The organism is Salinimicrobium tongyeongense (assembly GCF_026109735.1).
Lineage (GTDB): Bacteria > Bacteroidota > Bacteroidia > Flavobacteriales > Flavobacteriaceae > Salinimicrobium > Salinimicrobium tongyeongense.
The window spans coordinates 632946-690616 of the sequence record NZ_CP069620.1 but is presented as its reverse complement, the minus strand read 5'-3'; the positions used below and the strand labels follow the sequence as shown (position 1 = coordinate 690616).

Below are 57671 nucleotides of genomic sequence, written 5' to 3'. Positions count from 1 at the left end.
TGCCCCTGTAAATATAATCTATCAACAAGGTCATTGGTGCGTCCTCCCTGCACCAGTTGCGGAATTTCTCCTGAAGAGTCACCAAAATTCCCATTTGGATCCCTCACGGGTACGGTTGGCCATCTTCGGGCAATATTGTGATAGAATAAGCCTCCCTGCTGTGTAGGTCTTTCATATTCTCTGCGTGAAAACCGGGTGCTGGAGTTGAACCTTACATATTTCGAAATTTCTGTGTTCAACTTACCGCTAAAATCGTAATCTTCCAATCTATCTTCCCCGTAGGCAAGTAGACCTCCTTGATCCAGAAACCTTGCAGAAGTGAAATATGTAGTTTTTTCAGTACCTCCGCTTAGACTCAGGTTATGCTCTTGTGAAAATGAATAATCTTTATATAGTTCCTCAAACCAATCTGTATTGGCATTAGACCCAGTATAATATTGATACCTGTCGCCATTTGCATTGGGTACTGTGCCATAGTCAATATCTCCGTTTTGATATTTAATTATTCTTTCAATTACTTCTTGCGAAAATGGCGGTGCCTGACCCGAATTTTCAGCTGCTTCATTCCAGTACAAAGCAAATGTATGGGAATCCATCATGTTTGGAACGTGCAGCGGAGAGCTAAAACGAAAGTTATTACTGTAGTTAATAGTTGGTATGCCCAACCTGCCATCTTTTGTGGTAACCAGAATCACACCAAAGGCAGCCCTTGAACCATATACAGCGGCAGCAGCTGCATCTTTTAGCACAGTTATAGATTCGATGTTCTGGGGATTTAGAGCATCCAGGTTTGCTTCCATACCATCTACCAGAACGAGTGGAGCAGAGTTAGAACCGGAGCCAATAGTACCCGAGCCACGTATGTTGAAACTAAGTCCGGAATTTAATTCACCCCCCAGTCCGGATGTTTGAAAATTAAGACCTGGAACCACCCCCTGTAGCATTTCACTTACATTGGGAACAGGACGGGACTGAAGAACTTCAGAGTCTACTGTTGTTACCGCTCCCGTAAGGTTAGCCTTCTTTTGAGTACCATAACCCACAACCACTACTTCATCAAGAGTAGCGGCATCAGGCTTGAGGTTTATGGTTAATTTAGAATTTCCTTCAACTGGTACTTCATGTGAAGTGTAACCAACATATGACACTACCAAAGTGGCATCGGCAGGCACCAAAATTTCAAAATTTCCATCGAAATCAGTCATTACACCATTAGAGGTGCCTTTTTCTAGAATGTTTGCCCCAGGAAGCGGTGTTCCTGTTTCTGCGTCTACAACTATTCCACTAACTGGAGTCTCAGCCTGTTGAGAATATACTGTGAGACAGAACACCAAAAGTGGAATTAACACAAGTAATTTTTGTTTCATTTTTTATTTTTTGTGGTTAGTATCCAAGCGAAATCGATGTAGTATTTAAGGAGGAGTAATGCTACTCAATTCTGCAACTTAGATTTAAAAAGTTTATGTGGTATAAAACTAATTAAGATGCTTTTAAGATATTTGCACTTTATTTGCAAATCATTGCACAAAATTTGCTTCTTCTAGTTTTATCTTTTATGTAAATTTTATTGAAGTTTTTTGTGTAGGTAAAAATATACCGAAAGTAGCAGGAGAAGAAACTTTTTAAACCAGGATGATCCTTAAACCACCGGCAATAAAAAAGCCGGGAGAAATTCCCGGCTTTTGTTGAGTAAGAGTAGCGAGAACGAGATTTGAACTCGTGACCTCCGGGTTATGAACTTGATGTTTTATCTATGCAATTTCAACTAAAACCATGCAAAATATTTGATTTACAGTGCTTTATATAATACCTGATCTTAATTAGAAGGTATTAAAATCAAATTATTCTGTACTTATTCTGTACTATTCTGTACTTATTCTGTACTAACTGCCTAAACATTTCACTATCTTTACTAAGTTTTAAATCAGATCATTATGGCTAATGTAAAGATTGTTTTACGGAAGAACATGATAAGAAAGGATGGCACAATTCCCCTTGCATTGAGGATTAGTGAAAATTATAAAACAAATTATCATTGGCTTGGACAATATGTTTTTGAAAAGGACTGGGATAAAACTGCTGGAAAAGTTAAGAGAACTCATCCCAATTATAGAAAATTGAACAATTTTTTGATGAAAAAGTTGACCGAGGTCAATGATATTTATTTTGAGTCGAAAGATCGTATTACTCCCAAACAAGCCAAACAAAAATTAAAAGGTCCTGGAGGCTTAAAATCTTTTTTTGCATTAGCAGCTGAACGTATAAAGGACAAATATGAAAGGGGGACATTCTCTGTAGCCAAATCTGAATTGTCAATCCTCTATAATTTAGAAGAATTTTTAAATCTAAAAAAATCTAAAAACAAATCTACAGTTATCAAAGAGATCAAAGAACGACGTAGAGAGCGTATAAGTAGGGCAAAAAGGGCCGAATATATGTGGATGGATGGAGTGAACTATTTTCAAAAAAGTACAGCTTTACGATTTCAGGAAATTGATGAGGCATTTATAAATAAATATAAAACTTTTTGTCTTTCTTATTTAAACCAAACAACTAGAACTGTTACGAATCAGCTTATTTTTATTAGAACACTTTTTAATCTAGCAATAAAAGAAGGTATTATTGATCAAAAATATTATCCTTTTGCAGGGGAAAAAGAGAAAATTCGAATTGGTTCTGGTAATAAAATCGGTCTAACTATAGAAGAGGTTGAAAAAATAGAAGTTCTAAAATTTGAAGAAGGTGCTTCAATTTGGCATACTCATAATGTATGGTTGTTTGCTTTCTATTTTGCAGGCATACGTATTTCTGATGTGGTTAAACTGAAATGGTCTGATTTTAAAGATAATCGTCTTTATTATGTAATGAATAAGAATGAAAAGGCATTGAGCTTAAAAATTCCTGATAAAGCCGAAAAAATATTAAGCTATTACAGAAAGGACAAGATACTTTATAATGGATATGTATTTCCTTTTCTAAAAAATGTCCATCCTAAAGATGCTGAAGAAATTTATATTAAAACAAAAAATGCTACCAAACTTCTCAATAAATATCTAAAACGAATTGCAGAGGAATGTGGTATAGATAAAAATTTATCCAATCACATTGCAAGACATAGCTTTGGGAATATTGCAGGTGATAAAATTCATCCTTTGATGCTGCAAAAGCTCTATCGACGAGGGTGTAAAATAAACTCTGTCTGAAAAGGATTTTTAAATAATTTTATTCAGACAAACCCATGACAACAGAAGAACAACAAAATTTAGAGAAGAAAGCCCTGGAGCAGTTTATATCGGGCAAGAGTCTCTTCGGAAAAGATGGTGCCTTTGCACCTATGCTTAAGAATTTTATTGAAAAAGCTCTTGAAGCAGAGATGGATTCTCATCTTAATGAGGAAGAACGTTCCGGTGGTAATAAGCGCAACGGCAAAGGAAAAAAGAAGATAAAGAGCGGCTTCGGATCCTTTGAAATTAATACCCCACAAGATCGGCAAAGCAGTTTTGAGCCAGAATTGGTAAAGAAGCGCCAGACTATATTAGCGGATAATCTATCTGAAAAGATCATAGGTCTCTATGGCCTTGGAATGAGCTACCGTGACATATCTTCACACATCAAGGAGATGTACGACACGGACATTTCTCACACGGTCTTAAGTCAGATCACTGACAAGATCATTCCCGATGTAAAAGCATGGCAGAGCCGTCCTCTGGATTCCCTTTACTGCATTGTATGGCTTGATGCGATGCATTACAAAGTGAAGGTAGAAGGAAAAATAGAACATAAGGCTCTCTACAATATTTTAGGAATCAATAAAGAGGGATATAAGGAAGTTCTAGGTATGTACATCTCTGAAAGCGAAGGCGCTAATTTTTGGCTCCAGGTGCTAACCGATCTACAAAACCGGGGACTGGAAGATATTTTAATTGCCTGTACAGATAATCTAAAAGGTTTTACTAATGCTATTCTAAGCGTGTTTCCTAAGACACAGGTACAGCTTTGTATTGTTCATCAAATAAGAAACTCCCTAAAGTACATTGCTTCAAAGAATCAAAAGGAATTTATGCGAGATCTTAAGAAAGTGTATAGGGCCGTGAACAAAGAAATAGCTGAAGATGAACTGCTTAACCTGGAAGAAAAATGGGGTCAGAAGTATCCAGTAGTCATTGATAGCTGGCAACGCAATTGGGAGGAACTCTCACAGTATTTTCAGTACACCGAACCAATCAGAAGGATAATCTATACTACTAATGCCGTTGAAGGTTTCCATCGTCAGGTTCGTAAGGTTACAAAAACCAAAGGAGCCTTCACTAATGACATGTCACTACTGAAGCTGGTCTACTTGGCCACCAAGAACATCGAAAAGAAATGGACAGCTCCTCTTCATAATTGGAGCCTTACGATTCAGCAATTTTATATTAAATTTGGAGACAGGATACCACTGGCTATAAATACCAGTACCTCTGGAATCATCAACAGAAATATTGAAAGATCAGACAGAGTTTAAATTACAGACCCTTAGCGACATAGTAATCTAAAGACTACTCTGAATTATCAGGCCAATTTCATTCATCGAGATGCTGATGAAGCTTTGGATAGTGTGATAAATTTTTGATTAGGTGAGACTTTCCCGTAACGTTTGAAAGTTTAAAAAAGTGATTTTAGACACTATCCCTTAAAGCGTGGAAATTTAAAATAAAAGTGTTTGACTTTAAAATCTAAAACTGAACTCTTTCTTCGTAGATAGTCAAGAACTGATTGAGGACGATTCCCGAGTTTCTAATAGGCGTTGACCATTTTTTAATTGCTTCCTTCGGAGCTAAATATACAGATTTGATTACAGCATCATCGGTTGGTGAGGATAATTGGTTGTTGGTGTACTTTCTGATCTTCCCGTTCAGGTTCTCAAAACGATTGGTGGAATAAATAATTCGTCTGATCTCCAGCGGAACTCATAGAAGACGGTAAGGTCATTCCAGTTGTCTCTCCAGCTTTATTAGCATAAGAGTATGTGGAATTCCATTTGTTGACAAAATCCTCCAGAGCAGCTTCTGCTGCTTGTTGGGGAAGTGCATCATAAATGAGCTTAATGTCTTTGGTAAAGACTTTTTTATATTTCCAAACTACATATCTACAGGTATTTAAAGGATGATTTTACCCGGCAACGATATCACTGCTGATTCGGTCTGTAATTCGGGAGTAGAGACATCAAAACCATTAACCTCAGAGATGTGTTCCTCAAAATCGCTATTGCTCATTCCTTGATATTTTCGATGGCATCAACCATGTTCTGTCCCTTGGGAACAAAGGATCCAACCCGGTCTCAGGAACCTTTACAGTGCCTTCACCAAAAGAACTCCAGATCTAGACTTCTAGTGCTTATCATAATCGAAATGGTCATCCAATTCACACTCAAGCATTTTCTCCAATCCACGTTTTTAAAGTTGATTAAAAAATTCCAAGTTCTTCTCCTGATTTAAACTCTTTTAAAAATTCATCATCGAATAAATCTTTTTTCATTGTGTAAATATTATTGTCTGGAATTTGCAGGCAAGATTTAAAAGACTTGGAGGTTGGCAAACCTACATGTTTTACATTTACACAGTTTATGAGATAGTCCTAATTTTTTATTTATTGGATGTCCGCTAAAGTGAGTACTTTTGTTCATAGTATTTGATTTTGTGGTAAAAACCAAATTACTCTAAAGCGGGAAACCCATCAAGGGAATCCCGCTTTTAAAAATTTAACCGGACACAAATGTTTTTAAATATCCTTCTTCCTCAGATTTAGGAGTTAATTTTTCAATGTATGTATTTGAATATTTTTTGCGGTTAGAATTCTAGTTTTTACGATTTCCTGGTTTTTGTTTCATCTTATCTTTCATTTTTTGCATCATCTCTGGATTTTCCATCATCTTCTGCATCATTTTTTCCATCATCTCGGGGTTTTCCTGCATCATTTTTTGCATACTTTGTGTCATCTGTTCACGCATTTCCGGATTTTTTCGCATCATTCCGTGCATTTTTTCCATTATTTGCTTACGCATTTGCGGATTTTCCTGCATTTTTTCCATCATCTTCTGACGCATTTCCTGCTTATCCATCATTTTTTTCATCATCATTTCCTGCATTTCAGGATTTTCCTCCATCATTTTTTGCATATGCGATTTCATTTTTTCTTTCATTTCGGGATTATTGGCCATCATACCTTTCATTTTTCCCGATTCCATCATTTGCATGTGTTCCTGTATCATGATTTTTTTAGCCTCTTCACTTTGCTGAGCCTGGCCAATAAATTCCTTAAAATTATTCGGATTCGATATAATTTCCTGATAGACCGCATATCGATTTTCATTTACATCCATCGTTTCGGCAGCATTGAAGGTTGATTTACAGCTAAGTAAAGTGCTTGCTACTCCAATAATCATTAAAGTTTTTACTATTGTTCTCATATTCTAGTTTTAAAAATTATTAAATCGGTTATTTAAATTTATAAAAAGTTTATTTTTTCTGGTCCTGTTCAACTCATTAAGGATATTAAGGAGCTTTTATAAAAGTAGTTTATATAATATCTATCCCTTTTCTTATGAAAGGCTTTATTTTATGAGGAAAATTCTCATCATTCCCATATCCTCATGTTCCAGATTATGGCAATGATATACAAAAGACCTTTAAAATCGTTGAAATCCATTATCAAACGAATTTTCATTCCGGGCATTAATAAAACCGTATCCTGCCATCCTTCGTGAATTATACCTTCTTTGATAGAATTCCAAATCGATACGGTTTTCCGGCTTTCAGTATAATTCTGAGTTTTAGTTTTTTGAGTTCGTTTTTCTTTCTCCAAATTCTGGAAAATTTACTCGATAATCGAGATTTAAATACTCCGAAGTTGTTTAATTTAAACGTTATCCACTATTTTTTGTAGTTTATTTCCAATTTCTGTGGCGATCTCTTCTAAATCTTTGTTTCCTACCGCCTGCATAGATGCCGAAGGGTTTACTGCAGCGATCGCAATTTTACCCTTTGCCACTTCCTGAACAATTACATTACAAGGCAACATAGTACCGATCTTATCTTCGGCTTTTAGTGCTTTGTGTGCGTAGGGAGCATTGCAGGCACCCAGGATTTGATATTTTTTAAAATCAACATCCAGTTTCTTCTTTAGGGTAGCTGCTATATCTATTTGGGTGAGCACCCCAAAACCTTCCTTTTCCAATTCATTGGTAACTTTTTTAATTACTTCTTCAAATTCTCCCGACACTGTTTTGGCAAAATAATATTTCATACATTTTTCTTTTTAAATGATTAACTCATGAAAATAAATTTATATAAAGAGACTTTCAGTAACAATTGTTACATAAGATTTTAAGCTTAATCGTCATCTGCGGCTTTTCTTTGAAAAAGTTCAAGTTATTAAAGATGATACCCTCGAAGAACTCGAAGTAGTGGAAATTGGTATTTTACATGATTTTCTAACTCAAAAGAAATTTTATTTAAATGTATAACTTAAATAGTTAGCAATTTAATTAGTTGAAGTATAAACCATAGGAGCTAAGGTTCTTGTGGTTTACTATTTTTTCTCAAATCTCTGTGATAAATTACTACTTTTGTAGTCTGTGCGTACAAAATCTCAAATAAAAGCTTTATTCCTCCTTGGTATCTTTATGCTGATGTCTCTTCATCAGATAATTCCACATGCACACCATGCACATGGGCAGGAGAAGAAGGAGGTTGCGCATCATCATCATTCCGGTGAAGATCATCACCACGAAAAGAAGCAAGAAGATAAGCAGGGGGGATTCTTGTCCTATCTGTTGGCCATTCATTCGCATACGATTGCTTTGAATGAAATTCCGGTTATTAAGGAATATTCCGAGGATGTAAGATTGCAAAAGACAGAAGCCAAAAAGAAAGCCTCAAATAAATACTATTCAGAGAATTGGGTTTTAGCTGATCAAGATTCAGAAAGTTTTGAAATTTATCAGCCTCCCAATGAATATTTCAACCCTTATTTATCCATACTCTCACTTCGGGGACCTCCCGACTTAGTTTGATTAACTAGTCAGGCCACTATTTAAAATAGCAGGCCGATCTTATCATATAGATTAAACTAAAATCAAAAATTATGTTCAGATATATAGTTTCCGCTTTCTGCGGATTCCTTATCTCTACCGGCTCATTTGGCCAGAATACCGGAAGGAATGACATTTTAAAGGAGATAAGCCAGAATAATAGGCAGCTACAGGCATATCAGTCGTTTATTCGCAGTCAGAAGCTTGGAAACAAAACTGAAAATAATCTGCCGGACCCTCAGGCTTCAGCATATTATTTACCATTTGGGGAGCATGAGACAGAAGATTATTATGAATATCAAATATCTCAGCGCTTTGAATTTCCGACGGTCTATGCGGCCCGCAGCAAACGGATTGACAAACAAAAGAAGCTACTCGAACTAGAGTACGACGCCATGCGCCAAGAAGTCCTTCTGCAGGCCAAAAAAGAGCTTTTCGAGCTTCAAATTCTGCAGCAGCGAGAAGAGCTGGAGCAACAGCGCTTGGAACAGGCACAACAGGTGTATAAACAGATCCAGCGATTATTCGATGCGGAACAGATCGGGATCCTGGAGCTGAATAAGGCCAAAGTTGCCTGGCTGCAGCAACAATTTGAATTGGACCAAATAGAGATTGAAATGAAGAACACCTTGATGGAACTTCAGAAACTGAATGGGGGAAATCCGGTTCAGGCAGATGAAATCCTGTTCATTGAAGACGCTGAAGTTGCCGAAATGCAGGTGCTTTGGAACGAAAAACTTTCCGCAGATGCCGAGGTCCAAATGTTGACTGCCCTGGAGGCGGTGGCGGAACAACAGGTGAAACTGCAAAAGAATAAAATTTTGCCAGATCTTACCATTGGATATAATTATCAGGGAGTGAATTCGACCAATTATTCCGGCTTTTTAGGGGGACTTTCCATTCCGCTATGGAATAGTAAGAATAAAGTGAGAGCTGCCAAAGCTCAGTTGGAATACGTGCAGGCTAATGCCGGAGCCGAGACTGCCCAATTCTATACCCGATTTCAGGAAAATTACCGGCAATACCAGTTAATAAAGCAGAAATACGAGGAATACCGGGATACCTTTAAAGACCTGAATTCCGAAGAACTTCTATTTAAAGCCTATGAGCTGGGAGAATTCTCGTTTCTTGATTATTACCGGGAAGTGGAATTTTACCGGCAGGCGCATAACAAAATGCTGGAAATGCAAAAAGAGCTTTTTCAGCTAAAAGCACAACTTTTAAAACATCAATTGTAATTTAAAATTAAACATTATGAAATTCAGGAATTTATTTTTCGCAGCAATATTAGTATTTGGTTTTTCAGCTTGTAGAGATACAGCTAATGAAGATCACGGGCACGAACATGGAGAGGGAGTCGAAGCTCACGCCCATGAGGAAGAAGAGCATGGTCATCCACATGATGAAGATGGGGGGCATATGCAGGAAGAGTTCACAGTAGGCGAGGATTCTCTGGATATGTCTCACGAGGAAGAGGAAAGCCATATGCATGACGATGGTACCGAGCACCACGAACACTAAAATTAAAAATCAGATATGAAATATATTTTTATAGTGTGCATCTCGCTTTTTCTTTATTCCTGCGGAAATAACCCGGAAGAAGACCATGCGCACGATGCCGAAGGAAACCACCTTACAGGTGATGTTCCGGCCATAAGCAAAACCGTGTGGACAGACCAGACGGAGCTTTTCGTGGAATATCCGGCTTTGGTGGAGGGAAAGATCAGCAAGTTCGCTGCCCATTTCACCTCGTTGGGCAAACATAAACCGATTCGTGAAGGATCGGTGACAGTAAGTCTTGTAAGAGGTGATAGCGGTATTCGTAATACTGCGGAAGCACCTTCTTCACCCGGAATTTTTTCTCCCGCTTTACAACCGAAAGAGCCGGGAACTTACAACCTGGTCTTTGACCTTAAAACTCCTGAATATTCAGACAGGATCGTGATCGAAAATGTACGGGTTTACTCTTCGGTGGCGGAAGCTGCAGAAAATATAGAGGCTGCAGAAGAAGCCGGAATAAGCTTTTTGAAGGAGCAGGCCTGGAAAATCGATTTTCAGACAAAACCTGTGACTAAAGGTGAAGTCTATGATATCGTTCATACTTCGGGAGTATGGCAGGCGGCACCGGGAACTTATAAAACCGTTGCAGCCGGCGCTAACGGAATGGTGAATTTTGTTTCCGAAAATTTAACGGAAGGCTCCGAGGTGAACAGAGGTCAGTTGTTGATGACTTTGAGCAGTGAAGGACTTTCTTCCAATAATATTCAGGCGGAGATCGCCCAGGCGAAAGCCAGGTACGACCAGGCGAAAGCCGAATATGAGCGAAAAAAGGAACTTTATCAAGACAGAATAGTTCCCAAAGCGGAATTCGAAAAGGTAGAAAGTGATTTTCGCGTAGCCGAAGCGAATTACCGTGCGCTGGCTTCTAACTATGGAGCCGGCGGAAAGCAGATTCGCGCTCCTTTTGACGGTTTTATCAAATCCATCAATACCTCTAACGGAGATTATGTGGAACAGGGAGCAAATTTGATTACTATAGGTACTGACAAATCTCGACTCCTGAAAACCCAGTTAAGTGCGACTTATAATCCAAGTAAGGAATCCATCGCCAATGTCTGGTACAGGAATGATCAGGGGGATTGGGAAAGTGCATTAAATTCTGATGGATCCATTGTTTCTGTGGGCAAAGAGGTGCAGGATGGAAAGCCAATGATTCCAGTTTATGTCAAAGTAAATGACGTGGTTGAAATGCCCGAAGGCAGTTTTACCGAAGTACAGATCGCCCTGGGAGAGGCTGAAACAGTAGTTGTAGTTCCTGAAGCTGCCTTGCTGGAGGACTATGGCAACTATTCTGTCATTGTACAAACCGGCGGCGAAAGCTTCGAGAGACGGCCGGTAAGGATCGGAAAACGAAATGGGAAGAACGCACAGGTTTTGGGCGGACTGCAAGAGGGGGAAGTCGTTGTAACAACCGGCAATTACCAGGTAAAGATGGCTTCAATGTCAGGTGAAACACCGGGTCACGGTCACGAACATTAATCCTGAAACAAAAATTAGATGTTAAATAAAATATTATCGATTTCACTTCACAACCGCCTTCTTGTGCTTTTGGCAGCGGTAGTGCTTAGTGTTACAGGGTTCTACTTCGCACGCACCATGAACGTGGATGTGTTCCCAGACCTTACAGCACCTACAGTGACCATTCTTACCGAAGCTCACGGTATGGAGAGTGAAGAGGTAGAGAAACTGGTGACTTACCAGCTCGAAACCGCGATGAACGGTTCCCCAAATGTGAGAAGGATCCGTTCTTCTTCAGCTGCGGGAATTTCTATTGTTTGGGTTGAATTTGACTGGGGTACCGACATATACAGAGCAAGACAGATCGTTAGTGAAAGGATTCCCATGGTGCGTGAGAACCTGCCGGGTGGAGTAGGCGCTCCGACCATGGCACCTATTTCTTCTATTATGGGCGAGGTAATGCTTTTGGGAGTGACTTCAGACAGTCTGAGCCCAATGGAACTGAGAACACTTTCAGACTGGCAGATTCGACCACGGATCAAAGCCATTGGAGGGATTGCAAACGTGGTGGTGATAGGCGGGGATTACAAGCAATACCAGGTTTTTGCCGATCCGGCAAAAATGAAGCACTACGACGTTAGCCTTGCCGAACTGACTGAAAAAGTGCAGGAGGCAAATATGAATGCACCGGGTGGTTTTTTGAATCAATACGGGAATCAATATATCATCAAAGGTAGCGGCAGAGCTTACGCCGTGGAAGACCTGGAGCAAGCTGTAGTCAAACAGGTCAACGGGCAGAGCATCAAGATAAAAGATGTTGCTGAAGTGCAGATAGGTGCTGCCGATAAGATCGGGGATGGTTCCCTAAACGCAAAACCGGCAGTTATCCTGACTATTTCCAAGCAGCCCGATGTAAATACGCTGGAACTTACCGAAAGGTTGGATGAGGCCATCGCCGAACTGGAAACAAGTTTGCCGAAAAGTGTCGAGATCAAAAGTCAGATCTTCCGCCAGGCCGATTTTATTGATGCTTCGATTAGCAACCTTAATATGACCCTGCTCGAAGGTGCCTTTTTTGTGGTTATCGTGCTGTTCATTTTTCTTATGAACTGGCGTACCACCTTTATTTCACTGCTGGCCATCCCAATTTCCTTACTGGTGTCCATAATCATTTTAAAATGGCTGGGGTACACTATTAATACGATGAGCCTGGGAGGTATGGCTATTGCCATTGGTGCACTGGTAGATGACGCCATTATTGATGTGGAGAACGTTTATAAACGCCTGCGGGAGAATGTTCGAAAACCGGAAGCGGAAAGACAATCTGTTATTACGGTGGTCAGGGACGCTTCGGTGGAAATAAGAAGTTCGATTATCATTGCTACGCTCATCATCATCGTATCATTCATTCCGTTGTTTTTCCTTGGCGGAATGGAAGGCAGATTGCTGAAGCCACTTGGAATTGCTTTTATCACTTCAGTTTTGACCTCATTGGTGGTTGCAGTTACTGTTACTCCGGTGTTATGTTCTTATCTTTTAAAAGATGAAAAAATGCTGAAGAAGCAGGCTCAGGGAACCAAAGTTGAAAGATGGTTACAGCAGCGTTACGCCGCAACTCTCAACCGAGCACTGAAGATCCCTAAAACGGTGATTGGAGTAACTGTAATCGCTTTTTTACTGAGTATCGCCCTTTTCACACAGCTGGGGAGAAGTTTCCTTCCGGAATTTAATGAAGGTTCCCTGGTGATCAGCGTAGTTGGTCCTCCGGCAATGTCCCTGGAAGAAAGCAACAAGACAGGAAGACAGGTAGAACAGCTGTTACTCGAAATGCCCGAAGTTGATGTGGTGACCCGAAGGACAGGTAGGGCCGAATTGGATGAGCATGCCCAGGGGGTAAATGCCGCCGAGATCGATGTGCCTTTTACACTGGAAGAAAAATCGAAGGAAGAATTCTTTGAAGAGGTAAGGGGAAAACTGAGTATGGTGCCCGGAGTAAATATCACTTTAGGGCAACCCATTGCTCACCGAATCGACCATATGCTTTCTGGAACCCGGGCAAATATTGCGATCAAAATATTCGGACCCGATCTGCAACAGCTTTATGAAATTGGAACAGACGTGGAGCAAAGTATAAGCCCCATCAACGGACTTGCCGATGTAGCGGTTGATCAGCAGATCGAGGTGCCGCAGATCAAGATCACGCCAAAACGCCAGATCCTCTCTGCTTACGGCATGACTGTCGGCGAATTAATGGAACAGGTGGATGTTGCCTTTGCCGGCCACGAGGTAGGGGAGATCTATGAAGGTCAAAAATACTTTGACCTTGTGGTGAGATATGGTGAGGAGTTCAGAAACAGTATTGAGAATATTAAAACTGCTTTAATAGGACTTCCGAACGGCTCACAGGTGCCATTGGAACAGCTTGCCACAGTTTCCTCTGTAAGCAGCCCCAATACCATTAGCAGGGAAGATGTACAGCGTAAGATCGTTGTAGCTGCCAATGTGCAGGGACGGGATCTGCGAAGCGCGGTAGAAAAGATCAGGGAAACCGTAAATTCTTCCGTAGATATTCCGGAAGGTTACAGGGTTGAATACGGCGGACAATTCGAAAGTGAATCCAGAGCCTCACAGATGCTGATGATTTCAGCTGTTTTGGCGATCCTGGTAATTTTCCTGTTGCTGTATTTTGAATTTAAGAATGTCAAACTGGCTTTTATCGTCCTTATCAATCTGCCGCTGGCATTGATCGGGGGAATCCTTATCGTGTACTTTACATCGGGAATTGTGAGCATAGCTTCGACTATCGGTTTCATTAGTCTCTTTGGGATTGCTACTCGAAACGGAATCCTACTGGTGTCCAGATACGAAGACTTACGGCAGGAAGGCTTAAGAGGTTTTGAATTGATCAAATCGGGCGCATTGGACCGGTTAAATCCGATCCTAATGACAGCCTTCACTACAGGTCTGGCACTTATTCCATTAGCTTTAAAAGGAGGGGAACCGGGAAGTGAGATCCAGAGCCCGATGGCTGTGGTGATACTTGGGGGGTTACTCTCGGCAACCATTCTGAACCTGGTCGTAATCCCTTGTGTGTATGATCTTGTTACTAAGAAACTTTAATACTCAAGAGTAATTTTTAAAAATCCCGAAAGTAAAATTTCGGGATTTTTTATTTTTGATAGATTGAGGTTTGGTTCTGAAGTTAATCCTTTCTGTGGAAAACCGGGAAGCGGCTAATTTCATTCACATGTACATTCTTTGAAGTCAAGTCCGCTTTAAATCCTACTTTTAAGGATAATCTATTTCCATAACCCGGTCAGCACATTGCCGCTCTATTTCGCGAAAAGCTGCATTTCGGGCAAAGAGCTTTCCTAAATAGATCTTGGACACCATCCCCAATTTTTCCTTTCCATTTCGCTAATCGTTCTGCTACGTCGAAACGAAATGCTACATTCTCACTACAAAATCGGAAATGGAGTCCGCTTAATCGGATATCCATCCTTGCATTTGGCCCCGCTTCCAATGTTTTGTACTTCACATAAGGACTTTAGACCAACTTCCGCGCCGTCACTGTCCCTTCCTTTTTTTTGTAAGCAAAATACCAACATTTGAAAGTTGAACGGACTGCATAAGCCAGTCGTACCTCCTTTTTATAAGTCCTTATCAATTCCAAATATTGAAAACGTATAAGCAACAAAAAAAGGTAACAGCGACGGCACTACGGGAAGTAAATCTAAAATGAACATTATGAAATCGTACAAAAACATCAAAAAGGAAGCGGGGCCAAAAAAACAAAAAGAGGAAAACGCTCAGGATACAATAAGTAAATCACTTCAAAAAAATATAAACGAAAACTGCCTGAAGGGTTCAGGTAGTCTATTAATTAATCTTTAATTCTTTTATTATGAGTACTATCAAAAATCACGTACAGCTAATTGGAAATGTTGGTCAGGAACCAACCATTACAAACCTTGAGAACGGTAAAAAAGTAGCCCGTTTTTCACTTGCCACAAATGAGTATTACAAAAACGACAAAGGCGAAAAAGTGCAAAATACGGAATGGCATACCGTAGTCGCCTGGGGAAAAACTGCAGAAATCATTGAGAAGTATGCAGGAAAGGGTAAGGAAATTGGAGTGAGCGGAAAATTGAAATCCCGTAGTTACGAGGATAATGACGGCATTAAACGCTATGTTACCGAGGTGGAAGCCAATGAGATCCTCTTGTTAGGCGTAAAGAACGGCCATACTTCAGCCGAGTAAATTAAAAACAAAGAGGGCGTTCCTCTCGAAAGTTGCGCCCTCTTTCATTATTCACCTTCAAATCAGATCATAATGGAAATCAAAGTTAACGAAATAGCGATAAGTTATAGTGGAAGCCTTAAAATAAATCAGCTTCCAAAAATAAATTCCTCTCAAAATGCAGCCGAACTCCTTTATGGACAATGGGACAAAAACAGTATCGAACTGCACGAAACCTTTAAAATAATGTTGCTGAACAATGCCAATAAAGTAAAAGGTATTTATCAGGTATCCACCGGAGGGATTACCGGCACCTTGGTAGACTTAAGGATCGTATTTGCCGTAGTACTCAAAAGCCTTACCACGGCTGTAATCCTTGCTCACAACCATCCGAGCGGAACCTTGAGACCGAGTGAACCGGATAAACGCCTGACCCAAAAAATTAAGAAGGCAGGGGAATTATTTGATATAAAGGTATTGGATCATTTGATCCTGACACCTGATGGAAATTATTTCAGTTTTGCAGATGAAGGAATGCTTTAAATGCAAAGCTTATGATTTATCTTAATTTTTCAGACCTGACCGAAGAAGCCCAAAACCGACTTTTGGAGAATTCCAAAAAGGATGTGAAACGAAAATTAGGGGATGATATGAGCAAGTACCTTAGAGAAAATTATACCTGTTTTGAGATGATGGTAGAGGAAGCCTGTCCTGAGTGAAGTCGAAGGGAAGCACTACAAAATTGTACTTCTATCCTGTGATATTCAACATCTGATTTTCTGAAATTTGCAGTAAAGCACCTCTAAATTTTTGGAGGTGTTTTTCCGTTCAAATAATTTCAAGTGAAGAAAAATCAGTATATTTATCTCGCTGAAATTCAGCGTTTAATTTTACGTAGGGTTATCCATTTTTTGACTTTCGCCGATAACCGTACCCATCAAAAAATACATAACAGGAAATTATTTCCCTGGAACTGGCAATTGGCTTTTGACCAAATTGTACGGAATTTTTGTTCGCCTGTGGCGAACGAAAAGGAGTAGCAAGAGGGTAACACGCAATGCGATGTTAAGCACTCCTTTTCGTTTTCAAAATGCTGATATTCAGCAACTTGAAAAAATATAAAATTTCCAACCTTCTACAATTTGCGACAAATGCCCTATAAACGCCCATTTTTAGGGAAGGATTTGCGACAAATCGGCGGATTATGGACTCATTTATCGGCATTAGGTTCAAAAAGGAAACGGCAAAACGTTTTCAGGAATTTTCACGAACACACTTCAAATCGCACACCGAAGCAATGGCAACAATGCTCGATTTTTTCTTCTACAACGAGATTTCCCCAAAGGAAAAACTAGGGCCTACGGGAAGGACAATCGAAGCTTCCCTAAAGAAACGTATCAATGCAGTAATTGCCATAATGAGGGATATGGAAAAGAGCCAGACCAAACCCACCGTGGCAATGTTGGAATCCCTTTTCCAGACCGAGGAGCCCAAAAAGAAACCCTTGATTTTGGAAAAGAAAATCATTGAAGAGAAGAGTGAAGTACGACCGCCTGCCGGCGAGGCAGGCTTTCGAGAAAAGCTAAACGGGAACAACGATCTGTAAATTTTGGTGCTATGTACATTACCATTACACCTCAGAAATTAGGGAACAATTACTCACAAAGTTCAGCGGATTTTGTGAACTACCTGGAGAAAGAAAACCAAGGTTTGGAACAGGGAATACTGCCTACTGGCAAGAAAGGTATAGAACATTTTTTTAATCAGTATGATGACGAAATATCAGCGGATGAAGTCGTAAAGGAAATTGATGGAAATGGTGCCAAACTTAAAAAGACGGAACCGAAATTCTATTCAATCACGGTCAGCCCTTCCAAATATGAACTAAACCGGTTACAGAACAATAGCGAGGATCTAAAAAGATACACCCGTGAACTGATGAAGGACTATGTGGCATCCTTCAATCGTGAAATCAACGGAAGACCAATTACTATCGATGATATAAAATATTATGCAAAAATAGAACACCAACGAACGTTTAAGGGAACGGATTGGCAGATTAGAGAAAACCAACCCTTTGCTACAAAAATATTGCAGCTCAAAACCGAAATCAGAAACATTAAAGAAGGGCGAGCTGAAGGCATTATGAAACTATTGCAGAATAAAATTGACCGCTTGGAAAAGGAGGCACCCCACCAACAGGACGGGAAGCGAATTGTTCAGGGGATGCCAAAGGCAGGAAATCAAAGCCATATCCATATCATCGTGAGCAGAAAGGACGCATCCAACACCTTCAGCCTTTCACCGGGGAGCAAGCATAAGGCCTCGGAAGTAGAGATGCATGGCAAGAACGTAAAACGGGGTTTTGACCGGGATCTGTTTTTCGACCGGGCAGAAAAGACCTTTGACAGGAGTTTTGGCTATCAAAGAAACTTTGCCGAGACCTACCAGGCTCGAAAGGATTTTATCAAAACCCCTAAAAACTATTTTGCTTCCCTGATGAAACTGCCTATCAATGAAAGAACCATCGCCTTTAAAGTGATAAAGGAAAGTAATGTTCCAATGTTACCAAGTATTCCGGTTACGCAGGCACAACTGGCGATGAAAGTTTTCAATCGCTTAAGACGTGGTGTGGACATCGCTATAAAATCAAGTTCAATAGGTATCTAAAGGGAAAAGTCTAATGCAACTAGCCAATCCACTACACATACTTTTAATGATCGTTTTGACAACTTCAGTATTTTATGGACTGTATCGGTTATCAAAGTATGCCTTTTTAATAAACATCGTGCTGCTCTTTGGAATACTAGCCTATATATATTATCCTCATAATGCGATAAAAGCACTACTTTATTTAGGCTGTCCTTTATTTTTGGTCAACACGATATTTTACGTTTTTCTGCATAAACCTGATTTAATGCAAACCATCTCTGAAAAATATCGGGTAACCTTTAAAACAGATAAAAAAACTTTTAGAATTGAAAACATTAAACGGGGAGCATCTATCATCGGATCTGCTGGAAGTGGAAAGACTGAAAGCGTAGTTTATGGATTTTTAAAACATTTCCAGAAACATAACTTCTGTGGGGTTATTCACGACTACAAAGATTTTGAACTTACCGAAATGGCCTACCCGCTATTTAAAAATTTGGATATTCCCTTTAAAATTATCTCATTTGATAAAATCATCCATAGGGTAAATCCTATTGCACCCCGATATCTCGAAAACGAAGAAAGTGTGAATGAGATTTCCCGGGTACTTATTGAAAATCTTCTGGAACAGCGGGAATCGGGAACTACAGGAACCTCTAAATTTTTTAATGATGCAGCTGAAGGATTGATTGGTGGAATGATCTGGAAACTGAAAACATCCTATCCTAACTTTTGCACTTTACCCCATTTAATCGCTATTTACCAATTTTTGGATACCGATAGTCTGATAAAATTTTTAGAGACCAACACGACATCCAGGGCAATGGCAGATGCGTTTATTAGCGGCAAAGATTCTGAAAGACAGACTGCTGGAGTGAAAAGTACTCTGGCCAATGCTCTGAAACGCATAAGCACTCAAAATATTTTTATGGCCCTGTCTGCAGATGAAGTGCCATTAAATATCAATAATCCGGAAAATCCTGCTGTGATCTCAGTCGTGAACAATCCTAAATTTGAAACCTCCTATTCTCCTGTTATTGCCGCGATTATCCATACGGTTATTAAACAAATGAGTGTGCGCAATTCTAAGCCGTCTTTCTTGTTGATGGAAGAAGCACCAACCATTCGGTTATTAAATATGCATCGCATTCCGGCTACCTTGAGAAGTTACGATATAGCGACCATTTACGTAATGCAGGACAAGATTCAAAACGATATGATGTATGGTGATAAAGCGAGTAAAGCGATTTTAAGTAACCTTTCCTATCAATTTTTCGGGAAGGTGAATGATCCAGACACGGCTAAATATTATGAACGCTTCTTCGAAATAGTGAAAAAAGAAACTACCAGTATCAACCGAGGATACAGCCTTGATTTTGATACCCGTATTACTACCGGGGAACGGGAAATTCCTAAAATAAGGGCAGATGCCTTTTTTCGTTTAAAGCAGGGAGAGTTTATTACCTATGCGGATGGGGAGGATAAAAAGGTCCAGTTCAAACTTCCTAATATTTCAAGACAGCTTCCTGAGAAATATAGAATATTTTCGCAGGCTGAACTAAAGGAGAATTTTGATAGAATTTATTCTGAAGCAAAGTCTATTTTTGGTAAATGAAGACTTGCCCAAAGGTTCCTTCTTCCAAAATTCCCGGACTGGAGCAAAAGAAAAGACATGGAATAGGCCCTAAATTCGGACTTATTTTATTGCCTGATCAACATGGTTATCCACCGGTAGAACGAGATAAGATTTGTGAGGAAATCTTTGAACAAGTGGAAAATTTTAAGAAAAATAGAGCGGTGTAAACGAGTCTTTAAATTGTAGTTTGACTGTGCTTAAATTGACCGATCTCATTCCATTAAATAGGATAAATAATCTATATCGATATAATAAAAAGTGAAAATTGTAAAAAGGAGTAATAACATTATGAGTACAAAGTATAACACACCAATGATAAACCGAAGGTTTAATATTTTATGCTTGATTTTTTTAAAATCTGATTTGAACCCCTCATAAATTACTCCATAAGATTTTTGAATCGTTAGTTCTTCGTCGTTAACGTCTTTACGAAGGCATTTTACATTATAAGCGGTCATTCTTAGGATTAGAAAAGCTATAATCGTATAGAGTAAATATGCCGCAAGTATGAGAATTAGAAATTCAGGTTGATCCTTTACCTTATAACTTGCGAATACGGTCGCCCCAAACGTAAGAGGGAATGATATTACTTGCTTACCAATCGAATCTATATTTCGATCGATAGTTTCAAAATATTTTCCTCTCTCTTCTTTAAATTCTGATTTGATTTTATCAAAAGCAAAATTTGAGACGTAGGTTTCATAATCTCTTTTAGCGAGATTCAGAAGACTATTATGTTCTCTGATAATTTCATTATATCGATTTTCTTCAGGAGTATTATGTACTCCTGCTATTACAATCTCCTTAAAAAATTGTATAAATTCTTTCTTTTCAAATTGTTCTTGGAATCGGCTGAATAAGCCGTTTAGATTCACGTTCTGAAAGAAAGTAACATCAGGCAAGTTGTACCCTACATTAAATACGCCGTGGGTTTTACTTATCAGGGTAAATTGATTATCTGTATCGCTCTTATATGGAGTAAATTCCGGGGTACGTAAGAAGTAGTCTAAAATTTGATGATACTCATGAATATTGTAAATGACAGCATTGCCTTCGTCATAGGTGTCATATTCTTTCTTCAGGATATGATGTCCGCTACTATTTAATATAATTATATTTTGAAGAATGAAGTTCTTTTTTATGCGGTCATATTTTTGAAAAAAATCATTCGTGCCAAAAAAAAAGCTGACATTGGTAATTTTACAAGAAGATAACTTAATTTCAATTGAACCTGCCACCAGCGTGTTCACCTCATAAAAAACATTTTCAATATTTGATTTTGCTTCCTGAAAATCAGACTTAATATTTAGTATCAATCTACTACCATCATATCTAGGTGAACCAGATTTAAGGTTCTTATTATAACATTCTAAAAATGTATCAATATTTTTATTTCCGGTCTTAGTATTGATCATATTGCTCCTGCATAGAGTTAGCCAGTTCTTCGGAATTTATAATCACCTTACCATTTTTGATTTGCACTCCATGTTGCCCAAATTGATCAAAGTCAACATTTATATTAATTCCTGGAACTGATGCCTTTATGGAAATCAACGATTTCCATTTCGGTGCGTCTCTTTTGAATTCAGAATCTATAGTTATCCCGTTAGAATCGGCAAAATCTCGAAGAGAATTTCTGTTTTCTTCGCCATAGAAAGTAGCCCCTAGTTCAAATAAATTAACACGCTTATCTTTTCTATTGTTTACCTGCTCAAATATAGCTTTATTGAATTCTCCGCGACTAAAAAGTTCTTTGCCCTCTTCGTCCACTGGTAAAGGAATTGTTTTAATTAGCTTAATCATGTTTTCAGTATTTACAGAATTCTTAATTAAGCCTGCTGCAAGTACCCAATCTTTAAAATAACCTGACACTTCCCCGTCTTGTTGAGTGGTTATTAAAGCTAAATAATTGCGATCATCTGATTGGGAATTGTAGATACTGAAGTTAAGCCTCACTCCCATCGCTATTTTCTCAATATTTATGTTTTCAGTACTATCTAAAACGTAAGCCCCTTCCTTTTTAATAATGTTTATCCCGGATTTTTTTCTAAGCAGTATTACTGAAAGATATCTGACTTTTTGAATAGTATAATCCGCGAAGAGATAATATCCCCCTACCGCAAAAGGTTCTTTGGCAACCTTTTCTCTCAATATATCTAAAGAATGTGTAAATGAGGAAAAATTATCATCTGATGGATTTTCTATATAATCCTTTAGTGTAAGGGTAAATTTATTTTCTTCATCTTCTTTAAAGGATGCATTTTTTAAGCTTGGACTGATATTTACTGCCTTATGGACTTGTTTAATAAGATTTAAAGCAAATTCATTTTTTTCCAACGGCTGGTCGGAGTAATCAATATCAGCCATCGTTTTTTTAGCTTCTTTTTCTAAATAATGTATGGCAATTTGTCGGATTTCTAATTCCATAAAGTGGAGGGTTTCTATCATTTAGGGCCACTAATGTAATTTAAAATCACAGCACTCGAAAATCGGATAGCAAAATGTTAAATTAAAATGGTTCTTCCTCCCGCGGTTTCTGCTCTGTTACCTTCCACTGCCCATCTTCTTTAACTAACTTGAAAATGCTCGGTTTTTCTTCGAACGAAGTAGAATAGCGCACCCAGGCTACGTCACTATTAATGGTATCCTCAATGACTTCAAAGTTAATTTCGGATTTTTCATCTTCAGCAAATAAATCCTGGAGGCTTGATAAAATGGCATAACTTTCGGTGGTGGTATGTTTTTTCAGGGTAGCATTGTCCTTGTAGTAGAAACTTTCTGCAACAATTTTAGCGGTCTCTGTGTGGGCCATTTTCTTTTCATTACAACCTACCAAAGCTAGAATGACAGAATAAAGGAGGATTCTTTTCATGACGCTTTTTAATTAGGATTATTGATATGTTTATGTGGTACTTTTAATTTAATATTTCTCCCGCCATTTTTTTCATTCAGTTCCAGTACTACCCTACGGTCATCTCCCAAAGAAAATTTTGGTAGCACGTACACCAGTTTTTCTGTTTCACCTTCTTTGACTCTAGTGGGCAGACCATATGTAAATATTGGTTCTTGATAATTGGTCTGAGAAGATTTCTTTTTACCTTTTTGCCTAGTCTCAATTCCCACATTCAGAAAATTTAAATCATAATCCAGGGATGATTTATTTTCTATATGGATAACGAAATACAGTTCTTCTTTATCAAATACAATATTTTCAACAGTTAAGACGATATCCTGATTCCGTTTTTTTAGCCCCCCTATTTTCTGTTTGCGTTCAACCAGAAAGGAGCAAAATTTGTCGTAGTAGTAGGTTTTGTCGCTTTCTTTAGGCTCTTCCTTGTTTACCCGAGATTCACCGATAACCTCAGGTTTTTCATTGCCTATGGTGTCAGATTTTAAAACAAAATAATTCAGCTGATCAAGGTGTTCCTTATATTTTAAAATATAAGAAAAAATAGAGCCGTTTGTGTTGATTACCAGAAGATTACTTTCTTTTCCGGGTTTGGCCTGTAAGAGTCCAAAATGCTGTTCCGCTTCCCGGTTATATGTAAAAACAAAATTGTCAGAACCTGTTATTCCCTGCCTTATAGGTTTCGGAAAGAACAGAGCCACATTCTTTTGGTCATTTGCAAAAATGGTGTCGAGGATTTTTCTTTCTTGTGCCAAACTGGGGTGAAATGCACAAGCGGTGAGGAACAATAGAAATAATACATTTGTTTTCATAAACCTGGTTTTAAAATGAGTTTGTAATCATTGAGTACGGTTACTTTTACGTTCCGGTTGTTGCGCCTAAGTACCTTGGTTATTCCACTAATTTGTGGCACACTTGGAATGTTTATTTCCTGAATAATATCATCCAGGACTTCACTGGTTGCCTCGGCGCGGAAACTGTTTTCCACGTAAATACCTTCGCTGCCATCCTGGAGGTCGAACGCCTTCAGGTTTACCGGATGATGGTCTATATTTTCAACTTCGACCAGTGTCCTGTTCGGCTGAAAACTAATAAAACCATAGACAACAGTATTTTTGGGAATCCATTGATCATTGATCTTTGCAGTGGATGTCAAGCGCATCCGGAGTCTGGAATTGGCTTTTACGACCTGGTTTCCATCCACCACAGCATATACAACCGAAGGGATATCCGCAGCAATAAGCTTACTATCTGAAGTAGGGGAGGAGGCAAAGAACAGTTGATGCTCCAATCCCATCTCTTTGGCCTCGATTTTCTGCTCTTGCTCTGTCTCCTCACTTGCCACTCGAGGAGTGGGGGTATCTAATTTTTGTTCTGGACTGAATTCCTGGTGTATTCTTTCTGAATATTTTATACGTCCGGATTCATAGATACTGTCAACAATCCTTTCCTTTTCCTTTTCGGTTAAATCTGTGTCATAAAAACCCAGGGAATCTATCAGCTTCTCATCGTAGATACTGGGAGCGTTGGTTTCCCGCACTTCCCTCAAATCATTTATGGCATCTAGTTTGGAATCGTATTCCTTCGATTCCTGTTCTAGTTCAGGCACCAAGGTTTGTTTCAAATTTTGGCTTTCACTTTTGTCATCGCCAAGAATCATAAGCGAATAGGAAATTAGAAATATGAATATTACTGCGATTACAGTCCCAAACACTATTTTATTCTTCTTAATTTTCATTATCTAGTTTCTTTAAAGTGTTTTCAAAGTAGTTTGTGATAAGCAACCCGTGTGGGTTGTTTGGGAAATTTCGATCTACAGTGATCAGGTTTCCTGTGGAAACCAGCTCATAAGTGTCAATTACAGATCCGCGGTTGATCTCAAAAATTGTTGTGGTTTTAAAGCTGTACTTTTCTTCTTGTTCCTCCAGTTCAGAGTTAACACTAAGTATCTTTTGAACCAGTGAATATTGAATTAATCTGTTGTAAACACCATCAGCTTTCTTCTGACGGTATAGATTATCGACAGAGCTATTTCCCAGCCAAAGTGCTTTTTCAAGATTTTTCTCATAATTGCTGGCATCGATGTTATAGAAGTAATTGTGAAATAACGCCAAATGTGCCAGTGCTTCCACCTTGAAGTTTTCTTTTTGGGAAACCAGTTTTAACGGGATTACCTCTCCGTTTGTATTAACCGCAAAGGCACTATTTAGTGCTTTTTTATTGATTGAAAATGCTATCCATCCCGAAAAGATGCTCGAAGAGAATGCGCAAATAACTACAGCAATAACTACAAACCTGTTTAACTTTAACACGGAATATATATTTTGATAAGGTGTTTTCATGATGTAAAAAGTCTTAGTGTAAAAGAAGTTGCCCGCCTGTAAAGTTTAAACTTCAGGAAAAAGATAAACCCGATGGATCCCAGTTCAACTACCGGGGCAAAAAAATCACTACCCACGTCAGTACCGAAAAGGTTCGTCCAAAAATTGGTATTAATTTCCGTGTATATGGCATTAATAAAAACGTTTACCAGGAAAAATGCCGGAACGAGCATATAGACTGCGGCATACAACTTGAAGAAGTTATACGCCAGGGAACGAAACTTCTCGAACACGGCCAGGCTAATGACCAGAGGGAAAAAAGCCTGCATTAACCCTAATAAAAAATAACGTTCAGCCAGGAACAATGGATAGATGAACAGGTCCAAAATCCATAGTAGAAGACTTAGAATAAAAGCTATCATTTTAAAGCCATACAAGGGAGTTAATAAAAATTCGTACAACAAAGACATGGCCTTTCTTGCAGCATCCACTATGCTTACATCTTCTTCAATGGGGATGTCCTGCATTTGCAAGGGTAGCAAGGCAGGAGCCGTATCCCGATAGCGATCTTCAATGGCCACTAAAATTTCATCAAAAAATCCTAAAATTTGTGTGGAGAAAATTACCAGTAGCACAACTGCAAAATTCTTTGCAAGTTCCCCCGGGCTTAGTCCCCAAGTATAGCCTTCTTTATCGGCAATGCCTTCATTGTATTTCTTAAGAATGTTCACAAGAAAAAAGAGCACAGCCAGCGTTTTCATTCCCACTATGGTGTACTGTGAAAATTCACTGTTCTGTATGGTCTGGAAAACAGTATCTACATATTCCAGTCCAATTCCTAAAAGAATGATAACACTCATCTCTAAAAATTTGTTTCACGATTGTTGATCTTATCCTGCATCTTTCTGAAAGAAATGATATTCCGATAGCGGTTGGTTTTCATATTGATCTCCATAACCATTTCCCTGGACTGAATTTCCTTTTCCTGAAGCATTTCTGTACGCTCCCCGTCACTCATTTTTAGATAATCACTGGACAAGATTTCATCTATGAAATCCATTGTTTCCAAAGAATTATCTACAATGGCATTAAAAGATTCCGATATCCGTATAACTTCTTCCGGTTTGATATAGGGCGAGTCCAGGATTTCTCTTAGATCGTTTTGCATTACCCCAATAAGACGTTGATTGTTTCGGCCTATTTCATGAACTGCCTTCAGTTGCTTCACCACAGAATTCACCTTTTCAAGATTTTCTTTCTGCTGTTTTAGAAATTCCGCAGTTTTTAAGAGTTGAGCGGTTTGCTTGGCAGATTCAACTAGTGACTTCACCAGGCTGATAAAGTTCGTGTTATCGTACACCGGCATTCCCTGACCGGCGGAACTGGCATTTATGAATAGTATCAAACTTAGGGTTAAAAGTAAATTTTTCATGTTTTTAAATTTTTATAGTTAGCCGATTTTCTGTCGTATATAGCCTAATGGCCTTTTCCATATCATGATGTTCCCGGTAGAGCCTCATTATTTCTTCATTTTCAAATCCATCAGTTAAATAAGCTGCATATACCTCCCTTGGCACTTCCAGACGAAAAACATTGCTTTCCTTTCCAATCTTGATAAACATTTCGGTGTACTTGCGCTCTCCGGAAAGATTGTTCCTGATAGATTTTAACTGGTTAAGGTCATGACTGGAAAGGTTTAACCGCGTGGCCAGCTCCTTATATCCCTTTTCATTGTGCAGGCTGTAAATAACCTGGGTGTTCTCCAGAATGCTTGCCGAGGTGGAATTGTTTGGCAACTGGTTAATAGATTGTAAAATGATACCGATTGCCCCGTTCTGTTTCCGAATTGCTTGATAGTAGAACTCTACACTCTCCAGTACGTTTTCAAATTTTAATTGCTTGGCAAATTCATCAAATAGAATAATTCCTTTCTCCGCAGGGTTTTTCCAAATGGTCCGCTGGATAGCAGATTTGATAAGCTTAAGCATTACCGAAAGAACTTCCTTATTGTCCTTTACTTCATCAAGCTCAAATACAATCAATCGTTTGTCTTCAATTTTATAGGTCTGATCCTCGCTAATTTCAAAAAGAAAGCTGTACAGGCCGTCCCTGACATATTCGGACATCACGTGTAGAAAGTTGACTATGTTGAAATAATCAGGATGGATCTTGAGTTTTGGAAGTAGATCTTTTTGATTGGTTTCTATGAACCTATAAAAACTATCCAGGGAATGTTTTTCGGGAACGTTGGAGTAGTAATAGCGCAATATTTTTTTGATTGAAACAGACTGGGCCTTGGTTACTTTCAAATCGGAACCAAACAGTTCAAACAGGAACATTGACAAATCTTCCAGACGTTCAGGCGTGATATCCTTTGGATTACTGATATAGAACGGATTGATGCCTAGATTTTTTCCACTCTCATATCTCAACACTATATATTTCTCCGGATATAACTTTGCGAACTTTGTATAAGATCCACCAAGATCAATAATTACAAGGCGAACTCCGCTCTCAAAGTACTGCCGCAGAATATTATTGGCCAGAAAAGATTTTCCTTCCCCTGTAGGGGCAAAAATGGCAAAGTTTCGTGCTTTAATCCGCTTCTTTATTTCGTCCCATACATCCTTTAGCACTGGGATGTTGTGTTCACGATCATTGAAGATGATTCCTGTGGGATCAGATTTGTAATTTGTGTTATTGATCAGCAGGCAAAGCGCATGTTTTAAATCGGTCACATATAAATCTGCATTGGAAAAATTGGAAGAAAAACAACAGTAGCTATTTAGGACATAGTTTTTTCGTTCCTCTCCCCTCGGGTAGTACGGCGTAATATCCAGCTCCTTAAATTCAGTCTTTACCTTCGAAGCTATCTGGGCCAGCTCTCCGGTTTCCTTAGCCCAATAGATGACATTGAGATGACCACGGATAATCCTGGAGGTATCATCCGCATTAATTTGATCAAGGATATGCTGAATTTTACCCAGCACCACCTTGTTCTGAGATCCGAAATTTGAACTCTTATTGAGTTCTTCAATTTTGTTCTCAAGAAGCTTCCGCCATTTTTGTTTGTCATCGAGGTAGAGAATCTGGTTCACCATATGATTTTCATTAAGGGTCAAGCCGAGGCCGTCAATAAAACCCTGGTGGAATACAAAATCATCCGAAGTAAACCTTTCGTTGACCTTACTGCTCTGAACAGTTTCGCCAAAACAGCGTTCGCTGTTGATAGCAAGGGCATCAAAAAAATTATCACCAACCTGAATATTGGATTTATTCAGTAGTATATCTGTATCAAAACCTTCCTGAAAGCCATTAAAGAAGCTATTGGTCAAAGCCTGAATTTCCACTTCACCAAGGGGAACAAAAGACATTTTTCGGCTATTATTGATAAAGGAAACGGAATCGCTGACAGAGCTGATAAAACTATTGAGATTATCATCCAATTCCTGCCACGTCCCTTTAGAGACCTTTCGAAATGGATTGACATACTTCCGGTTATTTAATGCTTTGTTTTTGGTGAGAATGAAAAACAGATAGCAGCGATGTTCCATATATTCCCTGCCTTTGAAATGTTCGTGTGTTGCCTTTTCTAAAAAAGTAGTATTCGGCAACTGATCGGCAGCATATGATTTTTTTAAGTAAATATCCTGTTTGTGTACAACACTACCTGTGGGCAGGGATTTTAGAGCCTGAAACCATACTCCATGGATGTCTTCTAAATCCTTTTCAGATAAAGAGTAGATTTCAGGTAACATCCCCTCATAACAAAGAACCACGTTACCATTATTGGCAAAAATGATATTGTCCTGAATATTGATTATGGACGTAAATTCCGAAAGATTAATCTTGCTCATAATTTAAATTTGAATTTCTTCTGTTGCTGATGATTTTTGGATATTTTACCGACACCTGAAAGAGCTGCGATGTTCTGGTTATTCTAATTAGTACTGCATAAAGGATACAATTGAAGATTAAAGCACCAATGATGATCCAAAGGCTGAAAGAGAAAATGATGACCAGTAATGAAGCTACTACACAAATCATCATTAAAGCAAATGAGGAGATGGGCAGCCCAAAAATGACAGCCCCTTTCCTAATGTTCCTATAGACTTCAAATTGTTTCATTAGACCACGATTGAAATCAAATAGGTGAAGATGCCTACTACTGCTCCTGCTATAAGGACAAAGACGAGCACCCGGGTAATTCCTTTTTTGAGGTCTGCATTTTCTCCAAAGAAGTGGCCTGCATTAAACAGGAAGCCGACAAGAAAGATCACCCCAAGAAGGATGGGGAAAATGATCCGGATAGTATCGGCAATGTCATTAACCGAATTTTCGATTCCCCCGATTTGTGCAAAAAGCGGGAAAGAAACCAGGGACAAAATAAATGTGGGATAGATTGATTTTTTCATAACGAGAAGTTTAGAATTTTGTGTTGTTTTTGTCATAGAAAAAATACATATATTTAAATATAAAGTACTGTAAATCAATTAAATAAATAAAAAATAATATTTGATTCTCAAGAGGTTAGTTTGATATTATTTGATATCAAATTGAATCGAAATCACCAGGAGAATTTGTAACACTCTGTAAATTTTAAATGCTCATGAGGCTGAAAAACGTCATTTTTCTGGTTTTGCTCCTGAAAATGTGTGTCATTTTTGGGCAGGAAAAAGAACATCAAAAAAGAATTATTGTCGATGTTGGCCATGGAGGAAAAGATCCTGGTGCCATCGGAATAAATGGAATCCAGGAAAAAGATGTTGTCCTGGCCATAGGAAAAGAAATGATCAGGCTCAATAAATCAATATTTGGAGATGAGTATGATATTTATCTTACAAGATATAATGATAATTTTTTCACCCTTTCCGAAAGAATTAACTTAGCAAAATCATTAAGGGGAGATATATTTATTTCCTTGCATTGCAATTCATTCTATAGGGATTCCAGGGGAATTGAAATTTTTACATTTAATTCTGAAATCAAAAAAGCTGACTATAACACCAGAACTTCAATCGCTCTTGGGGATGAAATTATAAGAGAGTCTACTCTTAATATAAACATTGCAAACAGAGGTATGAAGTTGGCCAAGTTTCAGGTTCTCAGGGAAATGATTAGGTTTTGTCCGGCTATTCTAATTGAAGTGGGTTTTCTAAATAATCCGGTTGAGGCAGTGCATTTTTCGAGATCATCAGGTATTACAGCAATAGCATTGGCTATTTTATCAGGATTAAGTAATCATTCAAAATCGGAATAATGAAAGAAGCATTTTTAAAGGTAATTAGGAGTATTGGAAATGTGGTAAAAGCTTTTGTGTCAGAGATTTTTAAGCATCTATCGAGCATCAAAAAATAGGATATTGTCCGGTGGTATGCTGTGTTAGTCGTTGGTCAAACTTATATACTCTAGATACTTCATTTTTATTTTCTTTTATCCCCTGCATTTTCATCAAAAGCTATAAGATTGAATAACTCGCGCATTCGACTGCGAACGCGGTTTCCGTAACGATCCTCCAGCTCTTCAGCGTTCAGATTGGTCGTAGCATGGGTTTTAATTTTCTGCTTTGTTTGTAGAAAAAGTTCATGGCGCGATAAAAGAATTTCCCCCATTACATTACAATCTTTTCCGTAGAACCTTCCGGGAGGTTCCACCCCTAAATCATCAAAACAGTAGAATTTTGTATTTCCGTAATCTTCAATCGTCTTGTACCCAAGATGGTTGAAACTAAAAGTTACATTACGGCTTGGAATCATTTCGTATGGCCGTCGCAGAGGAACCAGGTGGCGAAGTAGTTTCATTAAGCTGGTTTTTCCACATCCTACTGGACCAGACAATAAAAGACCTTTCTTGATATCGATTTCAAATTTATCGCAGTTCACTTTATCCTTGATAAAGTACGAGCACAGCTTTAGCAAAATATCCCTGTCTTCCTTGTAGATTTTGAAATTCTCGCCAAACAGTAGCTTTCCTTTCGCATTTAGGTAAATCAGGATTTTAGGAAAATCGTAAAGCACCGATTTTCCATCAAACTTGCCAAGCGAATACTCTATGCCGCCTTCCATAATTTTAGAGGGGTTGTCCATAATCCTTGGTTTTAGTGGTTCGCAGGTTGTCCCGATTTTGGGATGCTCCCTTTTTATTTGTTTTGTTTTCTACAGCAAATAGTTTGGTTCGATCCATCCAGGTCACGGCTAAAGCCTGCCAATCACGAATTGCTTTTCCATCCCTTGTTTTCCAATCGTTAGCTTCATAATGTTCAAAGAATTTTTTTCCTTCACCGGCAGAATAACCTTTTTCTTTAAAAAAATATAAAATAGCCTGCCTGTCCTTTGGCTGTTTATTAATGTTTACATTTTTAGTACTGTTTATATTAGATACTAATGCTTGTCCACTCATGGGACGGTGCGGGTTCGCTGCTTGGCCACCATTGGGACAGTGGCGGTACACTACTGGTTCATTTTTGGGATGATACTGTTCCGCGAGCTGTTCCAATATAGGATCGTGATCTTCCGTGAACGATTTGTCTGATGTCTCAAAATTGAACATCTTGATTTTACTGCCTTTGTATGGATTGTTGGATGGGAAATAGGTAAGGTAGTTCCAAGAATCAAGATCTACCATGCACCTATGATATGTAGATTTTGAGCCGATCTTGGCCACACGCATCAGTTCCCTTCGGTTAATGAAAAACTCACTTGCAAATCGGCTGCTGTTCCACTCCTGGAATAAGGCCATATACAAGCTAATATGGGTCGGATTCAAACGGTCATCAAAAAAGAACTTTTCAAAAGCCGCATTCAGTTGCTTAATGTAATTCATGACAATTAATCAAAATTGTGATGCACCCGATTGGCGGTCATTACATTTTGGATTTCCTCGGCATCATAGTAAATAATTCCTCCAACTTTGGTATAGGGTAGGGTGCCGTTAATTCTTAAATTCTGAAGAGTTCCCGGACTTACCTGGAGCAGATCCATCACATCTGAAGATTTTAGATATTTCTTCAAAGTTCCTGATGATTGTTTGCTGATGAGATCTCTAATCTCCTCGAGCAACTCCATTTTGAATTCCCGAAGATCGTCTGTAGTTATAATACTTGTGGGCATAATAGAACGGTTTTTAAAGAAAGGGACTATCAATTGATTAATGTTTTTAGTTGATAGTCCCTATCAAGGTTTGACTTTCGTTCTACAAAGTTGGGAGGATTTACTGGATATTATTCCCCAGTACGACCGTAGTACGGTCAAAATTTAACATCTTGAAATTTGACCTGATCTGGACAGATTTCAAGTCTGTTCGGTTGTTTTTGTATTGTCAAATAGCATGAAAATACATTACGATTTGGTAAGAACAAGATTTCGGTATGTCAACCGTAGTACGGTTTTTTTTAACAATACTTGAAAGGCTGAAAAAATACTATAAATTCTATCCGAATAAAGGAGATGTGGCTATGAAATTCATCTGTTCATTTCTCTCCCACTAAGGCGTCTATCTGGTTAAAACCAGAAGATTGGGTAGAAAAGGTGAGAACTTTTTCTAAACTTTCGGTAAAATTATCTTTAGAGTTCTGGTTGACTTGTTTTGATGCCAATGAAGGGCCCCATTACCTGAACAAATTAGATTACAACGATTTATACACTAGAGCAAAAACAAGACTTGAAAATATTTCGGAAATCACACATGATTTGAAGAAGGAGGAATATCCTTAAAGGGTTAATAGAGTAACATTAAGTCGAAATTTTATTAATTCACAATTTCATTTATCAGGTCAATCCGCTCTAGCAACTTATTCACCAGTTCCTCTTTGGTGACAAAATACTTCTTGTATTTGCCTGTTGTTTTCCCATTTGTAATGGAAACTGTAACTCTCCAATTGCCATCATTCAGTTTGCTGGCCAATTCCGGTAGTTCCTTGGAGGGAATAAACAGAATATCATCATCCATCTCCATTCTTTCCTGGTTAAAAGATAAGCCAACTATAAAGTAGGAGTGATGCGGTTTAAAGGTAGTCCCGTTGATAGTTAAGATTAAGGTATTTCGTTTGTGAACATTAAACCTGGTTTTAACCTGGAGATAAATAGGATTATAAATCTTTTCCTTTAGAACTATAAGATCTATTCCCCGATCATCAATTACAGGTTTATAGACATTAAGTAGGCCCTGACTGTACAACAGGATGATTTCTTTTACCCTGTCTTCTCCTATATTTCCTTTTGACTGGGAGGAGAGGCCAGAAACATCAATAAAAGTTTCTTCTTCCTTTTCTTCGGAATCTTCTATTTTTTCCTGTTGCTGAAGGCTTATAGTGATTAAATCTTCTGAAATATCTACCGAAACCATATTCCCGGTCTTGAGCTTATGCTTTTTGAAAAAAGGGGTTAAACCAAAAATGCGGTTGTGGTCGGCGTTGTAAGTTTTGATGCTGGAGGTTTTCTCCCCCGGAAGCAGTAGCCTTACTTCGGTATTTTCATTGGGCAGTAATTCCCGTGCTTTTGCAGGTACATAGAGAAAACCCAATTTCTTTTCCACCTCTATGAGTTTACGTTGATAAGTGATGGATTTGTTCATGTTTCTTTTTACTCTTTTATTGATTGTATTTATGCCTACAACCTTATGAGTCGCAAAAATAAGTCTATCGTACGGGTCTGAAATTAGTTTAATTTTAATTGTAGTTTATACGCAATGGAATTACATATTTCAAAAAGGTCTTCAGGTATTCCATGGGTGCTGGAGCAATCGGGACATGGCTTATCTGCAGCTTTATATTTCTCCATAGATAAGAAATTTCCTCTAATCTTAGCGTCATAGTGAAATTTTAAACTAGATATAAGTTGAGACTTTACTTCCCTATTTTCTATGATTTTATCAGTGAAAATTTCCTGGTTCAGTGATTCTGAAATACTCAGAAACATTAAAAGTAATTGCCTCAATTCTTCGAATTTGGGCTCCAAAAGGTAAGCAGATCTCCATTCGTTTCCGTAAAATATAGATTTTCTTATCTTGAGTAATTGAGATATTGCCTGGGGGCCAGAATATAATTTAAAATCGGGTTTCGTCCCGGAGTCGCTGTTATTATTTGTATAACTGAAAGTTCTTATTTCTTCGGATAAAGAACTTATTCTTTCTTTGTAACGCAGTGTAAGTTTTTCAAGTTTTTCATTTTCCTGTTGAATCTTGAATCGTTTTTGAATTTCTCTGTTTGCTTTTACTTGTGCCTTTAAGGTCAAATACAATAACACAGAACCAATGAAACTTATAAAGATTGCCGTTGTGTCAGAAATTCTGTCCCCTATATATCCTTTGTCACTGAAGGATATGAAGCCGAGATCCTGGATAAATAAAAGGGGGGAAAGAAATTAATACTATACCAATGACAATGAGGAGCCAAATTTGTTTTTTTTAGATTTCCATGTGCTCAATCCTTAGTTTACCAACTGCCCCACCTTGCTCACCACCCGGTATTCCACTTCATCGAGTTGTTCAAAGTGTGCTTTGCCGCATTTTATTTTTAGTTGTTCGTCAACCTTGAGTTTTGTCAGGTCTACCTCCCCGGAACCGGTATCCTTGGTTTCAGCGACAAAATAAATCTTCGAATCATCTTCAAATACTACCGCCCAGTCAGGATTGTAGGTACCAATAGGAGTGGAGACCTTGAACCAAAAAGGTAATTTGAAGTAGAATTTTATCTGTGGACTACTTTCACAATCCTGAGCAAACTTGCTTTCGGTGCCAGAATCCAGAGGCATTAAATCTTCATAAATTGTTTTTGTGCGATCGCTTACCTTGAAGGTGAATTCGTTTACAAATATTTCCAGTTCCTGTGCCTCGAATAGCTTCATTTCATATTCCAGGCCGCCTATCTCCTCATACTTGATTCCTTCTATCATCAAATTGAAGAGGCTCCTGTTAATGGCATTGGACGATAAATCCAAAAACAGTTGGGGATTCACTAGTACATCCTTTATACGTCCCGATTCGCTAAGAATTTCATATACCGTAGATCGTGTGAGTTCCGTCTTGCTTTGAATATAGCCCAGGACATCGGGAATTTGCCAGCCGTAGTTTTCATATGATTCCACTTTATCCCCGGCGTACGTGGTTTCAATTCCTTTTTCGTCCATGCCAATGGAAACCTTGGTCGATCTTATGGACGGGGCTTTGACTGGAGGGAGTTCTTTGACCGCTTTTGCTGCGGCATTGATCAATTCCGATGTCTTATAATCAACCCGATATTTCGTCCTTTGTTTGATCTTCTCCCAAATTTCAAGGAATTTAGGATCGGCTTCAAAACCTTTGCGGTATTTCACAGCTTCCCGGTCTTTTCGGTTTTTGATCTTTCCTTTAAATTGTACCCCACATTCTTCCTCTATCTCCTTCTGTAGAGCCTTTGCAAAATCATCGTAGGCTTCGTTGGCTATAACAGTCAACCGATTGATGTTCTGGTCGTAAATCCTATTGCCGTCCCGGTCAACAGCCAGTCTTAGTCCGCGGCCTATTTCCTGGCGTTTCTTTATGTCAGATTTTGTTTCGTTCAAGGTACAGATCTGGAAGACATTTGGGTTGTCCCAACCTTCACGCAAGGCCGAATGGGAGAAAATAAACCGCAGTGGGGTTTGGAGGTCCAATAACTTCTCCTTGTCTTTCATGATAAGGCTGTAGGTGTCATCATCAGCCTTGGTCATGCCCGAGGTGTCTTTTAGTATTCCTTTTTTATCTGTGGAAAAATATCCGTTATGCACCTTGTCCACAGGAAAATTGTCTAAATTCTTGAAAGCAGGTTTTGAAACGTATTCCTGATAAATTTCTTCAAACCACCGGGCGAATTTCCCGGGGAGGACAACCCCTGTTTCACTGTATTCCCTGTAGTTGGCCACTTTGTCTATAAAGAAGAGGGAGAGGACCTTGATTCCTTTTGGTTGAAGGCGTTTTTCCTTTTTGAGGTGTTCCTCTATTGTTTTCCTTATCTGGAATTTCATTACTTCGTCACCGAGTCCACCCTGGCTATTTCCCTGGTAGAGGAGGTTCCCATTGGATATTGAAATGCATTTGTTCGCCGCATCTATTTCCTCAATGATATAACCGTTGGAATAAACTTCCCTTTGATTGGAAAGCCGGTAAAGATCATCGCCAACTTTTACAGAAACCTTTTTCTTTTTCACCCCTCCTTTGTCATTCACATTAATGGAAATTTTTGCCAGGACTTTGGTCTTGGTCGCAGTGATAGATTCTACAGCAACAAAAGCATCGTTATATGCATTTTCTTCCATAATGGAATCTACCTCAATCTGCTTTACAAGACCCAGGTCATAAGCTTTAACTGGATTGAGGCTGTAAATGAGATTATACCTATTCCTGTGCGTGGCCGAAAAACGGAGCGTACAGAGGGGCTTTAAATTTTCTAATGCAGCAGCCCTTTTTTCTGTCTCCATGTTCTGGGGTTCATCCACAATTACAATAGGATTGGTGGACTGGATAAACTCCACAGGTTTCTGGCCGCTTAATTTGTCATTGGGACGGTTAATGATATTTTCATCCTTGGCAAAGGAGTCGATGTTGATTACCAGGATTTCAATGGTGTTTCCGGTAGCGAACCTTCTAAGGACAGATACCTTTGAGCTATCGTACACCTGGAAATTCACCGGGATATTATCGTACAGGTTTTGAAAATGGTCGTGGGTAATTTGCAGGTTTTTCAATACACCCTCCCTAATGGCGACCGAAGGGACTACGATAACATATTTTTTGAAGCCGTACTTCTCGTACAGTTCGTAAACACTCCTTAGGTAGACATAGGTTTTTCCCGTACCGGTTTCCATTTCTACAGAAAAGTTCATTCCATCCAATTCCTTCGAAGGTAGAATATCATTTTTTTTCTGGATTTCCTGAAGGTTTTGCAGTACCTGTTCTTCAGAAAGGGCGAGTTTATTGCTTACCCCATTGATGAAATTAAGGCTGGATTCCTCCTGAAGCCCAAACTCCCTTATGGAATCTTCTGTGGGTTGACCTTCAAAAATTCCTGTTATCGCATTAAAGGCTTCTTTTTGATATTCGAGATCTGCTTCAAATTTAAACTTCATGCCTTATATAAGATTTTACCATAATCATCGATATGTTCTTTAAGTGCAGGTTCTTTAATTGACCTGTAGTTTAAACAATCTATTTCGTAAAGAAGCTCCAGGTCCTCCAGCGCATTTAAGATTTTGAGATGTTCTTCATGAGATAAATAACGAGAAATAATAACGAGATCGATATCAGAGCCTGGACGATAGTTACCCATAGCTCGAGAACCAAATATTTTTACCATTTCGATTTCCGGAAAACTCCTAAACACATCGTTGAGTAGATTAAGAGTCTCAGAAGAAAGTCCGTAATTATTTAAAGTATTGTTGCTCAAGGGTAATATATAGTTTTTGCATAAGTGGAAAGAAAATCTCTATAATATCGCGGGTAATTTCGTCGGCAGTTTCTTCGTTGTAAGTATGTGAGGTGAGATTTCTGGATTTGAGCATTTTTCTCCAGCCATCGTGATCTTCAATAATTCCACGGGATAAAGCCTTTTTAAGGATACCACTGTTGCCCGAAATTTCCTCGGGAGCTTCTCCTGTGAATTTCATATAATCCTTCATGGTGAGAAGAAATAGTTCAAAAGTATATTCAAAGCGCTGAATAAGGCCTTCCCTTTCCAGATCTAACTGTTCAAGTTCTCCCATAAGGAATTGTTCATTTTTAGTGTCCAGATTTTCCCTTAGATCAACTCTTTTTTCCTGGTACAGTTCAAAGTCAAATAGATCCAAACCACGTTTTAGTTTCTGAAAAGCCTTTTCGAGATTATTGAATCGCTGCTTCCATCTTACCTGCTCCATATTTAAATAGTTTTAAATTCAATTCCCGCATCTTTCATTTGCAGGGCAGTATTAGTTTTTAGCTGGTCATTGCCCTTGAATAATTTATCCAGCGCAATCACTTTTTGAGGGCTTTCTTCTAGTATGGACGTGAAAATGTCCTGGTTTACTTCTTCTAATACAAAAATAAGTTCTCCCTGGTTTATGGAGGTGAAGCCTTTTTTGTCTTGGATGCTGCTGTTTAGATCCTTCCCACTTTTAAGAAGAAGCTCATAAACCATATTTTGCGTAGTGGCTTTTTTGTTCACCGGGTCCACAAAGAGTTTCATTTGTTCTTCCAGGGCGGCCGCATCTTTGTTTTTAATTTGCTGCCATTGTTTAAAGTTACTATCGGCAAGTTTGAAAACTTTAAAACCTAGGTCGGGCAGGGAAGAAGAGCTCTCTTCTTCAAAGCCTAACTCTCCTTTTTTCTTTTCTTGTTCAGCTTTTATTTCTTCTTCAATTTTCTTGCCCGCCCGACGAATTCGTTCTTTGGCAATATCAGCTATGGTTTTAAAACCTGCTTTATAAGCTTCGCTTTTTTCATCACATTGTTCGGGGAGTTGAACCGATATAGATTTTCTATTGCCACCATCTTTTGCATTAACATTTGACACAGCGTGATTTAAAGTTCCCGAACCAGAAAAAAAATCTAGAACAATTCCATCTTTCGTTCCCATTTGAATTAAACGTTCTACTAGCTTAACTGATTTAGGTGTTTCAAATACCGCAATCCCATCGAATAAATCTTTTATTTTATTTTTTGCAGATTCCGTTGTTCCAACGTCATTAGCGAATAATATAGTTTCTGGTGTTAATCCTCTTTCTTTTGCTGTTAAATATGTTTTTACTCTTGGAACCCCATTGCCATCTTTTCCAAACCAAATCCTATTATCTTCTATTGCTTCATTCATAACATCACTGGTATATAACCAACATCTTCCACTTTGAAGTTTGTGGACTTTTCCGTTTGGTGCAATTAAATCATAAAATTGTGCCTTAGTTCCGTGTCCAGCTTGTGCAGTTGCGGGGTCAGATTTCCATAAGCCTCTGGTGTCATTATCAGGGTTTTTATAATTTGACAAGGCTTTTTTGTTCATTGGAAGTTGATTAATAGCTCGAACCCCTTCTATTTGTAATTTCGAATAGCAAAGAATATAATCATGCCTATTGGAAACAACTTTTCTATTTTCTCGGTTTGTTCTTTTCTCCCATATAAAAGAAGCAACGAAATTTTCTTCTCCAAAAATCTCATTCAATAGAAGACGGAGATTATGCACTTCGTTGTCATCTATAGAAACGAAGATCAACCCATTTTCCTTTAAAAGGTTTTTCGCCAGGAAAAGCCGCGGGAACATCATGTTAAGCCAGTTACTGTGATATTGGCCATTCTCCTTGCTGTTTTTAGCATAATTACCCTCCCGAGTCAAGTAGCCCTCCTCATCTATGTCACCAACCCGTTTTTGGTACTCTTGTCTCGTTTCTGAGAACTTATCCGGATAGATAAAGGAGTCGTTCCCGGTGTTATAAGGTGGGTCAATGTAAATCATCTTCACCTTTCCGAAATAGCTTTTTTGAAGGATTTTTAGAACCTCCAGGTTTTCCCCTTCAATGAAGATGTTTTCAGTTTGATCAAAGTTGACAGATTCGTTCTTAGCAGGAATTAAGGTTTTAGTCGTAGGGCTTTGGATAGCTTTAAAAGCGTCGCTCTTCCCGGCCCAGTTGAGCACATAACGTTCATTGCTGAAGTTGATATCTTCTCCCAGCGTTGCTTTTAATTTTTCCCAATCTATTTTTCCTTCGCTGAAGACTTCGGGTAAGATTTTTTTTAATTGTTCAAGTTTTTCTTTTTGAGGGGCTAAGCTGGTGCCGTTCATAGAATTCTGGTAAATTATTTAAGTAGGACAATTTAGGAAAAACTTTGAAAGGGTTAAATTTTTATGAAGATGTTGTTGGGCGGGAAAGACTCCAACTTATCCTTCCTTAACCCATGGGGATTTTTTCCCGATTTAAAAGCGATTGCCTCATTCCCTGTATTACTCCATCAGGATCAGCGTCAGGAAATTGCTTTAAATAGTCATCGATTTTGTTAATAGTAAAATCGGGGGAATGTCTTTGACTAAAATGGATAAACAGCCAAAAATCGAAATCTCTTCTTTCAGGGAGGGTTTCCGAATATGTTATTTTTAATAATTTCTCATGAATATATCCAATTAAAGAGAGTACTTTATAAACCTTATAATTAAAAGTTCCTCTTACAATTCCCTCTCTCATAAAATCTATAGCTAAACTAATCTCCTTCAAACCGAAACTCTCAGTCAACAATTTAGATAGCTTTTCCTGCATATTATTTTGGAATAAAAATTCCTTGTTCTTGTTGGTCCACAGTACTTCATCGCTTGGAATGTAATTGCTGATTACTCCTAAAATGTTCCTGTGAATATCTGATTCTCTAATTTTACCAAAATTGGAAATCATGTAATACCAGGCTGAGGACTTATTTCTATGATTAGAGTAAAGAGATTTAAAACCATCGTAACAGATATTAGGTTTATCTATCTGAGCGAAATTATCCAAGCTTCTTCCATAGTTTTCCATACTTTTATAATACTGAATATATTGCGTGAAATGATTTTTAAAGGAGGTGAAGAGGGAAAAATTGTTTGCCTTAGGGACTCTGATGGAATGAGTTTTTTGCTTGAGTATTAGAGGGTTTTCCTTCAAATATTTGGAAATATTTACCCAGTAAGCTTCCTGCTTAAGTTCATCATAAACAATACCTGCTACCGGATTCGTGTGGTTTGCCCAGTAAGCTAAATGGTTATGATCTGTCGGAATTTTATAACCTGATTTATCTCTGTACGATTTACCCGATTTTATTTGAGCGAAAACACAAAAGCTCGTGGCTACTTCGTTAGTTATGAATTCTATATAGCAGTCATTGCCTTGATCATTTTTTAATTCTACTTCCTGGTAAATACAATTATGCTTACGAACTAAATTTTGTATGTAGATTGTACCTTCATCTTCAATTAATTTATTTCTTCTGGTTGTCATCGGCTATAAATTCAAAAAATTTTTTCTACTGATATATTTTTGATCTTGCAATTAGAGCTATTTAATACTGTTTGGATCTAAAGGAAATCTTAGCGGTAGTTAAGCCTTGCGGCCTCTTGCAGATGTTGAATTTAAAACTATCTTTGGTCAAAAGTAATCATCATTTTATGATTAATAAGAAATAAATCAATCAATCAATATGGAAGTCGCCTTTCCTTTTGAAAATATACCAGTAAGTGAAGATTGGGTTTTTAAAAATGTTCGATCTACGGAACAATGGACCCATGGTTATCATAGGTATCCTGCAAAATTTTTACCGAATCTGGTAAAGAAAATAATAGAAGAACACACGACCCCAGGCGACATCATAGCCGATTTGTTTGCCGGCTGTGGGACAACACTTGTAGAATCGAAGGTTCACGGTTTGACATCAGTAGGCGTTGATATAAATCCTGTAGCACAATTAATAGCCAGAGTAAAGACTCACCCGATTGAGCCTCTTCTTCTAAAAAGGTCCTTTGAATTCTTACTAGACAGAATCCCTACTTTTGAGGAGCGCAACTATTATAATTCAGCCAAACATGAGCGAATAGATTACTGGTTTTTTCCTGAAGCGAAGTATAAAATAGCTTTCCTCTATGAATCAGTATTAGAATTAGACGGTACCGAAAATATACGTGATTTTTTTCTTGTTGCACTGTCGAATATTCTCAAAAATTGCTCTAAATGGTTACAGTCCAGCACAAAACCTCAGGTTGATCCTGACAAGATTCCTGTAGAAGTATTTACTGCTTTTAAACGACAGGTGAGGTCAATGTCAAAAAAAAATCAGGAATTTCTAAATGAATTGGAGCGGAGTGGTTTCTCCCAAACTAAATCCAATATTTTTCTGGAAGATGCCAGGAATACATCTATTGCATCTGGTTCTATAAGCGCGGTAATTACTTCACCGCCTTATGTTACCTCTTATGAATATGCCGATCTTCACCAGTTGACAGGCTATTGGTTTGATTATGTTTCTGACCTACTCAAATTTAGAGAAAAATTTATAGGGACTTTTTATTCCTACGGTAATGACCTAACGTGCAAATCGCACCTAGGTCAAAGAACAATTAAGAAACTTGAGCAAAAGCATTTAAGAACTGCTAAAGAAGTTGCGAATTATTTTAAGGATATGGCAGATGTTTCCGATGAGATGTATAGAATTCTGAAAGAAGGAGGAAAGGCATTTGTTGTCCTTGGAAATACGACATTTAAGGATGTCAAAATACAATCAGCAGAAATCTTTGCTGAGCTACTGGAATTGAGTGGGTTTAAAATTGAGAGAGTCATTAAAAGATCTATTCCGTTTAAACTTATTCCAACTATCAGAGATAAAAGCACTGGTAGGTTCACTACCCTTAAAAACAATAACAGTAAAAAGATATATCCTGAGGAATATATAATAATTGCAAAAAAATAACAATGGCAGTAAAATCAGGAAAAGTTCCTTTTCAGCCATACGCCCGTTTAATTAGTATTTTGGGAGACCAATTGATTAGTGATAAATGGGTAGGTGTGATTGAACTTGTAAAAAATTCCTATGATGCAGATGCAGAAAAGGTACAGTTACGATTTGAAAATTTTAGTTTAAATGCAAATCCCATTTCTGGAGTCATTGAAATAGAAGATGATGGTATAGGTATGGATCTCGACACGATTTTAAATGTCTGGATGAAACCCGCGACCCCAAATAAATTGAATAGGAAAAAATCGTCAGAAGATTCTATACGTCGAACCGATAAAGGACGTATGATGCAGGGGGATAAAGGTGTAGGAAGATTTGCTGTTTATAAATTAGGAGACTTTGTTGAAGTTTTTACCAAAAAGAAGGATAAACAAGAGATTAAATTAACTTTAGATTTTTCCTCTTATGCTGATGACAACTTTTTAGAGAGTGGTCATCGAGATAAGTTCTTAGATCAAATTTTGAATGAATGGCAAGAAAATCCTGTTCCATTAAAAATAAAAAATTCCAAAAACCAAGGCACTCTAATAAGAATATCCGCATTAAGAAATGATTGGCACAAGAAGGACCTAAAAAAATTGTCTAATGCTTTTTTTAGGATGATGCCACCCTCTTTACCTAATTTAAACATCGTCAAAGATTTTGAAGTTGATATTTTTTGGGAGAAGGAAAAATATGAGACGGAATTAATGTCCTTTGATGAAATGTCCGAAATGGCACCTTTCTATTTCGAGGGTAGTATAAATTCTCAGGGGGTATTAGAAGCAACTTATAAGCATAACACCAAAAGCAAAAACATTAAATTCGACTTATTCAGCAGTAATGACGATCAGATAAAGTATGACATAAAAAAGCTCAAGCTCTTCAAGGAAACGTTTTTTAATAAAGAGGGGCAAATATTGAAAAGGTCCAATATCGGTGATTTTATGTTTTTCTTTTATGGTTTTGATTTACAAAATCCGTCAGAGGGTTTAAAAAAGTCGGAAAAGGATTTTCTGAAAGAAACTTCTGTTTATTTATACCGGGATAATATAAGAGTTTACCCTTATGGTGAAATAGGGGATGATTGGTTACAGTTAAGTAAATATCGGGCAGAAGATAGAGCTGGAAATTATTTCAGTTATAATGATTTAATAGGATTTGTCTTTATCAGTCAAGATGAAAATCCCATTCTACGAGATTCGGCTGATCGGGAGGGCCTAATGAATATTAACGGCTCTAAAGATGAATTTGTAGCTCTACTACAAGCTTCCTTAAAAGTAATGAAAGATGAAGTTGAAATCGATAAGGTAAAAAAGAAGTTAGAGAAGGAGACAACGAGAAAGTTAATTGATGAAAAGTATGATGACGCCTATAAAAATTTACAGAACTACATAACAAAAATAGACGATAAGAAACTTCTGGACAGATCACAAAAATTTTTTGAGATTACAAATTTATATGTAACGAAAGTAAGAGAAGAGATAGAATTAACGCAAGACTTAGCTGGGACAGGTATGGTGGTTGAAAAGGCGACTCATGACACGATGGCTTTATTAAAACGGTTACAAGAAAATACTTCCGACTTTATACGACGATTTGATAAAAAAGAAATTGAAGTAGAAGAATTGAAGAGTTTTTTTATAGAACTAAAGGAGAACATAGAATTTTTATATCAAGAGCTACAGGTATTGCAACCCTTATTTAGAAGAGCAAGAAAGGTTACGAAAAATGTAAGTGTAAGAAATACTATTCAAAGAATATCAAAATATTTTGGAAGAGAATTAAAAAATAATGTTGATTTTTCTATTCTCACAGGGGAGGAGGATTTTCTAGTTAAAACCAATACAGGTTTAATCCTTCAGGTAATGCTCAATTTAATGGATAATTCTCTTTACTGGTTAGATCAGCAGAATGATAATAGGAAAATCCATATCTCTATAGATGAGGAGTCTAGAACCATTATTTTTGCTGATTCAGGTATTGGAATAGAACCTGAAAATAAGGACATTATTTTTAAAGAATTTTTTTCTACTAAATCTGATGGTAGAGGGTTAGGTTTATACATTATTAAGGAGCTTTTGGACAGGATAGATGCAGATATAAAACTCATTGTTAACCAAGAAGAAAAAGTTTTAAATGGTGCTAACTTTTTATTATCCTTTAAAAAAGAATAAATGACAGGAGTAGTTCTGTATGCTGATGATCATATTTTTGTTGCTGATCGTGCTGAGAGTGCATTATATGAAGAATTAAGGAAGGACACACCAGTCCTTGGAATTGAAAGGATAGATTTTATTGAACAGTCTACGAAAGCAATAGGGTCCTTTCGGGCTATAATTTTGGATTGGCAGTTTTCCAGTGATGATGAATTTGAAGATGTAGGTGAAGAGTTAGGAATTAAGTCGCCAATTTCTCAGGGTTCTATTAAGGAAAACGAAACCTTTACCTTTCTTATTAATAATGACTTTTATTCTCTGATCTATATATTTTCTCAAAAGGATGTTGAAGGAAGTGAAACGGGCAGGAAATTAAAAGAACGTTTTGGAAATAGGATAAGATTCAAAATAAAAGATGAAGATTTTTCTCGACAGAACATTTCCAATGTAAAAACTGCTATTTTGGCAGATATAACAGAATGGGAAGAGAAAAATCGAAATCTTTCAGCTCCTATTAGGTGGAGTGAGGCTATCAATTTGTCAATTCAGAAAGTATTTAAAGAATTATCCGAGGCAACAGATAATTGGCTGAAACATATATACGCTTCAGCTGATGCGGATGGAGTAGATCCTGAATTATTTGTGATTGAATTAATGCAGTTGTTATTATCGGAAAATCTGGTTCAAGATGAAAATTTGATTGAAGCTATTTGTGTGGAAGGCAAATCACCAGAAGATTTGGATTCTTTAAAAGATTTGGGGAGTTATCAAAAGTCTATCTCAAAGTTGTTCAGTATTCTAACATATTCAAAATTAAAAGAAGCTGCACCTATTATGACAGGAGATATTTGCGTACTTGATGAACATAGCTTAGGGATAATTGTAACACCGGAATGCGACATTAAATACGTTCAAAGTAATGAAGCTTATGAATTTGAATTACTTACCTTCAGAAAAGATTCTTTTCCTCCAATACTATTGAAAAATAGCAGTTATAAAAAGGGGCAAGATGATTTCGATTCCTTTAAAGATAATCGAAAAGATGGGATTCGTAAATTATTTAATCAGGAAATTCCTCGACTTCATTTCCTGTCTTCGTTACCTCTAAATGAAGATTTTAATCTTACTGTTGTTTTAGATTTTCGTTTAGCGTCTAAACGAGTTAAAAGTTCTGAGGTAAAGAAAATGGAGCGACCGTTAAAAATAAATTCTCCGTTTATTCAGCAAATTAGACAAAGGTATATAGCATATATAGGTAGGGTAGGAGTACCTGCGTTATCAAATCATTCACGGGATTGGAACTTAAGATAAAGGGACTATCTCAAAAAATGTGTAAGTAGAAAATATGGGGGTTTGCGAACGCCCATATTTTTTTAACCTTGCCTGCAAATTCCAGGCACTAATATTTACACAGTAATGAAAAAAGAAGATCTATTCGATGATGAGTTTTTAAAACAGTTTAAATCAGGAGAAGAACTTAGTAGTTTTCTCAAGCAACTTCAAAAACGTGGATTGGAGAAAATGCTTGAAGGTGAACTGGATGGCCATTTGGATTATGATAAGCACCAGAAGTCTGGATCTGGAAATACCAGGAATGGCTATACTAAAAAGAAGGTTCGGAGTTCTTTTGGTGAAGACACTGTAAAGGTTCCCCGGGACCGGGATGGATCCTTTAATCCTATGATCGTTCCCAAGCGGCAGAACATGATTGATGGCATCGAAAATGTCATTGTATCGCTGTATGCCAAGGGAATGAGCAATAGTGATATTGAAGAACAAATCTCTGAGGTGTATGGCTTTGATGTCTCTACTTCTACTATCTCCCGAATTACAGACCGAATCAGCAATGATATCGTTGCCTGGCAAAATCGTCCTTTAGAGCCCGTTTATTTGATTGTCTGGATGGACGGAATCGTCTTTAAAGTACGAGAGAACTCCAAAGTAGTCAACAAGACGATTTATATAGCTGTAGGTCTCAAAAGAGATGGTAAAAAGGAAGTTCTTGGTCTTTGGCTTGGAAAGAATGAATCTGCAGCCTTCTGGATGAGCGTATTGACAGATATGAAAGCTCGGGGAGTTGAGGACATTTTAATCACTGCTACCGATAACCTCAATGGATTTACCGATACCATCAAAAATGTTTTTCCACAGTCTAAAACCCAAATTTGTGTAGTGCACCAGATCAGAAATGCCTGTAGATATGTAGTTTGGAAAGATAAAAAAGCCTTTACCAAAGACATGAAGCTCATTTATGATGCACCTACTAAACAAGCCGCAGAAGCTGCTCTAGAGGATTTTGCTAACAAATGGAACTCCAAATATTCTTATGCAATAAAAAGCTGGAGAGACAACTGGGAAGACCTTACCGTCTTTTATGAATTCCCGCTGGAGATCAGACGAATTATTTATACCACCAATCTTATTGAGAATCTGAACGGGAAGATCAGAAAGTACACTAAAAACAAATTATCCTTCCCAACCGATGATGCTGTAATGAAATCTGTATATTTGGCTCTGAGGGAAGCAACCAAAAAATGGTCAGTGCCTATTAGAAACTGGGGAATCGTCCTCAATCAGTTCTTGACTATATACGAAGAAAGGGTTCAACTTTAGATAAAAAGTCAAACCCCTTTATTTAAACTTACACACTTTACGGGATAGTGTCAAGATAAAGTTGCTAAGGGCATACCCCTCTTACAAATTTCTCCACAAGTTCCTTGATTTGTTAATAATCTGATCCCAATCTCGATTGTTTTTTAAATTGCTGGGGCGGTTGTCCAGATATTTGACAACCTCACTGTTGAGGGATTAGTAAACGTTATAGATGTAGGCGCCGATCAAGAAATTAAGTCGATCTTTATTCAAGTGTTCTTCCTCGGATAATATATAATCAAACCAATATCCTCTGATTGTTTCAGTATCGCTCAACTTCATCAGGATGGAATCTGTATCTTTAATTTTTAGAAGGTTTTCTTCAATGAACTTCTCTATAAGCTCCTTTTTGCTGCGGAGTTTGACGTCCCCGGCAACAGGTCCAGATTTTTGCCTTTTAGGCTCTATTTAAATTTTTTGTGGAGATAGAATATGATTTTGCGTGCAACGAAGTGACTGGAAAGCAGAGTTTCATAGAAGGTGATCTGCTGGAGAGATATTCTAGAGAATGTTTTCCTGGAGGAAATTAAATAATATCTTATTTACCCTTTTCTATCCTTTTGAAGAATTCAGATAGGGAAAGATTACGCGCTTCGCATATTTTTTCAAGTGTTCTGATTGAAATTTTGTATTCCCCCGTTAAAATCCGGCGGACAGTTTTTTCATCAATATTATGACTAAGGGCAAAGTCCCTGTTTGAGCTGGCACAAGAAATCCATTGAGAAATTTGTCGGTTTATTTTTGAATAGATATCCTGCATTCAAACAAATCAAAAGATTTAACAGAAAAAAAGCGCGGACGTTTGTCCGCAATAAAAATTTTATTTTTATATTGGTCCCAGAATAATAATTTTGCGAATCTTCTTTAAATAGTATAGAAGCATTTCGCTTTGAATCTCGAACAGAAAACTGGTAATTTTTAGCAACGAGATGATAAGCAAGATGCTCACGACCCGGGCGTGGGCTCTCTTATTCGTTGCACGGTATACCAGTACCTCTGTTCGTTAAGTTGAGTATCCACGCCTTTTTGTTTCCCCTCATTGGGGTGGCCCCTCGATACTCTTCTTTCAAAGCCATAGCTTCTTCTTTAGAGGTTTCTCAATACATAAGAACTTTTTGTTTTGCTCTGTTTCTATTAGCCTCTACTTCATATTGAAGAGCAAAGCGTTGTAGGGTGTCTAGTTTAGCCATTAGTACCCGTGGGATAACCATTACACAAATCCTATAATTTGTAATGGTGATGGGTGGGTGGGTGACATTTTGCCCTCAATTGAGGGATGAGCTTTTTGAAAATTTAAACATATGCCAATGAAACAGTAGTGAAAACATCATGCAAATGTGCCAGCCCCCCGGCAGGTTTGCATTACCTACACCTGTTCCAGGAATGGGTTAAAATAAAATAGGCCTCCCAGTCACTTTTGCCGAGGGAGCTGGAAGGCCTGCATTAAATAAAACGAAGTTTCATTTAACCATTACAAAATTATGAAAAATAATTACAGCCGGTTAGTAGTAATCGCGCTTATCACCATTATCGTCTTCCTGTATGCCTTGACAATTAAAGGATATGCTGCGGGACTCCCTGCTGCTTTGCAGGAAACGGTCACCGGAGTGGTGACAGACGAAGAAGGAATGCCCTTGCCGGGAGTCACAGTGACCGTAAAAGGCAGCAACAGGGGTACAGCCACAAACATAGACGGGGAATATAAAATAGCAGTAAATCCACAGGGAGTACTGGTATTTTCATTTATGGGTTTTAAAGCCATTCAAGTACCGGTGGAGGGTCAGCGAGAAATCAACGTGCGGCTGGTAGAAGATATCACTGCTCTTGATGAAGTGCAGATCAACGCCGGTTACTACAATACCACCAGGAGAGAAAGCACGGGAAACATCTCCCGTGTCACCGCAGAGGAGATCGAAATGCAGCCTGTGGTAAGTCCGTTGCAGGCTTTGCAGGGGAGAATGGCAGGGGTGGAGGTGGTAACACAAAGTGGTGTGCCGGGGAATGCACCGACCATCAGAATTAGAGGACAGAACAGTTTACGTAATTCATTTGATGATAATGGTAACCTGCCTTTATACATAATTGATGGTGTACCGATAAATTCCAGTGCAATTGAAGGAGGCAGCAGCATGATCAGTTCTGGAATAGATCCCCTAAGCACACTAAACCTGTGGAATATAAAAAGTATAGAAGTTTTAAAGGATGCTGATGCGACGGCAATTTATGGCTCCCGCGGGGCCAACGGTGTAATTCTTATCACCACAAAAGATGGAACATTTTCCCAGGAAGAGATCCAGATTGAAGCACAAGTTTATAGTGGTATAAGTAAAGTTTCCAATAAGATGGAGCTGCTCAATACAAAACAGTACTTAGAAATAAGAAGAGCGGCTTTTGAAAATGATGGTGTAGAACCATTAGCAACCAATGCAGAAGATCTTGTTTTATGGGACCAGGAACGATTTACGAACTGGCAGGACAGGTTCTTTGGTGGAACTTCAAATATTACGGACCTCAATTTAGCAGCTTCTGGAGGGACAGCATCTACTTTTTTTAGAATAGGAGGTTCCTACCATTTAGAAGGTAGTGTTTTTCCTGGTGATTGGAGTTACCAGAAAGCCACGGGTTCATTGAGCTTTAGACATAAAGGCTTTAACGACAGGTTTGCAATAAATTTTTCTTCAAACTATGGGATTGATAATAACAACTTGTTTCACGGCCATAATTTTGTTCAAGACGCTCTATTTCTGCCACCAAATGCTCCGGCAATCTATAATGAGGATGGAAGCCTCAACTGGGAAGATAATACCTGGGACAATCCCTTTGCCTTATTGGCCAATGAGAGTACAGCAAAGGTTAGAAATCTTATTACAAACCTGGGTATCTCATACAGGATAGGAGGAGGGCTTGTACTAAAGGCAAGTGCTGGTTATACTAGCTTATTGAGCAACCAGCTGAGAAAAGTTACCAAAAATTCATTCAATCCAGATATCCGACAGTTCCAGGATCATTCTTCAAGCCATTATACTACCGAAAGACAGTCTCTTATTGTAGAGCCCCAAATGGTTTACAATACAAAATTAGGGAGTGGTAACCTTGAAGGACTTTTAGGCGTAACATTCCAACAGAGCGAAAGTAGGAACAATGCTATGGTAGGAACAGGATTTCCTTCTGAATCATTAATAGGGAACCTTGGAGCAGCTGAAGAGGTTAGTGTTTTAAATAGTAAGAATATCGAATATAGATACACCGCGATTTTCGCAAGATTGGGATATGATTGGAAAGAAAAATATTTTATTAATCTAACGGGGAGAAGGGACGGTTCGTCTCGTTTTGGACCAGATAGAAGATTTGCTAATTTTGGAGCTATAGGTGGTGCCTGGATATTTACAGAAGAATCTTTACTCAATAATGATCGTGATTTTTTAAGCTTTGGAAAGATTAGAGGAAGTTATGGAAAAACTGGGAGCGATCAGATCCCCGACTATGGATATCTAGATGCTTATGAAGCTACACCAGGACCTGGAGGATTATATCCAACTCAACTTACAAATCCTGATTATTCCTGGGAGGAAAATAAGAAACTGGAGGCAGCAATTGAACTGGGATTTTTTCAGGACAGGCTGAACCTGGGAGTAAGCTGGTACCGTAATAGATCCTCTAATCAGCTAGTCGGTTATCCACTTCCATCTACAACAGGTTTTTCATCTATCCAAGCGAACCTGGGTGCCACAGTTCAAAATACCGGTTGGGAGTTTGAGCTTTCAACCCTTAATCTTCAAACCACGAACTTTACATGGCAGACTTTTTTCAACCTAACATTTCCTGAAAATAAGTTGATCAAATTTCCCGGAATAGAGGAAACATCTTATGCAAACATTTACAGGGTTGGGTATCCTCTTAATATTTCCCTGCTTTACAGATACAACGGCATTGACCCCGAATCAGGTTTATATTCTATAGAAGATGTAAATAAAGATGGAAGGTTAGACTATGAAGATCGTGTTGTGATAAAAAACCTGGGCCGGAAATTCTACGGAGGCCTGGCTAATAATCTCACCTTCAAAAATTTTTCTCTCAATTTTCTATGGGAGTTTGTAAAGCAGGAGGCACCTGAGCCATATTTTCCCAATCCAGGTTCCTTGGGAAATCAACCTGTTGACGTTTATGGCGTAAGCATGGGGACGGGTAACACTGCTGAGATTCAAAAATTCTCACAGTCGTTTGAAGCTTTTCTCGCTCATTCTGATGCCTTGGATACCAACCATTTTTACGTAGACGCATCATTTTTAAGGCTCAAGAACCTATCTGTTCAATACAACCTTCCTAAGAAATTTAGAAATCAAGTTGGGCTCAATGCTGCAACGTTTTTTATTAATGGCCATAACCTTTTTACTGTAACTGATTATAAGGGATTGGATCCATCATCTCCTGGGGCAGTGGCGATTCCCTCCCTTCGAACTATTACAGGAGGCTTACAACTGAACTTTTAAAACTATAAAGATGAAAAAACACCAACATATAAATTATTTCATGATCATTTCGCTTTGCTTTTTACTTGGAGCCTGTGAGGATTATGTTGAAGTAGGAGTACCGGATGACAGGATTGTAAAGGAAACTGTTTTTGAAAATGATGAAACTGCAATTCGTGCGTTGAGAGGGATTTATAATGAATTGTTCAACGCTTCTTTCTCAGGAGGTTGGCGCTCTTCAGTTACTATACTGGCCGGACTGTCGGCAGACCTTTTGCAGCCAATTAATTCTGAGAGTACTACTTACGGTGAAATTCAGAAGAATGAAATCTCACCGAACCATCCATCTAACTATGAACTATGGTCCAGCGCTTATAATATTATTTATATGACCAATTCTGTCTTGGAAGGGTTGGGCATATCAGAAAATGTAAGTGGGGATTTAAAAATGCGTCTTGAAGGAGAAGCACGCTTCGTTCGTGCCTTCACCTACTTTTATTTGATAAATATCTATGGTGAAGTTCCACTTATTTTAGATACGGATTACCGCAAGAACTCTCTAGTCTCGAGAAATGGAGTTGATGAGCTTTATGCTCAGGTGGTGAACGATTTAGACAGGGCAATTGAACTTCTGGATTCTGGTTACGAAAACTCAGATAGGACAAACGTGAATATTTTCGTGGCCGTTGCACTTCGTGCAAGAGTAGCTCTTTATCAGGAGAACTGGGATTTAGCAGAAATCTTGAGCAGTGAGATAATTGAAGAAACCGCTGCCTACGAAATCCTCCAGGATTTGGATCAGGTATTTTTAGCGAACAGCAAAGAAGCAATTTGGCAGTTATCACCAATAGGCAGGGGGAACATACTAACTTCAACTGGTGAAGGCCAGGTTTTCATTGGTACATCACGGTCACCTTTACAATTAGCTACAGGATTTGTCGAAGACTTTGAACCTGAAGATAAGCGACTGTTAAACTGGATTGGCCACTATAACAGTAGTAACCGGAATTTCTATTTCCCTTTTAAATATAAGGACAGGTCCAGTCTAAACGATATTACTGAATACTCTATGGTGCTTCGGCTGGCAGAGCAATATTTAATTAGAGCAGAAGCTAGGGCAAGAAAGGGAAATCTTAATGAGGCTATTTCTGATATTAATAATATTAGGACCCGCGTTGGTATAGAACCAATACAAGTAAGCCAACAGGTAATTAATAAAGAAGAAATTTTCGAACTGATTATGGAAGAAAGAAAGAAAGAATTATTTGCCGAATGGGGGCACCGTTGGTTCGATCTAAAACGAACCGGAAGAACCGATGAAATTTTGGCGGAGAAAACTTCCTTTTGGGAACCCACCGATGTCTTTTATCCTATACCAGAACAAGAACGAATGAAGAACCCAAATTTAGACCAAAATGAAGGTTATTAAATCCCTTAAGATCATGAAAATTAAAACTCATTTCTTTTTTCTATTACTGTTGATTGGTTATGGGGCTAAAGGTCAAGACAACAATATCATTCAGGAGAAAATAAAGCGATTGGACACGGCGGTACGATACGGTAAATTAGACAATGGGTTCACCTACTATCTTCGTCGACACCACATTCCCAAAAAAACTGTTGAATTTCATTTGGTGGTAAAGGGTGGATTTTTTCATGAAAATGATGACCAGCTGGAATATTCCCATCTCATAGAACATATGGGTACAATCAGAACAAGAAATTTTCAAAATTTAGATGAACATCTCTGGGAGATGGGAGGATATAATCATGCGGGCACCCGCAATAGTCACACATTTTATTGGGCTAGGTTACCATCTGGGGATAAAGAAATCGAAACAGGTTTAAGAGTATTACGAGATTGGGCACAGAATCTGGAGTTCCCCCAGACGGTGGTTGATGCTGAGCGTGGTGCCGTACTGGGGGAAATGCGTACAGCTGATGTTTATGGTGCGTGGTTGAATAATACCATCGAGGAAAAGGTGTTAAAGAACACAGGTCAAGCCTTATATGATCAGCAAAAACATAAAAAAAATGTTGAACTGTTCAATCGGAAAGCTTTCATAGAATTTTATGAGGATTGGTATAGGCCTGATCTGGAAGCTGCAATTATAGTAGGTGATATTAATATTGACAGCATGGAAAAAGAAGTAAAGCGATTATTCTCAGACTTGAAAATGCCTAAGAAACCTAAAAATGGGGAGAAATTATTAGATGCTCAACGAGTTGAACTAAGTGGAGAAAATACTTTTGAATTAATCCACGATACTGTCAACTCTAATTTTCGGATGCAAATTATTTCTAAGCACTTAAACTCGAATAGCTTCGGCCTTAAAACCAGGAAGGATTTTGAAATATGGATAATGCAACAGCTATATAAAGAAATTGTTGAGAGTAGGAGTACGCTGTTAGAACAACAATTCAACCCACCTTTTTCGGAATTTAGACTTAGTTTTGGTTTGGGAGGTTTTGGAAGAAATAAGGAAATAAATGGAACACGAATGACAGTGGAATTCGGAACTGAGAATCAGCAACAAATTAAAAAGAAATTCGTCGAGGCAGTAGTTGCATGGAAACAAATTCACACTCACATTAGTATTTCTGAACTTCAAAAAGCCAAGGAACAGGTCCAAAACAGGATTGTTGGCCAAGCAGTTTCCTCACACGACCTGGCTGAAGCATACCGTCGCCACTTTGTAAAAGGAGAAGCAGTTCTAGCCCCGGAGGTGAAGGAGAATCTGATTAAAGATGTCCTAGACGAAATAGATCTTCAAGAAATCCAGAATGTCATACTTGATTACGGAGATCTCAATAAGAATACTGATTTTCTAATTTTCAGTGGTGAAAGGCAAAGTGTTCCAAAATTTAAGGTTTTCCGACAGTGGTTAAAGGAAACAAAAACTATGGAAGTGAAGGCTATAGAACCTTTAGAAGGTCTTGAATCTTTGGAAGATGTAATTCAGTTTCCATTAAAGGAGAATAAGCCGATTAAAAGTATTTCAAATAATCTTATAGGTTTATCAACGGTGGAGCTCCAGAACGGAATACGAGTTTTATTAAAGTCTTCCAATCCAGCTTCTCAACGCCAGAAAGGTCTTGTGACCATAGATGCTTTTCGCCCTAATGAAATTCCAACCTCCAATAGAAAAGAATATTTGGCTGCCAGTATTGTTCCGAAATACATGGGATATGCAGGTGCCGGGCCTTTCACAAAATTTGAAATTGATAGATTCTTTCAAGAAAAGGAAATGAGGCTAATGTTCTTTTCTGATGCCAATTACCAGCGGATTCATGGTAGAAGTAAAGTTGCGGATATTGATGAACTTCTAAACCTTCTGTTTCTTTACGTTGATCAGCCTAGAAAAAGCCTGGAAGGCTTTACCGCTTTAAAAGTTGATCATGACCAGCACCTGAAAAGTTATGTACCCAATAGTCGTTTTGATTTTTTTCTAAAGGATAACATAGAATCTGTGTGGTATCCAAAGGTTCCTGTGCTAGGAACTTCTGATTTAGAAAACATAAAATTAGATGATGTTTTTGCAGCCTATATAAGATGGTTTTCAGACTTATCGGGTTACACCTTTATTATCACGGGGGATTTCAACACTGAAGAAATATTACCGCTACTAAGTGAGAAATTATCTCTCTTTCCGGTAGGTAGTAAAAAAGCAGTTAATAGTGATACTCATAAATTTCCTTTAAAAAGAATAAACAAAACGATTAAGTCAAAGAATATTGATCAGGCCTTTGTACGACTTTATTTCCCGACTCCTGCTGGTAGGGATGTAAAGACTCAAATCGAACTTCGACTCCTTACAAAAGCTCTATATGAAAGAGTTTGGAATCGCTTACGACAGGGCAGTTATTCGCCGATAACTGGTGGAGACTGGATGGATATTAAGAATGGTGTTTTTTCCTTCAGTATGAAGTTCGATAGCGAATTGGGTAATGAGGAAAACATGATCCAAAATGCCATTGAAGAATTTCGAAAACTGCGTGAATTTGGGGTGGACCAGTCATGGTTAGACGCTGCCATCTCTGATGAAGCTGCCGCTTTTGGCAACGGACTAAGTAAGTTTGGAATTTTTAATTTTTGGCGGGATTATCTAAAGGAAAAATTGGTGAGCCACGAAGATCTAGAACAGGAAGTCCTTCAATACACCACCATAATGAAGCACTTTATAACTTTAGAGGATATAAATACTGCCGCCAAGAAATATTTAAGTGAAGAAAATTTGCAACAATTTATTTTTATTCCGGAATCTTATGATGAGGCAAAAGGTGAGATAGATTAAAACAATAAGATCCTACATACTTTTGGTGAGGTAAAATTATATTTTTCATTTGGTGTTAGTGTGCTCCTTATTTAGATCATAATAGTCAAATTTCAAAAAGACTATACACGGGGTGTAATATTCAGTGTTTTATTCTTGAGAAATCTGATTCGGAATTAAATCCGAATCTGATGAGGTAAAATTTGTTCAATCTGTAATACCTACCGATATTCAGAAATTGGCGAAAAAACACTTTCTAGATTCCAAAAGGTTTGAACTTGTAATGGGGAGGAATTGTGGAGTATACAAATTTTAAAGAACATCGAGGTTATTTAACCTCGATGTTCTAATTTCACATCAACTTAATCAAGAACCTTAATAGGTTTTGGACTAGGCGATTTCAGGGGACTTCCGCCTGGTGCATCATGAACCACATATATTTTACTGGGATCACTTGAATAATACATCCTACAGGTATTTGAACCGGTTTCACAACCCACATCAACCTGTTCCCAGCCTTGATCGGTTTGAATAAATCCGATTGCTGATGAAGCATTTGATTCTACAGATGCAAACGAAATTCCAATGGCAAACATCATTGCGATCATTGGTAATAAAAATTTAGTTTTCATGATTTCTAATATTTAAAGATTGCCTACTCTGTATATCAGGTTTTCGGCTTTCCCTGCTTTTGTTGCAACAAAAATTTTTATGTTTTTACTTCAACCGCATTGGTTGAAGATTTTCTATAAACTGTCTTCAGGTCGTAAGAGAGAGAAATACCCAAAAGGGCCAATAAGGAACATCCAGTGTTGAAAATTAAATGTTCATTCCAGGAGAACGCTTTTATCACACCGCCACAGGAACAGGGGACAGATTCTGCAAAATTTAAAACACCAATTATATATACGTTGAAGATGATCATTAGCGCTAAAGAGAAGTAGAAGGCGATTATTCTAAATCTGGGAATAACCAACAGAAAGGATATGATGAGTAGAACTCCCGGTAGAATAATCGCAACAGGAAGAGAGATCGAACTTATGAAGGGTGACTCCTCAAGTTGCGAGTGGAACGATTTAAATATTAAAAGCTTACTGGTAGCCGCATAAGTAAATAAAATAATAAAGAACAAAGAAATAGCATATACTATGCGCTTTTTCCATTGCTTAATGTTCATCTCCAATTTTTCCATGATACTTTTCGTTACATGATAAAATTCGGAAGGATTATCTAACAGTCTGGTATAGAATTTTGTTGGCGGCGTATTTATTCCACTTTCTGATTTCTAAGCTCACTTGGATTGTAGCCGTATTTCGTTTTGAATATTTTTGAGAAATGAGGAAAACTTTTAAAACCGCAAATTTCTGCAACTCGACTGAGGGGAATATCTGTGTTTGAAATAAAGCTATGAGCCCTTTGAAGCCTTTGGTCTTTTTGAAAACGAAATACTGAAGTGTTATAGAGTTGCCTGAAGCCTATCTTTAGTTTAAATTCATTCGTGCCGTGTTCAAGAGCGAGTTCTTTTAGAGAGGGTAGGGGTTTTTCAGGATTATTGAGTACATAATCATATATTTTCTGGATTTTTTTCTTATCCGCTTCCCGGTAAAGTGAATACTGCTGCTTTTTGTTACTCTTTAAACTCTTGGTTTTAAGATTTTGTAGTGCCAGTTGAACATTTTCCTCCTTTTCTTTGGATTGGATAATTGTCTGGAGTGCAGTTACCAGAAATAACTTTCGATCATCTTTCCTTAATACAAGAGACGAAATGGAGCAAAGAGCAGGCACCGTTAATGAATTACTAGAGGAGAAAAAGAGTCGAAGCGTTTGGTAATAAGGTGACTCAT

50 protein-coding genes and 1 pseudogene (2 of these 51 cut by a window edge) are annotated in these 57671 nt (G+C 38.1%); 21 read left to right on the top strand and 30 right to left on the bottom strand.

Features of this window, described 5'->3' with window-relative positions; translation table 11 throughout:
- Positions 1-1367, bottom strand: the 5' end (the start) of a protein-coding gene (locus JRG66_RS03065) for a SusC/RagA family TonB-linked outer membrane protein (protein WP_265164276.1). Its footprint begins 1798 nt before the window's first position; 1367 of the gene's 3165 nt are visible here — the first part of the coding sequence; the start codon lies at positions 1365-1367; the stop codon falls past the left edge of the window.
- Positions 1368-1934: 567 nt separating this feature from the next.
- Here JRG66_RS03065 and JRG66_RS03060 point away from each other — a divergent pair.
- Both JRG66_RS03060 and JRG66_RS03055 read left to right on the top strand, forming a co-directional pair.
- Positions 1935-3203 (top strand): phage integrase SAM-like domain-containing protein, encoded by a 1269-nt coding sequence (locus JRG66_RS03060; RefSeq protein WP_265164275.1) that lies wholly within the window; start codon positions 1935-1937, stop codon positions 3201-3203.
- A 35-nt stretch (positions 3204-3238) separates the two neighbouring features.
- On the top strand, positions 3239-4504 hold the full coding sequence (locus JRG66_RS03055; protein ID WP_265164273.1) for an IS256 family transposase: 1266 nt from the start codon (positions 3239-3241) through the stop codon (positions 4502-4504).
- A 211-nt stretch (positions 4505-4715) separates the two neighbouring features.
- Here the strand turns inward: JRG66_RS03055 and JRG66_RS15710 are convergent.
- The 4 genes and pseudogenes from JRG66_RS15710 to JRG66_RS03035 all read right to left on the bottom strand — a co-directional run.
- Positions 4716-5139 (bottom strand): annotated as a pseudogene (locus JRG66_RS15710) (transposase); the annotation flags it as partial.
- 697 nt (positions 5140-5836) lie between these two features.
- Positions 5837-6424 carry a DUF4175 domain-containing protein gene (locus JRG66_RS03045; protein WP_265164272.1) on the bottom strand — a complete coding sequence of 196 codons (588 nt, stop codon included), beginning with the start codon at positions 6422-6424 and terminating at the stop codon, positions 5837-5839.
- Positions 6425-6592: 168 nt separating this feature from the next.
- Positions 6593-6640 (bottom strand): hypothetical protein, encoded by a 48-nt coding sequence (locus JRG66_RS03040; protein WP_265165396.1) that lies wholly within the window; start codon positions 6638-6640, stop codon positions 6593-6595.
- Between the two features lie 257 nt (positions 6641-6897).
- Positions 6898-7284 (bottom strand): DUF302 domain-containing protein, encoded by a 387-nt coding sequence (locus JRG66_RS03035; RefSeq protein ID WP_265164270.1) that lies wholly within the window; start codon positions 7282-7284, stop codon positions 6898-6900.
- A 331-nt stretch (positions 7285-7615) separates the two neighbouring features.
- Between JRG66_RS03035 and JRG66_RS03030 the strand changes: the two genes are divergently transcribed.
- The 10 genes from JRG66_RS03030 to JRG66_RS02985 all read left to right on the top strand — a co-directional run bounded on the left by JRG66_RS03030 (position 7616) and on the right by JRG66_RS02985 (position 19596).
- Positions 7616-8053 (top strand): DUF6769 family protein, encoded by a 438-nt coding sequence (locus tag JRG66_RS03030; protein ID WP_265164269.1) that lies wholly within the window; start codon positions 7616-7618, stop codon positions 8051-8053.
- A gap of 71 nt (positions 8054-8124) precedes the next feature.
- Positions 8125-9309, top strand: coding sequence for a TolC family protein (locus JRG66_RS03025; protein ID WP_265164267.1), 1185 nt, complete (start codon positions 8125-8127; stop codon positions 9307-9309).
- Positions 9310-9607: 298 nt separating this feature from the next.
- The gene (locus JRG66_RS03020) at positions 9608-11110 is read left to right on the top strand and encodes an efflux RND transporter periplasmic adaptor subunit (protein ID WP_265164266.1); all 1503 of its coding nucleotides are present in this window, start codon (positions 9608-9610) and stop codon (positions 11108-11110) included.
- Positions 11111-11128: 18 nt separating this feature from the next.
- Positions 11129-14209, top strand: a complete 3081-nt coding sequence (locus JRG66_RS03015) for an efflux RND transporter permease subunit (protein WP_265164264.1) — start codon at positions 11129-11131, stop codon at positions 14207-14209.
- Positions 14210-14993: 784 nt separating this feature from the next.
- On the top strand, positions 14994-15350 hold the full coding sequence (locus JRG66_RS03010) for a single-stranded DNA-binding protein (protein ID WP_265164263.1): 357 nt from the start codon (positions 14994-14996) through the stop codon (positions 15348-15350).
- Between the two features lie 72 nt (positions 15351-15422).
- Positions 15423-15872: a JAB domain-containing protein gene (locus tag JRG66_RS03005; protein ID WP_265164262.1), complete on the top strand. Its 450-nt coding sequence runs from the start codon at positions 15423-15425 to the stop codon at positions 15870-15872.
- A gap of 11 nt (positions 15873-15883) precedes the next feature.
- Positions 15884-16048: a hypothetical protein gene (locus JRG66_RS03000; protein WP_265164261.1), complete on the top strand. Its 165-nt coding sequence runs from the start codon at positions 15884-15886 to the stop codon at positions 16046-16048.
- Positions 16049-16533: 485 nt separating this feature from the next.
- Positions 16534-16935, top strand: a complete 402-nt coding sequence (locus tag JRG66_RS02995; protein ID WP_265164259.1) for a BfmA/BtgA family mobilization protein — start codon at positions 16534-16536, stop codon at positions 16933-16935.
- 11 nt (positions 16936-16946) lie between these two features.
- Positions 16947-17999, top strand: coding sequence for a MobB family relaxase (mobB, locus tag JRG66_RS02990; protein WP_265164257.1), 1053 nt, complete (start codon positions 16947-16949; stop codon positions 17997-17999).
- 13 nt (positions 18000-18012) lie between these two features.
- Positions 18013-19596 carry a type IV secretory system conjugative DNA transfer family protein gene (locus tag JRG66_RS02985; protein ID WP_265164256.1) on the top strand — a complete coding sequence of 528 codons (1584 nt, stop codon included), beginning with the start codon at positions 18013-18015 and terminating at the stop codon, positions 19594-19596.
- Between the two features lie 233 nt (positions 19597-19829).
- Here the strand turns inward: JRG66_RS02985 and JRG66_RS02980 are convergent, their stop codons facing one another.
- The 9 genes from JRG66_RS02980 to JRG66_RS02940 form a co-directional block, all read right to left on the bottom strand.
- Positions 19830-21032: a hypothetical protein gene (locus JRG66_RS02980; protein ID WP_265164255.1), complete on the bottom strand. Its 1203-nt coding sequence runs from the start codon at positions 21030-21032 to the stop codon at positions 19830-19832.
- Entirely contained in the window at positions 21019-22044 is a 1026-nt protein-coding gene (locus tag JRG66_RS02975) for a nucleoid-associated protein (RefSeq protein WP_265164254.1), read from the bottom strand. The genes JRG66_RS02980 and JRG66_RS02975 overlap by 14 nt, the downstream gene beginning before the upstream one ends.
- Before the next feature lie 82 nt (positions 22045-22126).
- Positions 22127-22489 carry a hypothetical protein gene (locus tag JRG66_RS02970; protein WP_265164252.1) on the bottom strand — a complete coding sequence of 121 codons (363 nt, stop codon included), beginning with the start codon at positions 22487-22489 and terminating at the stop codon, positions 22127-22129.
- 8 nt (positions 22490-22497) lie between these two features.
- Positions 22498-23337 (bottom strand): DUF4138 domain-containing protein, encoded by an 840-nt coding sequence (locus JRG66_RS02965; RefSeq protein ID WP_265164251.1) that lies wholly within the window; start codon positions 23335-23337, stop codon positions 22498-22500.
- Entirely contained in the window at positions 23334-24263 is a 930-nt protein-coding gene (traM, locus tag JRG66_RS02960) for a conjugative transposon protein TraM (protein WP_265164250.1), read from the bottom strand. The genes JRG66_RS02965 and traM overlap by 4 nt, the downstream gene beginning before the upstream one ends.
- Positions 24253-24867 carry a conjugal transfer protein TraK gene (locus tag JRG66_RS02955; protein WP_265164249.1) on the bottom strand — a complete coding sequence of 205 codons (615 nt, stop codon included), beginning with the start codon at positions 24865-24867 and terminating at the stop codon, positions 24253-24255. The genes traM and JRG66_RS02955 overlap by 11 nt, the downstream gene beginning before the upstream one ends.
- Positions 24864-25706 carry a hypothetical protein gene (locus tag JRG66_RS02950; RefSeq protein WP_265164247.1) on the bottom strand — a complete coding sequence of 281 codons (843 nt, stop codon included), beginning with the start codon at positions 25704-25706 and terminating at the stop codon, positions 24864-24866. Before JRG66_RS02950 ends, JRG66_RS02955 begins: the two co-directional genes overlap by 4 nt.
- 2 nt (positions 25707-25708) lie before the next feature.
- Entirely contained in the window at positions 25709-26278 is a 570-nt protein-coding gene (locus JRG66_RS02945) for a conjugal transfer protein (RefSeq protein ID WP_265164246.1), read from the bottom strand.
- A gap of 4 nt (positions 26279-26282) precedes the next feature.
- Positions 26283-28703 carry a TraG family conjugative transposon ATPase gene (locus tag JRG66_RS02940; RefSeq protein WP_265164245.1) on the bottom strand — a complete coding sequence of 807 codons (2421 nt, stop codon included), beginning with the start codon at positions 28701-28703 and terminating at the stop codon, positions 26283-26285.
- Positions 28704-28813: 110 nt separating this feature from the next.
- On the opposite strand from JRG66_RS02940, the gene JRG66_RS15570 reads away from it, so the two are divergent.
- Entirely contained in the window at positions 28814-28957 is a 144-nt protein-coding gene (locus JRG66_RS15570) for a hypothetical protein (RefSeq protein WP_307726305.1), read from the top strand.
- 16 nt (positions 28958-28973) lie between these two features.
- On the opposite strand, the gene JRG66_RS02930 is transcribed toward JRG66_RS15570, so the two are convergent.
- Complete coding sequence (locus JRG66_RS02930) at positions 28974-29261, bottom strand: hypothetical protein (RefSeq protein WP_265164243.1); 288 nt, start codon at positions 29259-29261, stop codon at positions 28974-28976.
- 194 nt (positions 29262-29455) lie between these two features.
- Between JRG66_RS02930 and JRG66_RS02925 the strand changes: the two genes are divergently transcribed.
- On the top strand, positions 29456-30106 hold the full coding sequence (locus tag JRG66_RS02925; protein ID WP_265164242.1) for an N-acetylmuramoyl-L-alanine amidase family protein: 651 nt from the start codon (positions 29456-29458) through the stop codon (positions 30104-30106).
- Between the two features lie 163 nt (positions 30107-30269).
- Here JRG66_RS02925 and JRG66_RS02920 read toward each other — a convergent pair whose 3' ends face one another.
- From JRG66_RS02920 to JRG66_RS02875, 10 genes are all read right to left on the bottom strand, one after another.
- The gene (locus JRG66_RS02920; protein WP_265164241.1) at positions 30270-30932 is read right to left on the bottom strand and encodes a P-loop NTPase family protein; all 663 of its coding nucleotides are present in this window, start codon (positions 30930-30932) and stop codon (positions 30270-30272) included.
- Positions 30916-31668, bottom strand: a complete 753-nt coding sequence (locus JRG66_RS02915; RefSeq protein WP_265164239.1) for a hypothetical protein — start codon at positions 31666-31668, stop codon at positions 30916-30918. Before JRG66_RS02915 ends, JRG66_RS02920 begins: the two co-directional genes overlap by 17 nt.
- A 5-nt stretch (positions 31669-31673) precedes the next feature.
- Positions 31674-31955, bottom strand: a complete 282-nt coding sequence (locus JRG66_RS02910) for a helix-turn-helix domain-containing protein (protein WP_265164238.1) — start codon at positions 31953-31955, stop codon at positions 31674-31676.
- A 637-nt stretch (positions 31956-32592) separates the two neighbouring features.
- Positions 32593-33417 carry a hypothetical protein gene (locus JRG66_RS02905; RefSeq protein WP_265164237.1) on the bottom strand — a complete coding sequence of 275 codons (825 nt, stop codon included), beginning with the start codon at positions 33415-33417 and terminating at the stop codon, positions 32593-32595.
- A gap of 83 nt (positions 33418-33500) precedes the next feature.
- Complete coding sequence (locus tag JRG66_RS02900; RefSeq protein ID WP_265164236.1) at positions 33501-34088, bottom strand: hypothetical protein; 588 nt, start codon at positions 34086-34088, stop codon at positions 33501-33503.
- A 183-nt stretch (positions 34089-34271) separates the two neighbouring features.
- Positions 34272-36926, bottom strand: coding sequence for a restriction endonuclease (locus JRG66_RS02895; RefSeq protein ID WP_265164235.1), 2655 nt, complete (start codon positions 36924-36926; stop codon positions 34272-34274).
- Entirely contained in the window at positions 36923-37243 is a 321-nt protein-coding gene (locus tag JRG66_RS02890) for a nucleotidyltransferase domain-containing protein (protein ID WP_265164234.1), read from the bottom strand. Before JRG66_RS02890 ends, JRG66_RS02895 begins: the two co-directional genes overlap by 4 nt.
- Positions 37221-37712, bottom strand: a complete 492-nt coding sequence (locus JRG66_RS02885; RefSeq protein WP_265164233.1) for a nucleotidyltransferase substrate binding protein — start codon at positions 37710-37712, stop codon at positions 37221-37223. The genes JRG66_RS02890 and JRG66_RS02885 overlap by 23 nt, the downstream gene beginning before the upstream one ends.
- 2 nt (positions 37713-37714) lie before the next feature.
- Positions 37715-39607 carry a site-specific DNA-methyltransferase gene (locus JRG66_RS02880; RefSeq protein WP_265164232.1) on the bottom strand — a complete coding sequence of 631 codons (1893 nt, stop codon included), beginning with the start codon at positions 39605-39607 and terminating at the stop codon, positions 37715-37717.
- Positions 39608-39713: 106 nt separating this feature from the next.
- Positions 39714-40787, bottom strand: coding sequence for a DUF4365 domain-containing protein (locus JRG66_RS02875; RefSeq protein ID WP_265164231.1), 1074 nt, complete (start codon positions 40785-40787; stop codon positions 39714-39716).
- A 199-nt stretch (positions 40788-40986) separates the two neighbouring features.
- Here JRG66_RS02875 and JRG66_RS02870 point away from each other — a divergent pair, with 199 nt between their 5' ends.
- From JRG66_RS02870 to JRG66_RS02855, 4 genes are all read left to right on the top strand, one after another.
- Positions 40987-42249 carry a DNA methyltransferase gene (locus JRG66_RS02870; RefSeq protein WP_265164230.1) on the top strand — a complete coding sequence of 421 codons (1263 nt, stop codon included), beginning with the start codon at positions 40987-40989 and terminating at the stop codon, positions 42247-42249.
- A 2-nt stretch (positions 42250-42251) separates the two neighbouring features.
- Positions 42252-44450, top strand: a complete 2199-nt coding sequence (locus JRG66_RS02865) for an ATP-binding protein (RefSeq protein WP_265164229.1) — start codon at positions 42252-42254, stop codon at positions 44448-44450.
- The gene (locus JRG66_RS02860; protein WP_265164228.1) at positions 44451-45743 is read left to right on the top strand and encodes a hypothetical protein; all 1293 of its coding nucleotides are present in this window, start codon (positions 44451-44453) and stop codon (positions 45741-45743) included.
- 105 nt (positions 45744-45848) lie between these two features.
- A complete protein-coding gene (locus JRG66_RS02855) occupies positions 45849-47045 on the top strand; it encodes an IS256 family transposase (RefSeq protein WP_265163636.1) in 1197 nt (398 codons plus the stop codon).
- 195 nt (positions 47046-47240) lie between these two features.
- Here the strand turns inward: JRG66_RS02855 and JRG66_RS15630 are convergent, their stop codons facing one another.
- Together JRG66_RS15630 and JRG66_RS02850 are read right to left on the bottom strand one after the other, a co-directional pair.
- Positions 47241-47492, bottom strand: a complete 252-nt coding sequence (locus JRG66_RS15630) for a type I restriction endonuclease subunit R, EcoR124 family (protein WP_371875341.1) — start codon at positions 47490-47492, stop codon at positions 47241-47243.
- A gap of 130 nt (positions 47493-47622) precedes the next feature.
- Positions 47623-47844 (bottom strand): helix-turn-helix domain-containing protein, encoded by a 222-nt coding sequence (locus tag JRG66_RS02850; RefSeq protein ID WP_265164227.1) that lies wholly within the window; start codon positions 47842-47844, stop codon positions 47623-47625.
- A gap of 721 nt (positions 47845-48565) precedes the next feature.
- Here JRG66_RS02850 and JRG66_RS02845 point away from each other — a divergent pair.
- The 3 genes from JRG66_RS02845 to JRG66_RS02835 are packed head-to-tail and all read left to right on the top strand — an operon-like array spanning position 48566 to position 55848.
- On the top strand, positions 48566-51574 hold the full coding sequence (locus JRG66_RS02845; protein WP_265164226.1) for a SusC/RagA family TonB-linked outer membrane protein: 3009 nt from the start codon (positions 48566-48568) through the stop codon (positions 51572-51574).
- 10 nt (positions 51575-51584) lie between these two features.
- On the top strand, positions 51585-52982 hold the full coding sequence (locus tag JRG66_RS02840) for a RagB/SusD family nutrient uptake outer membrane protein (RefSeq protein ID WP_265164224.1): 1398 nt from the start codon (positions 51585-51587) through the stop codon (positions 52980-52982).
- Positions 52969-55848 (top strand): M16 family metallopeptidase, encoded by a 2880-nt coding sequence (locus tag JRG66_RS02835; protein WP_265164223.1) that lies wholly within the window; start codon positions 52969-52971, stop codon positions 55846-55848. Before JRG66_RS02840 ends, JRG66_RS02835 begins: the two co-directional genes overlap by 14 nt.
- A 341-nt stretch (positions 55849-56189) precedes the next feature.
- Here the strand turns inward: JRG66_RS02835 and JRG66_RS02830 are convergent, their stop codons facing one another.
- The 3 genes from JRG66_RS02830 to JRG66_RS02820 form a co-directional block, all read right to left on the bottom strand.
- A complete protein-coding gene (locus JRG66_RS02830) occupies positions 56190-56459 on the bottom strand; it encodes a DUF6520 family protein (protein ID WP_265164222.1) in 270 nt (89 codons plus the stop codon).
- Between the two features lie 77 nt (positions 56460-56536).
- A complete protein-coding gene (locus JRG66_RS02825) occupies positions 56537-57019 on the bottom strand; it encodes a MauE/DoxX family redox-associated membrane protein (RefSeq protein WP_265164220.1) in 483 nt (160 codons plus the stop codon).
- A 74-nt stretch (positions 57020-57093) separates the two neighbouring features.
- Positions 57094-57671, bottom strand: partial view of a helix-turn-helix domain-containing protein gene (locus JRG66_RS02820; protein ID WP_265164219.1) — the 3' portion only. The gene runs 388 nt beyond the window's last position; only the last 578 of its 966 coding nucleotides appear in the window; its start codon lies off the right edge, out of view — the gene reads right to left on this strand; the stop codon is at positions 57094-57096.

What these genes read in the sequence shown, in the direction of transcription:
- JRG66_RS03060 (WP_265164275.1), top strand. Translation starts at nt 1,935, where the DNA reads ATGGCTAATGTAAAGATTGTTTTACGGAAGAACATGATAAGAAAGGAT.
- JRG66_RS03055 (WP_265164273.1), top strand. Translation starts at nt 3,239, where the DNA reads ATGACAACAGAAGAACAACAAAATTTAGAGAAGAAAGCCCTGGAGCAG.
- JRG66_RS03045 (WP_265164272.1), bottom strand. Translation starts at nt 6,424, where the DNA reads ATGATTATTGGAGTAGCAAGCACTTTACTTAGCTGTAAATCAACCTTC.
- JRG66_RS03035 (WP_265164270.1), bottom strand. Translation starts at nt 7,284, where the DNA reads ATGAAATATTATTTTGCCAAAACAGTGTCGGGAGAATTTGAAGAAGTA.
- JRG66_RS03025 (WP_265164267.1), top strand. Translation starts at nt 8,125, where the DNA reads ATGTTCAGATATATAGTTTCCGCTTTCTGCGGATTCCTTATCTCTACC.
- JRG66_RS03020 (WP_265164266.1), top strand. Translation starts at nt 9,608, where the DNA reads ATGAAATATATTTTTATAGTGTGCATCTCGCTTTTTCTTTATTCCTGC.
- JRG66_RS03015 (WP_265164264.1), top strand. Translation starts at nt 11,129, where the DNA reads ATGTTAAATAAAATATTATCGATTTCACTTCACAACCGCCTTCTTGTG.
- JRG66_RS03010 (WP_265164263.1), top strand. Translation starts at nt 14,994, where the DNA reads ATGAGTACTATCAAAAATCACGTACAGCTAATTGGAAATGTTGGTCAG.
- JRG66_RS03005 (WP_265164262.1), top strand. Translation starts at nt 15,423, where the DNA reads ATGGAAATCAAAGTTAACGAAATAGCGATAAGTTATAGTGGAAGCCTT.
- JRG66_RS03000 (WP_265164261.1), top strand. Translation starts at nt 15,884, where the DNA reads ATGATTTATCTTAATTTTTCAGACCTGACCGAAGAAGCCCAAAACCGA.
- JRG66_RS02995 (WP_265164259.1), top strand. Translation starts at nt 16,534, where the DNA reads ATGGACTCATTTATCGGCATTAGGTTCAAAAAGGAAACGGCAAAACGT.
- mobB (WP_265164257.1), top strand. Translation starts at nt 16,947, where the DNA reads ATGTACATTACCATTACACCTCAGAAATTAGGGAACAATTACTCACAA.
- JRG66_RS02985 (WP_265164256.1), top strand. Translation starts at nt 18,013, where the DNA reads ATGCAACTAGCCAATCCACTACACATACTTTTAATGATCGTTTTGACA.
- JRG66_RS02980 (WP_265164255.1), bottom strand. Translation starts at nt 21,032, where the DNA reads ATGATCAATACTAAGACCGGAAATAAAAATATTGATACATTTTTAGAA.
- JRG66_RS02975 (WP_265164254.1), bottom strand. Translation starts at nt 22,044, where the DNA reads ATGGAATTAGAAATCCGACAAATTGCCATACATTATTTAGAAAAAGAA.
- JRG66_RS02970 (WP_265164252.1), bottom strand. Translation starts at nt 22,489, where the DNA reads ATGAAAAGAATCCTCCTTTATTCTGTCATTCTAGCTTTGGTAGGTTGT.
- JRG66_RS02965 (WP_265164251.1), bottom strand. Translation starts at nt 23,337, where the DNA reads ATGAAAACAAATGTATTATTTCTATTGTTCCTCACCGCTTGTGCATTT.
- traM (WP_265164250.1), bottom strand. Translation starts at nt 24,263, where the DNA reads ATGAAAATTAAGAAGAATAAAATAGTGTTTGGGACTGTAATCGCAGTA.
- JRG66_RS02955 (WP_265164249.1), bottom strand. Translation starts at nt 24,867, where the DNA reads ATGAAAACACCTTATCAAAATATATATTCCGTGTTAAAGTTAAACAGG.
- JRG66_RS02950 (WP_265164247.1), bottom strand. Translation starts at nt 25,706, where the DNA reads ATGAGTGTTATCATTCTTTTAGGAATTGGACTGGAATATGTAGATACT.
- JRG66_RS02945 (WP_265164246.1), bottom strand. Translation starts at nt 26,278, where the DNA reads ATGAAAAATTTACTTTTAACCCTAAGTTTGATACTATTCATAAATGCC.
- JRG66_RS02940 (WP_265164245.1), bottom strand. Translation starts at nt 28,703, where the DNA reads ATGAGCAAGATTAATCTTTCGGAATTTACGTCCATAATCAATATTCAG.
- JRG66_RS02930 (WP_265164243.1), bottom strand. Translation starts at nt 29,261, where the DNA reads ATGAAAAAATCAATCTATCCCACATTTATTTTGTCCCTGGTTTCTTTC.
- JRG66_RS02925 (WP_265164242.1), top strand. Translation starts at nt 29,456, where the DNA reads ATGAGGCTGAAAAACGTCATTTTTCTGGTTTTGCTCCTGAAAATGTGT.
- JRG66_RS02920 (WP_265164241.1), bottom strand. Translation starts at nt 30,932, where the DNA reads ATGGACAACCCCTCTAAAATTATGGAAGGCGGCATAGAGTATTCGCTT.
- JRG66_RS02915 (WP_265164239.1), bottom strand. Translation starts at nt 31,668, where the DNA reads ATGAATTACATTAAGCAACTGAATGCGGCTTTTGAAAAGTTCTTTTTT.
- JRG66_RS02910 (WP_265164238.1), bottom strand. Translation starts at nt 31,955, where the DNA reads ATGCCCACAAGTATTATAACTACAGACGATCTTCGGGAATTCAAAATG.
- JRG66_RS02905 (WP_265164237.1), bottom strand. Translation starts at nt 33,417, where the DNA reads ATGAACAAATCCATCACTTATCAACGTAAACTCATAGAGGTGGAAAAG.
- JRG66_RS02895 (WP_265164235.1), bottom strand. Translation starts at nt 36,926, where the DNA reads ATGAAGTTTAAATTTGAAGCAGATCTCGAATATCAAAAAGAAGCCTTT.
- JRG66_RS02885 (WP_265164233.1), bottom strand. Translation starts at nt 37,712, where the DNA reads ATGGAGCAGGTAAGATGGAAGCAGCGATTCAATAATCTCGAAAAGGCT.
- JRG66_RS02880 (WP_265164232.1), bottom strand. Translation starts at nt 39,607, where the DNA reads ATGAACGGCACCAGCTTAGCCCCTCAAAAAGAAAAACTTGAACAATTA.
- JRG66_RS02875 (WP_265164231.1), bottom strand. Translation starts at nt 40,787, where the DNA reads ATGACAACCAGAAGAAATAAATTAATTGAAGATGAAGGTACAATCTAC.
- JRG66_RS02870 (WP_265164230.1), top strand. Translation starts at nt 40,987, where the DNA reads ATGGAAGTCGCCTTTCCTTTTGAAAATATACCAGTAAGTGAAGATTGG.
- JRG66_RS02865 (WP_265164229.1), top strand. Translation starts at nt 42,252, where the DNA reads ATGGCAGTAAAATCAGGAAAAGTTCCTTTTCAGCCATACGCCCGTTTA.
- JRG66_RS02860 (WP_265164228.1), top strand. Translation starts at nt 44,451, where the DNA reads ATGACAGGAGTAGTTCTGTATGCTGATGATCATATTTTTGTTGCTGAT.
- JRG66_RS02855 (WP_265163636.1), top strand. Translation starts at nt 45,849, where the DNA reads ATGAAAAAAGAAGATCTATTCGATGATGAGTTTTTAAAACAGTTTAAA.
- JRG66_RS02850 (WP_265164227.1), bottom strand. Translation starts at nt 47,844, where the DNA reads ATGCAGGATATCTATTCAAAAATAAACCGACAAATTTCTCAATGGATT.
- JRG66_RS02845 (WP_265164226.1), top strand. Translation starts at nt 48,566, where the DNA reads ATGAAAAATAATTACAGCCGGTTAGTAGTAATCGCGCTTATCACCATT.
- JRG66_RS02840 (WP_265164224.1), top strand. Translation starts at nt 51,585, where the DNA reads ATGAAAAAACACCAACATATAAATTATTTCATGATCATTTCGCTTTGC.
- JRG66_RS02835 (WP_265164223.1), top strand. Translation starts at nt 52,969, where the DNA reads ATGAAGGTTATTAAATCCCTTAAGATCATGAAAATTAAAACTCATTTC.
- JRG66_RS02830 (WP_265164222.1), bottom strand. Translation starts at nt 56,459, where the DNA reads ATGAAAACTAAATTTTTATTACCAATGATCGCAATGATGTTTGCCATT.
- JRG66_RS02825 (WP_265164220.1), bottom strand. Translation starts at nt 57,019, where the DNA reads ATGGAAAAATTGGAGATGAACATTAAGCAATGGAAAAAGCGCATAGTA.